Below are 57,671 nucleotides of genomic sequence, written 5' to 3'. Positions count from 1 at the left end.
GGTACAAACCGATCCTGGCAAAGCTATTTTTGTCAGAACCTGGTCGATCGGCCTATCGTGCCGGCGGTGTATACGTAGTCATCGGTGGTGCCGGAGGTTTGGGCGAGGTATGGAGCCGATATCTGAGCGAAAAATATCGAGCGCAGATCGTTTGGATTGGTCGCAGCCCATTGAATGAGACAATTCAGCAGAAACTAGAGGCGATCGCTAACTTGGGGCCAATGCCGAGATATATTTCGGCAGACGCAACAAGTCAGGAGGAACTTCAGCACGCCTATGAACAGATTAAACATGAGTTCGGCCAGGTGCAGGGTGTCGTTCATGCAGCGGTGGGTCTTTTCGATCGCAGTTTCAACGACACAGACGAAGCCAGACTCCGCACAGTTTTGTCTGCCAAAGTAGACGTGAGCGTGCGGCTGGCTCAGGTCTTTCACACCGAAGATTTGGATTTTGTTTTATTCTTCTCCTCCATTGAGGCGCTGTCACAAAGCGGCGGACTGAGTGGTTATGCCGCAGGCTGCGCCTTTAAGGATGCCTTTTCCCAGTGCCTCGCCAGCCGTTGGAACTGCCCAGTCAAGGTGATTCATTGGGGGCATTGGGCGATCGGCACCGGAGACAGAATCTCCCAGGCATCTAAGACTCGCCTTAAACAACGTGGCATCGGACTTCTAGAGTCTAGGGAGTCGATGCAGGCTTTAGAGTGCCTAGTGAGCAACAATCGCTTGAATCAGCTTGCTTTAATTAAGAGCGCAAGTGTCGAGGCAATCGATTGGTACGACGGGGGCGAATTTGTTGTTAGCTTCGAGGAAGTTGCGCCGTCAGTCATGCACGAGATTCGTCGCGACATTGATGCGCCGAACCAATTGGTCGGGCAACTACAGGCGGATAGCATCTTTCAATGCAAACAGATGCAGCCGCTTTTAATCCGCCTGCTGCGAACTAGCCTCAATGCACTAAACCTGCATTCGTCTGGTAGTGTACCTGACTTCTACGCAAAATGGCTGGCAGCTAGTAGGTCGATTCTTGCACAAAACGAAGCGGGGGCTGGACTCGAATCCCCGAACATAGTTTGGCAAGCCTGGAAGGAGGCTAGGGACAACTGGCCAGAAGCCGACAGCAAACAGCGGGCGTTTTCCTTAGTTGAGACCTGCGTTCGGGCGTTGCCAGAAATTCTATCCGGGCAGAAGCGAGGGACGGACAGTCTGTTCCCGAATGGTTCCCTACAGATTGTCGAAGGTATTTATCGTGACAATTCTGTTGCGGATTATTTTAACGAAGTGTTGGCAAAATCGCTACGGTCGGCGATCGAGGCGCGGTTGAGGCACGATCCACGCACAAAGCTGCGGATATTAGAAATTGGTGCGGGAACAGGCGCAACAACAAAAGCCGTGCTGTCCAAATTAGCCGGATTTGAGGATACCATTAGCGAATACCGCTACACCGATATCTCCAGAGCATTTCTTTTGCACGCCCAAGAGAAATTCATCCCTGACCATCCGTTTGTTGAAATCGGGATCTTTGACGTTGAACAGCCGTTGGCAGGACAGAAAATTGCAGCGGGTACTTATGACTTCGCGATCGCCACAAACGTGCTTCACGCGACTCGTGATATTCGGCAAACGCTGCGGAATTTAAAGGCTTGTCTGCGAACTAATGGTTTGATTTTGCTCAATGAGCTTTGCGACCAAACGCTGTTCGGTCATCTCACATTCGGGCTATTGGAGGGATGGTGGCGACATGAAGACCCAGAGTTGCGAATTGAGGGGACTCCGCTGTTGTCAGTTGACTCTTGGGAGCGAGTGCTGCAAACAGAAGGGTTTCAATGTCCCTGGTTCCCAGTGGCGATCGCGCGATCGCTCGGACAACAGGTGATCGTCGCCGAGAGTGATGGATTGGTACGGCAGAATCGCACGTCAGTTGGTAATGCGACTCGTACTGTTGAGAGTAGTTCTCGCGTCAGCAGTATAGGTGCAATCGACGAATCCGATGATACCAGCCTCCGCCAAAAAGCCACCCGGTTTTTCCAGCAACTAGTAGCCAAAATACTCCGCATGAACCCAGCACAAATCGAAGCTGATGAGCCGTTCCAGAGTTATGGAATTGATTCCATCCTAGTTGTGCAGATCACAGGTGCGCTACAAGAAAAATTTGGAGGAATTCATAGCACGTTACTTTTTGAAGTACAGACTCTCGGTGAACTAGTCAACTACTTCGCTGAGTACCGCCGCTCAGACTTGATCGCGCAGCTAAGTAATAATCGGGAATCTGCCGCTACACCAGATCCAAATGCAGCAAGTGAATCGCCGGATGCCAAACCTGCTGCCGTGATTTTTGCTACTAATACTTCCCAATTAGCTGCTCGGTCGAGAAGCAATACCACAGATGCGATCGCCATCATTGGGATCAGCGGTCGCTATCCGATGGCTAACGATCTGTCCACCTTTTGGGAGCGTCTGAAAGCCGGAACCGACTGTATTTCGGAAATTCCGCGCGATCGCTGGTCTTGGGAAGATCATTTTCATCCTCACGTCGAAGAGGCAGTCGAGCTTGGTAAGAGCTATTGCAAGTGGGGCAGCTTTCTGGATGATGCCAAGGAATTCGACGCCCAGTTCTTCGGTATTTCCCCGCACGAAGTGGTAAACATCGATCCCCAGGAGCGAATTTTTCTTCAGGCGGCATGGGAAGCATTGGAGGACGCCGGTCACACCAGGCAGATGCTGGAATCCCAATATCAACAGCAAGTCGGCGTATTTGTCGGCGTTACCAGAACCGGATTCGATCTCTACGGACCTGAACTCTGGAGACAAGGTAAGATCGGACACCCCCACACATCTTTTAGTTCGATCGCCAATCGCTTGTCGTATTTTCTGAATCTTCGCGGGCCTAGTATGCCGATCGATACCATGTGTTCTTCATCGCTCACAGCAGTGCATGAAGCTTGCCAACACCTTCAAAATGGTTCAGTGCAACTCGCATTTGCTGGCGGTGTCAATCTCTATCTGCATCCATCCAGCTACAACATTCTGTGTGCCAGCAAAATGCTATCTAAAGATGGTCGTTGCAAGAGTTTCGGCAACCACAGCAATGGTTTTGTTCCCGGCGAAGGTGTGGGGGTGGTATTACTGAAGCCGTTGTCTCAAGCGATCGCCGATCGGGACAACATCTACGCCGTAATTCGCGGCACTCATGTCAATCATGGAGGTAAAACCAACGGCTATACAGTGCCCAATCCCAAAGCACAGGCAGAACTAGTGTTTGAGGCGCTAGAAAAGTCTGGGGTCGATGCCAGAGAGGTGAGCTACATCGAAGCGCATGGAACGGGAACTGAACTTGGCGATCCGATTGAAGTTGCGGGTCTGACTAAGGCGTTTCAACGGCATACTCAAGACACAAGCTTTTGCGCCATAGGCTCTGTTAAATCCAACGTCGGTCATCTGGAGGCGGCATCTGGAATCGCGGGTTTGACCAAAGCGATCTTGCAACTCAGGCACAAGCAACTCGTTCCAAGTCTGCACGCTGACGAACTTAATCCGAATATCGACTTTCCTCAGACACCGTTCTACGTGCAGCGTCATCTTCAGCATTGGCCGCAACCGATCGTAGAAGTAGACGGAAAAACGAAAACAGTCCCTCGCATCGCTGGCGTATCGTCCTTTGGGGCTGGCGGTGTCAACGCCCATGTTGTTGTGGAGGAATACGACGAGGAGCCAACCAGCGAGTCCGAAATCGGTGACGCACCAGTATTAATACTGCTATCTGCGAGAAATAACGGGCGTTTGGCTGCATACGCCAATAAACTGCATCAGTTTCTAGAAGCAGGTGCGGTGAATCTCCAAAACCTAGCTTATACCTTGCAAGTGGGGCGTGAGGCACTACAGTCGCGGATTGCCATAATCGTATACTCGCAATCCGATGCGATCGCCAAACTTGATGCTTTTATTAAAGGTAAATCCGATATTGATGACTGCTATGTGGGGCTAGCTGGTAAAGATAAAGCTACAGTTCTCAAGTGGAATTCTGACCCCGATTTGCTCAAACAAATAACAGCTTGGACTGAAGAAGGCTGTTACCCTCGTCTAGCGGAACTCTGGGTCAAAGGCGTAAATATTGATTGGTCAAGGCTTCGTCGCACATCGACCATTTCCCCCCGGCGAATTTCGCTGCCAACCTATTCTTTTGACAGAAAACGGTATTGGTTGGAACTGGAAGACAACCAGTCTAGCCAAATTACTCCGACAGTAAATACACAGGCGGCAAGCGGTGAAGAAAGTAGCAAAGCCATTGATTTGAACGACCAACAGCAGACAGTAGATTCACCTAAAACTAGGAAGTTAATTACTTTGGTGGACACTGACAAGGTTCAGCGCGACAGAGTTAATCGCCGGAATCGACAACCGATTCGCCTGAGCGATCCAGCCGAACTTATACCGCAGACCAAAGTAACGTCCTCTTTTCTCAGTCTTTCCCCTAAGCTTCAGGGAATAGTCGAAATTAGGATCGCTGCCGCCGATCGTCCCTTAGATGCTTCCAGGCTCAGTACTGAGCTAAGGGATAAGATGCGATCGCTCGCCTTGAGCGACGAGGTGCGTGTCTTATTGCTGGTTGACGATCGCGGCTTGTTTTCCAGCAGCATAACTCACGACGATGTGCCAGTCATGCGGGCGTTGATTGGTTTTCTCCTGGAGTTAGAATTACCTCTAATTGCGTTACTTAAAAGTGATATTCGCGGATCGGGTTGGAACTTAGCTAGCCTCTGTGATTTCCTCATCTTCCGTGAAACAGGTCAGTTTTGTCACCGAGGTTTGACCGATCGCGATCGCTCGATAATTGAGGAGCGATTTGGCAAATTATTCGCGTCTCGATTTTTTGCTGTGCCACATCTGTGTAGCGGACAGGCATTAGCAGAAATGGGTCTGGACTGCCTGGTTGCTGCCGACGATCGGCTCGACGATCTTGCCCGCGATCTCGCAGGTCAAATTTCTCACTCACCGCAACGCTCGCTGATTGAATTGAAAAAACAGCTATCACGTAGCGTCCAAAGCCTGGTGGGTCATGCCTATTTCCCATCTCCAGCCAATAGCAATATCGGGTTGAGTGGCGTGTCGGCAGTTCCATTCTTTACCCACCAGGATCTAAAACGAATGGTGGAGGAAAATGACCAATGGCTTGACAGTCCTACCTTAGTGGCTACGTACTGCGGTGTAGTTCACGTCCATAGATTTTTGAACGGCGTTGTGCAGGTTACGCTTGCCGATACAGCCAATAAAAATATGTTCTCCAACGCCTTTAGCGAAGGATTAACTCAAGCGTTCGAGCATATTGAAAGTGTGCCCACTTATAAAGTTGTCGTACTCATTGGTTACAACCAATACTTCGCGTGTGGTGGAACAAAAAGCGGCTTGCAAGACATATATAACGGCAGGGCGCGATTTACCGACAACGATATTCACAGCCTGCCCCTGCGATGTCACCTACCTGCGATCGCAGCTATGCAGGGTCACGCGATCGGGGGCGGTTGGTCATTAGGGATGTTCTGTGACGTAAACATATTCAGCGAAGAAAGCATCTATCAAACTCCTTATATGCAGTACGGCTTTACCCCTGGAGCGGGATCGACGCTGATTTTTCCTGCACGTTTGGGGCCAAACTTAAGTCGTGAAATTCTGTTCGGAGGACGAGAATACAAGGGAGCCGAGTTAAAAGGGCGAGGTATCACGATGCCTGTGCTTCCTCGTAGCCAAGTTCTTGGTTATGCCCTGAAGCTTGCTGATCATCTCGCCAAGTTTTCCCAAAACGAGCTTGTTCAGCGAAAAAACCAGGCAACCGCAGGGCTAAGGGATTTGTTGGACACGGTTCACACGCAAGAGTTGGCAATGCACGAGAAGACATTTGTTGGTCAATCCCAGGTGCTGAAAAACATTCACGAACGGTTCGATCGGAGTATTGAACTAGGGACTGGGGATTGGGAAGATAAGTCTGTGGATTCACACCCCAACCAACTCGTTATCCAGACACTCAGAGAAACGATCGCGGCGGAATTGTTTTTAGAAGCCGAGGAAATTGACGAAGATGCAAAGTTTGTCGATCTGGGACTAGATTCCATCTCTGCGGTCATGTGGATCAAACGCATCAACGTCAAGTTCGATCTCTCTCTCCCCGCCACGAAGGTTTACAGCTATCCAACTCTGCGAGAATTCGCCAACTACGTGCAGCAGTCTAGCAACGTCCTCAATGGTTTGAAGGAGCAGACAGCCACTCCCGAAGCGATGATCGTTGGCGATCGCGTTGAGAATTGTCCGCCTGCTCCGATGCCATCAAACAGAGAGTTACCCTCATCGCCATCGATTCTGAATATCCTCACCGAATCTCTGGCGGAAGAACTATTCATGGAAGCGAGCGACATCGACGAAGAGGCAAAGTTTGTTGACATGGGGATGGATTCCATTACTGCGGTCACGTGGATGAGGAAGATAAATCAGTTATTTGGATCTTCGGTGCCAGCAACGGATGTCTATAAATATCCTACACTCAGGGACTTTGCCCGCAACATTGAGCAAACCGTTGCCAGAATGCAGTCCAACAACGGTGCGGTGGCACTTCCCCCCAAAACAGTGTCAACTCACCAAAAAAGTGCTGAGTTAGAAATGAGAAAAAATACATCCTTGCTTCAATCCCCTAGTTTTAACGATGGGGTACTATTGGGCACTCAGCACGGACTAAACGCCCCGACATTACTCAGCACTACTGAAATACCGGAGCAGTCTCTGCCTACCCCTGCCGACAGAAATTCTTATAGCAGTGACGCGATCGCTGTTATCGGCATGGCAGGTCGATTTCCGCAAGCGAAAAATTTAGCAGAGTTTTGGGAGAACATCGCCAACGGCAGGAACTGTGTCTCGGAAATAGCAAGCGATCGCTGGAACCTTGCTGATTTCTATGACCCGGACAGGAATGCAGCAAACAAGACATACTGCAAGTCGATGGGTGCGTTGGAGGATATCGATCGGTTCGATCCCCTCTTTTTCCATATTTCCCCACGGGAAGCGGAATTTATGGACCCCCAGCAAAGGCTGTTTCTCCAAACTAGCTGGCAATGCATTGAAGATGCGGGATATAACCCCACATCCTTTGCAGGCAGCAAGTGTGGCGTATTTGTAGGCTGCGAAACCGGAGACTATGGAAAGATTGTGCAGCGATATGAGTTGAACGCTCTCGGATTGCTAGGCTCTTCTGCGGCACTACTCCCGGCAAGGATCTCCTATTTCCTCAACCTCCAGGGGCCTTGTATGGCGATCGACACAGCCTGCTCTGCATCCCTAGTTGCCATAGCCAACGCCTGCGACAGCCTGGTACTGGGTCACTCCGATGCAGCCTTGGCTGGAGGAGTCTACGTCCTCTCCGGGCCGGAAATGCACATTATGATGAGCAAGGCTGGTATCTTGTCACCCGATGGCAGATGTTTCACCTTTGATCAGCGTGCTAACGGCTTTGTACCGGGCGAAGGCGTGGGCGTCGTGTTACTCAAACGCCTTGCCGATGCCGAAAAAGACGGTGATAACATCTGCGGTGTGATTCGAGGCTGGGGGGTGAATCAGGACGGCAAGACCAATGGAATTACAGCACCTAACGGACAGTCACAGCAACGATTGCAGAAAGAGGTCTACGAACGGTTTCGGATTCAGCCAGCAGACATTCAACTGGTTGAGGCGCACGGTACAGGAACGCGACTCGGCGATCCGATTGAGGTAGAAGCGTTATGCGAAACCTTTCGTGAGTTCACCAATAAAGAAAAGTTTTGTGCGATCGGGTCGCTCAAAAGCAACATCGGTCATCTCGCCACCGCCGCAGGGGTGGCTGGGGTGATCAAAGTGCTGCTTGCCATCAGGAATAAAAAACTCCCGCCGACAATCAACTATGAATCGTTAAACGAACACATCAATCTTGAGCGCTCCCCGTTTTACATCAATACAGAATGTACAGACTGGATTGTTGATGCAGAGCCTCGTCGTGCTGCCATCAACTGTTTTGGCTTTAGCGGTACGAACGCACATCTGGTCATTGAGGAATATGTTAATCGGAGCGATCAACATCCAGCTATCACAGATGTTGCACCCGCTCAACCTTATCCGATCATACTTTCCGCTAGGAACGAACAGCGCCTGTGGGAATATGCAGAACAACTGCTAAAACACCTGGAATCACAAACGCAACCTGGCGAACAGCCAACCGCCTTGGGATATCGGCTATGTGACCTTGCGTACACATTACAAGTGGGGCGCGAACCGATGGATGCCCGTCTAGGATTTGTTGCTGACACCTTGACTGAAGTAGGGCAGAAACTGCGCCGCTTTCTTGACCGCAGTGCATCTACTCCCCTGAAAAGTTTTGATGGTATCTATTGTGGCTTAGTTGGATCGGATTCCTCAGATTTTATAAAATTTGCCGCTGATGGTGACATTGTGACGACGACTAATTCTTGGTTGTCTCAACGAAAATACTCCAAGGTAATGGAACTATGGGTGCGAGGTGTGGCGATTGACTGGACGCAGATTTATACCACTGGTGTAACAGCGCCAAAGCGGATTCGCCTGCCAACCTATCCATTTGCCAGAGAGCGTTACTGGATTGGCAAAGAGATGGGAGCGATCGCGGATTTATCGGCCAAAAAATCAGAATTTGCCGATCGTCTCGACTCAGCCAGTCAACTTGAGTGGACTCCCGAAGCACTTACCGAGAACATTCCGTGGAGTGATCGCTTTGCTGATTATCAAGACCAAAAAATCGTCATCGTCTACGCCAGCGATCGGGACAAGGAAGGGATCTGTAGTCTTGTGAGACAAATTGAGGCTTCCGTTGGGCTGGAGCGATCGCTAAACTTGCAATGTCTTAGCTTCGACGCACTCGCCACTGTTCCCATTGGGCAACCATTCGATGTTGTTCTTGCCGTGGAATCTAAAGATGATACCGCACGCAACTATTTTGAGATCCTTGGCGAATGGTTAAAATCCCAGCAAGGATTGTTTGATACATATTATCTAACTGCCAATACCGAAGGTTTTGGAGATATAGAAAACGATCCGGCGACGGGCGCGATCGCAACATCGCTCTCTAACAATTGTCGAATCATTAGTGTGCAGCAGGGTACATCCTGTGCAGAGAAGTATCAGCTTCTCCTGCGGGAATGGTTGAGCCGCAACCCATTGGATGAACAGCCGAGATTGGAATGGGTACGCTACGATGGAGTCGAACGATTCGTTTTGCGTCGCCCTAAATACCAGCCTGTAGAGTCTGGGGAGAAATCAAAGCCCCCCTATTCGATCCAGAAAAAGTGGAAACAAGGCGCTGTTCGACCTACAGAAACCTCGTCTTTTCAGGGCGGGATGCTGATTTTGGTAAACGAAGAAACCGCCGATTTGGGGCAACGTTTATTCAGTCAACAACAGGCTGTGATTGTCTACTGTGCAAATAATGACTGTTACCGAAATCGTCAGATATCAGGACAGATACTTGATTTTCGCGATTCCTCCTGCGGATTGGAAAGTGCAAAGACGATCCTTTCACAACTTGAGCGGATTCGCATCGTTGTCGATCTCAGCGCTCTCTACGAAAGTTCTAAGGATTGCGATCAAGATGCACTGGGAAAAATTGCGTTTTATCAACGGCTGATAACTGTCAGTTCCGATCTGGACATATTATATGTCACAAAGGGGTTGCAGCATTTCCGCTCAGATACGATTAGTCTTGCCGGAGCGAAACTTGCCGGACTGATCAAGGTACTGAGTGCCGAACACGCATACGTCACATCTCGACATATCGATATTGATGCAGCGATGCTCCGTAATCCAGGGTTGCTCGAACAGGCACTCACTCAAGAGCTTACCGCTAACCTGGAAGAAACGGAAATTTGTTATCGCCAGCAAGAACGGTTCGTCCCATACCTGGAAGCTGAACTTGCAGAACCAAGGGCGGATTTCTCGATTCGTAGCGACGGAGTTTACGTGATCAGCGGCGGAACGGGAGGAATCGGGCTGGAAATAGCCGATTATCTTGTCGCCAAAGGCGCGAGGAAACTCGTCTTGATGGGACTGAACCCGCTACCACCCAAAACAAAATGGGGGGACGATCGCGAACAATATTCTGAACACCTAAAGGTGAAACTTGGCAAGCTAGCCTCGTTAGATCGCCAGGTTGAGCATTTGAGCATATATACGGGATCGTTAACCGAACCTCAGCAGTTAGCGAACTTCTTTGCTGAAATTCGCGATCGGGTTGGTTCGATCATCGGTGTGATTCACAGTGCTGGTATCACTTCTGACTTCAAAAAGCCCGCTTTCGTAGCCAAAGATTTGGCTGGCATAGCTGCCGTCCTCGAACCCAAAATAGCAGGACTCGAAGCACTTGCCACCGTTTTTGCGAACGACACCCTCGACTTCTTCGTGGCCTTCTCTTCATTGACGGGATTAATCCCTCGGTTCGCAAAGGGAAGTTGCGACTACGCCTTGGCAAATGCTTATGTTGACTGGTTCATGGCTTATCAAAACACTCAAAATCATAAACGGGGTTATAAGTCAATTACCTGGGTGGACTGGCACGAAACTGGAATGGCGGCACGGGCACCATCATGTATCTTTAAAGCCATGCAGAACAATCTTGATAAAATTGGCTTGTTTACACATTCCAACCAAGTTGGTAAGGTCTTATTTGAACTTGCGCTTCAGCAGAAGGAAGCAGCCTGGGTTCTGAATACTGAGCTAGACCCAACAAAGTTTGGTGAGGCTGCTCCCACGCTGCTTTTTGCGCGCGATCGCTCTGCAAGCAATTCTCAGACCGAGGTTTCAAGCATCCAGCACCAGATCGAGCAGTGGGAATCTCTGGTTCAGAAGCAAGGATTCATTGCCCCAGAATGCGTCACAAAGATCATCAGTTTGTCAGAAATCAAAAGGCTCGATCCGCAACTGATTCAACGCATTTACCGTCTGTTGTTTCCCCAAACTACTGCCAAAGCTTGCGACAACGACAGCCATGAAGCGATCGCCTTCAACGCTGCAAATGACTCCCAACCAAACCAGCCAGACGCACCCGCCATCGACGTGATTCGAGAGGTTGCAACTCAGGTTCTGAAACTCAAGGGAATTGATGATAACAAGAAGTTTCAAGATTATGGGCTGGATTCCATTTCGGCAACCCAACTCGCAATTCGCCTGGAAAAACGTCTTCAACAAGAAGTGCCACCCCAGTGGCTCCTTGACTTCCCGACAGTCAAGCTTTTGACCGACTGCTTGCAACGGCAGCCAGTGCCACTGGCAGTACACGGTGAATTGATTGCCAAGGCGCTCCAGAAGGCAGTGATGGAAGTATTGAAGATAGGCAGTATTGATTACAACCAGACTTTCCAGAACTACGGATTAGACTCCATTTCGGCAACCCAATTGGCAATTAAGCTTGAGAAGCAGTTGGAGCAAGAGATTCTGCCACAGTGGCTGATTGACTATCCAACGATTACATTGCTTGCTCGTCACTTAATTACCCAGAGATAAGTTGTAAAAAGCATGACTACTTCCATCGAAGAACTGCTCGGTCTACAGCCCCCGACTGCAAACTGTAAAAAGGAAAGTAAGAACCAAATTTCGTTCAGCTTGCTGTTTTTCTCTGACGTGAGGAAGGATGTGACGGACAAGCAGAAATATGAATTCGTGCGCGACATCACGGTGTTTGGCGATCGCGCAGGGTTTACGGCAATCTACATACCTGAGCGACACTTCTACGAGTTTGGTTCCATCTTCGCCAATTCGGCGGTGATGGCATCCTATTTGATTCCGCAGACGACCCGTATTCGGTTTAGAACAGCCGGGATTTCCCTACCTCTGCACCATCCGGCTGAAATCGTCGAGTGGTGGGCGATGAATGATATATTATCTGGTGGACGAGTGGATCTTGGTTTTGGGTCGGGATGGAACAAGCCGGATTTTATTTATGCGCCCGCAGAATATGCTGAACGACGCAAGATTTGTAGTGAGTGGATTCCGCTGGTGCAAAAGCTTTGGCGTGGCGAAACTGTCGCCTTTCCCGGCCCGGACGGTGAACTCATACCGATTGTGGTTTATCCACGTCCGCTGCAAAAGGAACTGAACGTCTGGCTGCTTATCACAAAGAATGATCACGGGTTTTTCTACGCAGGTCGTCAAGGCTACAACGTTTTCACCATGCTCTACGGAAATAACTTTGAAGCTATGCGAGAAAAGATCGCATTATATCGTCAGGGACGCAAGGAAGGGGGTCACGATCCCAAGGAAGGCATAGTAACCCTAATGTTACATACGTTGGTTCACGAAAGCCGTGACTTGGTGCATAAGGTTGTTGAATCACCCTTTAAGGCGTATATCAAAAGTTCTCTAGACGCGCACGTACAGGCACTGGATGAAAGAGGTGTAACGAATGAAGGTGTCTCAGCGAAAGAGAAGGCCAAAATACTCGATTACGCATATCAACGGTATGTTAAAACAGCAGCTATTTTCGGCACTGTGGACGACGGCAGGAAAGTCATTGATGAAGCGATCGCGATCGGTGTTAACGATATCGCCTGCTTGGTTGATTTCGGAGTGGATTACTCCTTGGTAAAGGAGTCGCTCTCCTACCTGGAACAATTGATTTCGCATTATAGCAACAGCCAAGGTGGTCAGGACATCAACAGATGATACAACTTAGACACAAAAAGACTTTTCACCCAGTCCCCAGTCCCCATTCCCCAGCCCCCAGCTATATTTGCCATATACTAAATAATTAATTATGGATACGGAATACCAGCTTAAATGTATTGAAGAGGCATTTTATCGGGACTCAACGCAGTCCCTCCCTTCCAGACAACCAGAATTGATTGTGCCGCCTTCGCTGCAAATTGAGCCGATCGCAATTGTTGGACTATCCGGCTACTTGCCTGGTTGTATGTCCGTCCGTGAATTTTGGCAAGCTTTAGACGCAGACCGTTCGTTGATTCAGGAAATCCCTGGAGAACGCTTTGATTGGCGCAAGTATTACGATCCCTCAGGCAAAGATCCGGGAAAGACGCGCTGTAAATGGGGCGGCTTTATTCCAGATGTTGCCGGCTTTGACGCGCATTTCTTTAAGATTCTTCCCTTCGATGCGAAGCAAATAGACCCAAGGCAGCGGTTGCTGCTCATGTCGGTGTATCAAACTTTATGTGATGCCGGATACGCCCCCGCAACGCTGAAGAAATCCCGCACCGGAGTCTATGTTGCTCATCAGGACGATGATTACCTCCAGATATTGAATGAACGCGGACTCGATCCGGGTGAAGGGTACGGGCAGGCATCGCTGCTGGCTAATCGAATCGCGTACTTTTTTGATTTTCGAGGCCCCAGCGAGATCGTAGATGCACAGTGCGCTGGTGCGGCAGTCGCTCTGCATCGAGCTGTATCGGCACTACGATCCGGTGAAATCAGCCATGCCATTGTGAGTGCCGCCAACTTGCTTTTGCGATCGCAGCCTTTCTTGGCACTGTCGCGCACCAAACAATTGAGCCGCAGCAATACCGTGAAGTCATTTCAAGAGAACGCAGACGGACATTTGCGGGCTGAAGGCGTTGTCAGTGTGATGTTGAAGCGCCTCACACAAGCCGAAGCAGACCGCGATTTTATTTATGCGCTGATATCGAATACGGCGGTCAACTTCAATGGTCAAGGGGGTACATCAAGTGCTTCTCCGAACATAGAGAGTCATGTAGACTTGATCGAGCGATGCTATGGAGAAGCTGGTATTGACCCGCGTAACGTCAGCTATATCGAAGCTCAGGGCATGGGGAATCGTCTTTCCGACTTGGCGGAATGGGAAGCCTTTAATCGGGGGTTGCGATCGCTAGCCAAAGCTAGAGGTGTAACTTTGGATCTCCACTCCTGTCGAATTAGTACGCTCAAGCCTTTAATCGGGCACATGGAATCGACATCTGCTCTGGGGGCGCTGCTGAAGATCGTCCGTAGTTTGGAAACCGAGCGGATTCACAAGATTCTTGGCTTTTCTGGCGCGGATATGGCGCTGGACACAGACAATCAGCCCTGTGTGCTTGCCAGCGAGACATTGCCTTGGAACAAAACGGACAAGCCGCGCCTTGCCGGACTACATTCTTTTGGGATGAGCGGCAACAATGCTCATATTTTAATTCAGGAGTATCGTCCGTCAGATAAAGAACATTCCCCGACTCAATCCTTGCCCGTCATTCAAGAGTTTCTCATCGTACTTTCTGCGAAAAGCGAGAAATCGTTAAAAGCCCTCGCAAGCGAACTCAACAAGTTTCTTGCTACTTCCTTAGTCCCTGATTTAAAGGACATTGCCCACACATTGTACAATGGGCGCGAACACATGGACTATCGAATGGCGATGGTCGTCCGCGATCGCGAACAACTGAGGGCTGGACTGCAATCGTATATCGAAGCGCCCGATCGCATTTCGACGAAAAAAGGGAATCCCAATGTCTTTATTGGCACAGTGAGTTCTCCTCAAGAGCAAGATACTTCAAGTTTTGCAGGAATGCAAGCGATCGCGGCAGCGTGGGTGCAAGGCAGTGCAATTTCATGGCCGGAACATCCCACCGCCCGCCGGGTGCCGCTTCCTGGTTATCCTTTTGAGACACAGCGCTATTGGCTGGATGAAGGAATACAGCCCGCTCCATCTCTGGCCGCAATGCCTAAGACGGGGTTTGAGGACTTGGCGATCGATCCAGGGCAATCCAGCGAAGACAACCTGCGTCGATATCTCACCTGTATTCTAGTCGAGTTCCTTGACCTACCACCAGATCGAATCGACGAGAATAAGCATCTGCAAGATTACGGCATCGACTCTCTTGCGGGAATGCGGGTGATTCGCAGTCTGTCGGAAACTTTCGACATCGAAGTTTTAGGTCGAGATTTGCTCCAGCATCCCACAATCCGATCGCTATCAAAACACCTGAGTCAAAGAATCGACTTGGAGGCGAACAGCCCGAACTCCAATCCACAGGTGAGTGAACCGGAGAACCGAGAGTTGGAATTTCCGCTCTCGGAAGGTCAAAAAGGATTATGGGCGTTACAGAAGTCCTTTCCGCTCATGACTGCCTACAACATCCCGTTGTGTCTCAAGATTCGGAACACCATCGACACTTCGATTTTGTCAAAGGCTTTGAAGTCATTACTCAGACAGCATCCTGTTCTCGGCTATCACCTGTCTGAAAAAGACGGCATTCTCAGACAAGGGCTCGCTCCGGCGACTGAGATCGGCATCAATACCGAAGATGTTTCAGTCCTCGATGAGCAAAGCATCCTATCCAAACTCAGGAAAAAGTCGAAACAGCCCTTCGATCTGGAGCAAGGCCCGTTAATCCGGGTTGATCTGCTGCAAAAATCTTCAACGCAAACCTACCTTCTGATTTGCGTACATCATATTGTGTTTGACGGTGGTTCGTTCCTACCGTTGGTTGATTCACTTTTTGATGCTTATCGCCGCTTACTGCACGGAGAATCGCCGCTTGCTGTGCCGATCTCCACAACCTATCAGGATTTCGTTCTCTGGGAGCGGCAGATGCTGAATGGTGCTTGGGAAAAACATCGATCTTATTGGCGGCAGACACTTTCCGGCAACCTTCCAGTACTTGAACTACCCACCGATCGCTCGCGGTCAAAAGCACAACAGTTTTCTGGCGCAGTGATTTCGACATCGATTGAGTCGTCACTGGCGGCTCAAATCCAGAGTTTTAGCAAAGCGCAACGAGTCAACCCCTCTACCATATTTCTGGCTCTATTCAAAATCCTGTTACATAGATATACCAACTTGGATGACATCATCGTTGGGATGCCAAGTATGGGACGACCGCAAGAACGATTCCGCTCGGTCGTTGGTTATTTCATCAATATGGTGGCGATCCGCAGCAAAGGCTTCAGTCAGCAGACATTCGCAACTTTTCTGGAAAATCTCAAGTACACCATGTCCGATGGTCTTGACCACGCCAGCGTTTCTTTTACAACCGTTGTCCGAGATATCGGCATTCTCCCCAATGCGATCGCAGCCCCCGTGTTTCAAGTTGCGTTTGAGTATCAGAACGGTCTTGCACCTAGCGATTTGCAACACTTATGCAGTTGCTACGGCGACCTTTTCGATCTAGAAATTAGCTTCGACATCCACCAAGAAGGTGAATACGAGCTGGTATTGGAGGTGTTTGAAGCAGCAAATGGTTATCGAGTCAGTTTTAAATATAATCCGAGCTTATATGACGCAACAACGATTCAACAGATGCTCGGTCATTATTTGCAGCTGACTCAAGTGGCAATTTTAAATCCGAATGCCTTGGTACACAAGTACGAAATGATGGACGAGGCGGAACTACGGTTGATTCAGTGGGATTTGAATGCAACTTCCGAATATCCCAGCAATTGCGTTCACCAACTGTTTCAAGCTCAAGTCGAGAGAACTCCGAATGCTGTGGCGGTGGCTTGCGGTGAGCGGACTCTATCTTATGAAGAACTGAATCGCAAAAGTACAGCTTTAGCCAAATACTTGCAGCAACAAGGTGTCCAGTCGGAAACCTTGGTTGCAGTTTGCGTCGAGCGATCGCTTGATATGATCGTCGCCTTGCTTGGGATTATGAAGGCTGGCGGTGCTTATGTGCCTTTAGATCCGCAATTTCCCCAGGAGCGTTTGACGTATATGTTACGTGACTGCGGTGCGCCATTCCTCGTTACCCAGTCGTGGCTGAACAATCGAATCAGTTTTATAGATGCACAGTACATTAACCTGGATCGACAATGGGACGAAATCGAACAGGCTGCGGAATCGGTCGAGCCTCTAAAATGTTTGGCAGGTCTGGGAAATCTCGCGTATGTCATTTATACATCGGGAAGCACTGGTAAGCCCAAGGGAGTCACGATCGAACATCGGGCGCTGACCAACTTTCTCTGCGGCATGGCAGACCAAATCGGCAAGCAGTTCGTGGCTGATTTTCTGGCAGTTACAACCTACAGTTTTGACATCGCCGCGCTGGAACTGTTTCTCCCCCTAATTCAGGGTGGGCGTTGCACCATCTGCGATCGCGATCGACTCAAAGACGTTGAGGCGATTAAGGCGGAAATCCGGCGATCGAAACCGACTATTATGCAAGCTACACCCTCCTTCTGGACTATGTTGCTCCAGTCAGGATGGAAAAATGACGAGAACTTAAAAATTCTCTGTGGCGGTGAGATGCTAAACGATTCCCTGCGATCGATGTTTGCGTCCATCGGCTGCGAAGTCTGGAATCTTTACGGCCCCACCGAAACCACAATCTGGTCGATGCTTGCGAAGATCCAACCCGGTGATTCAGTCACCATTGGCAAGCCGATCGCCAATACCCGTGTCTATATCCTGGATGCCCACGACCAACTGGCTCCGATGGGTGTCCCCGGCGAACTTTGCATCGCTGGCGCGGGTTTGGCGCGGGGGTATTGGAACCAGCCGGAACTTACCGCCCAAAAATTTATCGATCATCCCCTAGAGGCGAATAACGGCAGCAAGCTGTATCGCACGGGCGACCTGTGCTGCTGGCTACCCAACGGCACCCTCCAGCATTTGGGTCGGTTGGATCTTCAGGTGAAGATTCGCGGATTCCGAATCGAACTGGAAGAAGTCGAACGCGAACTGAGTCGCCATCCCGCAGTAGCTGAATGCGCGATCGTGGCAAAGGAACGCCAGGGAGTCCAGAGTCTCATTGGCTATTACGTTCCAAGGCAAAGCGACGAAAACAACTGGCCACAGGACTTCGATCTCATCGCCCATCTGAAGCCGCGTCTGCCCGATTACGCGATCCCAACAGCATTTGTCTCACTGGATGGCATACCTCTAACTGCCAACGGCAAAGTTGATCGAAAATCCCTCGCCAACCGAGAGGTTGTGATTCAACGGAAGACAGAGAAAGTGACTGCCAAGACTGAAACTGAGGCGATTCTGGCAGATATTTGGAAGAATGTGCTGAATGTCACGGATATTAGCATTAACGACGGGTTCTTTGCTACTGGCGGCGATTCTGTTCTGTCTGTGATTCTGGCGGATCGTATAGCGCAAAGATTTAACCGAGAGTTTTCAGTTACATCCTTGTTCAAGTATTCAACAATCCGAGATATTGCCGCCTATTTAGGAGACAAACAGGCTGAGATTTTTGAAGAAACTCCGTTACAAAATCCCATGTCTGCGTCAGAGGAAGACGGGCTAGACCGATCTGCGCTAGCCTTCGGCAACGCCAAAGGCGAAGCGCTGCAAGATAGCCTGGCCATAATTGGTATCTCTTGTCACTTTCCCGACGCCCCAAATCATGATCAATTCTGGCAGAACATCTGTGCCGGCAAGGAAAGCGGGCAATTTTTCTCTGAGGAAGAACTACGCCAAGCTGGTGTATCAGAAGACTTGATCCGAAATCCCTACTTTGTGGGAGTCCAGCGAACGATTGAAGGTAAGGGCAATTTCGATCCCGAATTCTTCAACATCTCGCCACGCAACGCCGTGTTCATGGACCCACAATTTCGTTTGCTGCTGATGCACGCTTGGCGGGCGGTGGAAGATGCGGGATATGTGTCAAGCGAGATACCTCGTACCAGCGTGTTTATCTCCGCCAGCAACAGTGGTTACAACACGTTGGTTGACAAAGCTGGAATTATCGAAGCAACGGATGAATACACCGCCTGGATGTTGAGTCAGAGCGGCACGATTCCCACCACGATTTCTTATCAGCTGGGCTTCATTGGACCGAGCTTATTTGTGCATACGAACTGTTCCTCGTCCTTGGCAGCACTTAGTGCCGCATATCAAAGCCTCAGCCTGGGTCAGTCCGACTACGCGTTAGTCGGCGCATCAACCTTGTTGCCTAAGTCTGAGATGGGATATCTGCATCGTCCCGGTTTGAATTTATCCCGTGATGGTCACTGCCGAACCTTCGATGCGGCTGCTGATGGACTGGTGGCAGGTGAAGGTGTAGCGGTGTTATTAGTGAAAAAAGCTCCTCTAGCCATTGCCGACGGCGATCGCATCTATGCCCTGATCCGAGGAATCGGTATCAATAACGATGGCAGAGACAAAGCTGGGTTCTTCGCGCCCAGCGTGCGCGGTCAGTCCCAGGCGATCGATATGGCACTGACTTCTACAGGTATTGGGGCAGAGACGATTGGCTATGTCGAAGCCCACGGCACTGGCACCAAGCTAGGCGATCCGATCGAGATTCAGGCGCTCTGCGACAGCTATCAAAAAGATACCAACCAAAGGCAGTATTGCGCCATTGGTTCGGTGAAGCCGAATATTGGGCACTTGGATACAGGCGCAGGGCTGGCAGGATGCATTAAGGTGGCGATGAGCCTCTACCACAAAAAGATTCCGCCGTCAATCAACTTTAGCCAGCCAAATCCCGCCATTGATTTTGAGCGATCGCCATTTTTTGTCGTAGATCGTCTGCGTGAATGGGAGGCAGCGCCCTGGCCCCGTCGCGCGGCTCTCAGCGCCTTCGGCATTGGCGGAACCAATACCCACGCGATTCTGGAAGAATATCTGCCAAGTCCAAGGTTATCGCCAGAGAAACTCAATAGTCCGGTTCTGATTGTGCTGTCAGCCAGGAAAGACGATCGTCTTAAAGAATACGTCGAATCACTGGTTAATTATTTAGAGCAGGGCATTGCCAAACCTAACGATTCGAGCGAAACCGAGTGGTTAATAAACCTTGCCTACACGTTGCAATGCGGTCGCCAGCCGATGGAGAGCCGGGTCGCCTTCATTGCCAGCAGCGTTGAAGAATTGATCGCTAAACTCCGCAGGTTTGCTACCCACTGGCAGCCTTTTGAGGGTTGCTATTTCGGTTCGCCATCTACGGAGAATCAGATTCTCAAACTGTTCACAGATGATGAGGACATGCAAGGATTATTGGCGCAGTGGCTGGTGAAACGGAATGTAGCCAAGTTAGCGCAGGTATGGATTCAGGGGGTGAAGGTGGATTGGAGTCGATTATACTGCGATCGCTTGCCGTCCCGAATTAGCGCCCCCACATACCCTTTTGCATCAGAGTACTATTGGCCGGCGCCTAATCCTTCGTCGGTCAGCTTTTCGACACTTGCACCAAGCCATGCGATCGATCCGTTGCAGCACAGGAATGTTTCGGTGTCGGCGCAACATTACAGCTACGAGTTCACTGGGCATGAGTTTTTTCTAGCAGATCACCAGATTCGGCACACTGGTTCTGGGAGAAAAGTATTGCCTGCTGTGGTATACTTGGAAATGGTTCACCGCGCTTTCTGGCAAAGCATCAGCCATTCGCTGCCAAACTTAGAGTATCCAGTCAATAACGACAAGGCAGTAATTGTACTGAGCAATGTTGGTTGGGTACAAGCTCTCTTTGTTGACGAATCACCAACAGCCGTAGAATTGAAATTGTTCGACGGGGCGCTGAACCAAATGCGCTTCGAGATCGGCAGCACATTCAAAGGCAAAACTTCGCTTCACTGCCACGGTGACGCAGCAGTGCGTTTTAATACCGCTCCTGTTCTCAACTTGCTCGAACTACAGCAACAAATACAAGACCGTCAACTTTCGTCAGCAGAATGTTATGAAATTTTTCGCACATTAGGCGTGGATTACGGCCCTGCCCACCACGCCATCGATACTCTGTTCCTGTCCGCAGGCAAAGCTTCAGATCGACAGGTATTGGCAAAGTTGGTTATTCCTGATGCCGTCGCTCAAGAGCAGTCTCGATATGTCTTGCACCCCAGTCTGTTGGATGCTGGGTTGCAGTCGTGCGTCGGCTTAGTGCTACAGACCAATTCCCAGGAGTCGCTGCGGTTGGCGTTGCCATCGTCCCTGGAACAGATAGAAGTATACGATTCCTGTGCTGCCCTCATGTGGGCTTGGGTTCGTTTTGCGCCCGAAACCAAAAAAGACAGCCCGATTCAACGAATAGACATCGATTTATGCACTGACGACGGTAAGGTTGCAGTTCGGATGAAGGGCTTTGTCGCCCGCGAAATTCGCCAGCAGGACTCCGATGCAGCAGTCATTCAACATCAACCAAAGCCTTTGATAAGTAACGAGATGCCGCCCGGATTGGGTTCTGTTACCCTGAAACCAGTTTGGGATCGTGTGGCGATCGCACCTGAAGCAAAGCGCTCAAAAGACAGCCTCACAGTAGTTTTCGGTGCAAACCAAACCTGGAAAGACCAGATTGCCGAACTCAACCGCGCCGCAGTGCTGGTTGACTCGGCAAAGCCGCAATCTGTTGAGGAATTCTCCAAACAAATCGAATTGCTAGGATTGATAGACCGCTTACTTTGGCTTGCTCCAGCACCGATTAAATATGCCTTAGATGACGATCGCGTTGTCGATGAGCAGGAGTCTGGCGTTCTTCAGTTGTTTCGCTTGCTCAAATCGCTCTTTGAGAGCGGTTACGGAAAAAAGTCCTTAGCGCTCACTGTGGTGACGAGTCAGAGCGTTGCAGTTCGGCCATTTGAAACCGCAAATCCAACTACGGCAAGCATTCACGGTCTAGTTGCAACGCTCAAGAGTGAATATCCACATTGGCGCGTTCGGTTACTGGATATTGACGGGGGCTTGCCATCTCTCGGTGAGTTATTTCCTGACAATGACACCGCAGATTTCCCGTTACTTGCGAGGCGAGACAAGCAATGGTTTGCCCGCAAGCTGATCCCGATCGCCTTTGAAAGCAACGGTTTTCCTGCTTACAAGCAAAAGGGAGTATACGTAGCGATCGGAGGTGCTGGCGGTGTTGGCGAAGTCTGGAGCCGACACATCATTGAGAACTATCAAGCGCAAGTAATCTGGATCGGTCGGCGAGAACTCGACGATCAAATCCGCGAAAAACAGGCGAAACTAGCTGCATTCGGTTCAAAACCGCTCTACATTCAGGTGGACGCAACAAACAAAGCCTCTTTGTCAAAAGCTCTCGACGAGATTCGCCAAAGCTACAGTTGTATAAATGGCGTGGTACACACTGCGATCGATCTCCAAGACCAGAGTCTGGCGCAGATGTCCATTACCCGTTTTCGGACTGGACTGCTAGCCAAGGCTGAAACCAGCGTTCGCTTAGTTCAGGTTTTCCAGCACGAGCCGTTGGACTTCGTTCTCTTCTTCTCTTCCCTGATCTCTTTCGGTGAGTCGCCAGGACAAGCCAACTACGCTGCCGGGTGTACCTTCCTGGATGCCTACGCCGAACAGCTTGGCAAAGACTGGGCTGTGTCGGTGAAAGTTATGAATTGGGGATATTGGGGCAACGCTGGTGTTGTGGCTGACGCTACCTATCGAGAACGAATGCGGCAAAACGGCATTGGCTCGATTGAATCACAGCAGGCAATGGCGGCTCTAGATCGGCTGCTGCAAGGACAAATCGATCAATTGGCATTCATCAACCTGCTCAAACCTCAAGCACTTGAGTTTGTAATTGAAGATGAAGTGCTTTCCGTAGTCGGTTCCGCCCGCAGTCAAACGGCTGATCCTATAGTTGAGAATGTTGCGGCGGAAATCCGCTATTCTCAGCAATTGCAATTAATTAGCACCCATCGAACGGATGCCCGTGACGCGCTGCTGCAAAACTTGTTGCTTGCCAATTTGAGCGAGATGGGAGTTCTCAATTCCCCTCAGGCGCGATCGCTCCCTGTTATCTACTATCATAAGTGGCTTGACGAGAGCATCCGTCTGCTTCAACAAAATGGCTGGTTAATTCGTCAGGAAAATGTCAGCAGCGTCGAAGAACTTTGGAGGACTTGGCAAAAAGCGCGGCGGGACTGGGAAGGAAGCGCAAGCGTTACAGCAGAGATAAATCTTGTGGAGAGATGTCTGCGCTCATTGCCAGATATCCTGAGTGGTAGAAAACTTCCCCAGGACGTGATTTTTCCTGAATCTTCGCTGCGGCTGGTCGAGCCGCTATACCGAGGCAATCCGGTTGCAGATTTTTTCAACGAGGTGATTGCCGATGCAGTTGTGGATGCTATCAACAGTTTGGACAAAGGCAACGGGTCTATCCGAATCTTGGAAGTTGGTGCGGGAACAGGCGGAACCACCGTTGGTTTACTGCAAAAGCTTGCGCCTTATGGCGATCGCATCGGCGAATACTGCTATACCGATATTTCCCAGGCATTCCTCATTCATGCCCAGGAGCATTACGCGATCGACTACCCATTTCTTAAGGTCGATCGCTTTAATGTCGAGCAGCCTCTTTCCACTCAGTCGATTCAGCCTGGAAGTTACGACATTGTAGTAGCAACGAACGTCCTTCACGCAACTAAAAATATCCGTCAGACTGTACGTAACGTCAAGGCCGCGATGCGTGAAGGCGGACAAGTCTTTGTCAACGAGATCAGTGGAAATTCTCTATTCTCCCATTTGACTTTTGGCTTGCTGGAAGGCTGGTGGCGTTTTGAAGATGCCGAAATGCGTATCCCAGGTTGCCCTGCCCTGAATTCTCACGCCTGGAAACAGGTTTTGCAAGAAGAAGGTTTCGATGCCGTCAAGTTTCCGGTGGAGTTTGCCCATGATTTAGGCCATCAGATCGTCGTTGCTACCAGTAATGGCGTTATTCGTCAACCTTTGTTGGGTAAGCCCCATGCCGAGCCGGAATCTGTCGCCCAGCCACAGCCCGATGATTCATCAAATGTGCAAACAAATAGTGTTGTGTCATTGAAGGAGCGGACTACAGAATTTGTTCGCCAGACCTTATCAGAGGCAACACGGACTCCAGCAAACAAGGTTCGTCTCGATGCGCCCTTCGAGCAGTATGGTGTGGATTCAATCGTGCAGGTGGGGCTGATCCAGAAACTGGAACAGGTGACTGGATCGCTTCCCAACACCATCTTGTTTGAATACAGCACTACCCGCGAACTCGTTGACTATCTATTAGCCCATCACCAGGTGTTCTTAACCGCGTCCTTTGGCGAACAGTCGAACACCTTCCCGACTCGAATTGACGAAACGAAGCCAGCAAGCAGCGATTCCGTCTCACAATCCACTAACGAAGATTCGCCATATCCCAGAGTCTCTCCCCAACCTGCCCAAAACAGGATTGCGTCGGATACCGCGAACGCCGCGCAAAACGCGAGTAGGTTTGTGCAGGACGACATCGCCATCGTTGGCATTGCTGGTCGCTATCCAGGTGCTAAAAATTTAGATGAATTGTGGGAAGTTCTCAGAACAGGGCGTAGTTGCATTGTCGAGGCGGACAGGTTTCGGCGGTGGAATTTGTCAGATCGCAAACATTCTGGGACTCTGGCGCGATCGCACTTCGGCGGGTTCCTCAACGATGTTTACCATTTCGATCGTCAACTATTCGGTGTTTCCGAAGAAAGAGCGATCGCCATGCCGCCAGAGGTGCGTTTGTTCCTAGAAATTGCCTGGGAAACCTTTGAAGCTGCGGGCTATTCACGGGCAGCCCTAAAACAGTTCCAGCTTAGGGAGAAGAAAGGCATCGGTGTTTTTGTCGGCTCAATGTACAGTCAGTATGCCTGGACTAATCCTTCTAGAAATGAAGCTCTCCTCAGTTCCAACGGTACGGAATGGCAAATTGCCAATCAGGTGTCGCACTTTTTTGATTTGACTGGGCCCAGCCTGGTGCTGAATACCGCTTGCTCCAGTTCGTTGACCGCAATCCATTTAGCTTGTGAAAGCTTGCGACAGGGCAGTTGTTCGATGGCGTTGGCTGGCGGTGTCAATTTGACTTTGGAACCTTCAAAATTCCTATCCCTGGAGCGATCCAACTTCCTTGGTTCTGGACAACACAGCAGAAGCCTTGGCGACGGCGATGGCATGATTCCCAGCGAGGGTGTAGGAGCGTTGCTGCTGAAACCACTCAGTTTGGCAATTGCGGACAATGACCGGATCGAAGGCATCATCAAAAGTAGCTTTGTGAATCACAGCGGCGGACGACAGGCATTCACGGCTCCCGATCCAGCCCAACAAACTCAACTGGTGTTGGATTCTATCGCCCGTAGTGGGTGCGACATTGAGACGATTACCTATGTCGAATCGGCGGCGAATGGCTCCAGTCTCGGCGATCCCATCGAAATCATTGCGCTGAAGAATGCCTTTGCAAAGCTAACTAACAAGACAGGTTTCTGTGCGATCGGTTCGGTTAAATCTAACTTGGGCCACTTGGAAGCGGCATCGGGCATTTCGCAAATCGCCAAGGTACTATTGCAGTTCCAGCAAAAAACCCTCGTTCCCACCATCAACGCGACACCTAGAAATCCCCGCATCAAACTCGACAATTCACCATTTTACCTACAGGAACAATTGTCGCCCTGGATTCCTCAGTCGAATTCCCACAATAGCGACCTACCACGCCGTAGCCTAATTAACTCTTTTGGTGCAGGCGGTTCTTACGCAAACCTAATCGTGGAGGAATATCAAGAGAAGCCGTCAAATACCATATCTAGACCTCATCCGACCGAAAAGTTACTTGTATTTGCTGCCGCAACCCAGAAAGGACTACAGAGTTACTTGACACGGCTTCAGATATATTTGCGAGAACATCCCGCGATTTCAGTAGCGGATCTCGCTTCGGCTCTACAGTTACGAGATTGCAACCTTAAGTATCGTTTAGCCGCGATCGCATCCTCAACGAACCAAGCGCTCAATGTAGTCGAGCAGTTAGCAGGTCACAATGTCGATGTTAGCAATCCGGGTATCTACGCATCTTTTGGCGGCGCAGACTTACCGATACCAAAAGATGCTGAATTGCAATCCGCTATTGACGATCGCGACCTGATCGGATTGGCACGTTACTGGGCTGCTGGTGCAGACATCGATTTTGCTCGGCTGAATCGCGTTGATCGCAAATCGTGTGTAGTGTTGCCCGGATACGCATTTGAGCATGACAAGGAGTTTTCCTACATCATCTATGATTCCCAGGAGGATACCCAAGCAACGGCAGAGCCATCGGTATCACAGACATCAGGGGGGATAACCGCAACATATCTTTACGACGAACCGTTTCTGCAAGACCACACATTGTTGGGCGATCGGGTTCTGTTAGGAGTTACTCATGCCAGTCTAGCGATGACAGACTTTTTCCAACGGTTTCCGCACCAGCGTGCCCTTTGTTTGAAACGCCTCACCTTTGTTCAGCCGGTAATTGTTGACCGAGGGGAAGCAGTTACCGTTGAAATCCACACCTCAGAAATCCCAACAGGATTGAATTTCGAGGCTAGATACCACCGCACCACCTCAAAACAATTGGCGCAAACTGCGGCGACAGGACACTTACAGCCGGATCTGTACAAAGAGGAATACTTGGACGTAGAACACCTACTGGAGTCTTGCACTCCAATTGGCAATCTGGAATCGATCTACCAAACTGTTCCCGCAATTCGCTTGGGGTCTAGTTTCAGGACGATTGAAAGGTTATTCCGCACCAGTGATGGTATAATTGCCAGAGTTTGTTTGAGCGAACAGAGCCGTCAAGAGTCCCATACTTATGCTTTACATCCTCTGGCGATCAACAGCGCTTTCCTGGCCGCAGCACCCCTGCTTGCAGATGCAATTGGTAACGATTCTAACTACTTGCCGTTTGGCATCAAAGAAATCTATTGTGTCAAAGTTGACAACGGGCGAACGCTCGATTGTTGTTGGGTACATACCCGATTAGTCAAGAATTCTGGCGAACTGATTCTGTTTGATGCAGATATTATTTCTGATAACTCATTAGTGGTTGCCCGCTTGCGAGGTTGTTCGTTAAAGCTTCTCCATGACCGAAAAGAACCTCAACAGGCTTCACCGGAATCACCAAAAGCTGATTCAATTGACGCATCGATCCTTGAGACAAGTCTGGCTACCGATGTGCTGCGTTATCTCATCGACAAAATCAACATCACGGCGCAGATATCGATCACCGAAACAGAGGTAAATACCAATTTGATGCAGCTAGGTCTGGGATCGGCCGAATTAGTGGCGATCGCAGCCAGCATCGAACAGGATACTGACCTGGAACTAAATGCCACATTGTTCTTTGAGTATCCCAGCCTCATGGAAGTGACAAATTTTTTCGTAGATTCCCATCCTACTGCTTTTCTACAACTACTTGATGAAAAAAGAACGAAGCACAGCACCACTCCAGAAAAGTTAGATAGATCGAGATCGGAACGCCACGAAAAGTTGTCAGCAAACCTGCACGGCGATATTGCAGTCATCGGTATGCACAGCACTTACGCCGAATGCGAGGATCTCGATCAGTTTTGGCAGTTGATCCGTGACGGCAGAGATGTAATCCGGGAAGTGCCTGGCGATCGCTGGGATTATCGTCCCTGGTTTGACCCAAATCCTGGTTCCGAAGACAAAACCTACTGCAAATGGGGCAGTTTCATCAAAGATGCAGACAAATTCGATGCCGCCTTTTTTAATATTTCCCCGCGAGAAGCGATGTGGATGGACCCGCAGAACCGCTTGCTAATGCAAAGTATGTATGCAGCAGCAGAAGATGCCGGGGTGGTTAATCAGTTGCGCGGCAGCAACACGGGTGTCTTCGCCGGAATCTGTTTTGATGATTACGCAGAGAAAATTGTCGAGATGGGCTTGCCGCTTGATATTTATACCGGGACGGGACGAAGCGGCATCAGCGCCAACCGGATTTCGTTCTGGTTCGATTTCAAGGGGCCGAGTATGGTGATCAATACAGCCTGCTCTTCGTCTTTGGTGGCGCTGCATTACGCCTGTCAAGCACTGCGAAACAAGGAATGCGAAATGGCGTTTGTGGGTGGTGCTAACCTGCTACTCTCGTCGCTGCACTACCGCTATTTTTCCAAACTGGGAGCGTTATCTCCAACTGGGCATTGTCATACATTTGATGCTGCCGCTGACGGTTATGTGCCAGCCGAATGTATTGCTAGTATACTGCTCAAACCTCTGGAGCAGGCAGAGAAAGATGGCGATCGCATCCACGCAGTCATCAAGGGATCTGCCTTTGCACACGGAGGCTACACACCGTCTCTGTCTGCGCCTAGCGTCGCAGGTGAGGAAAACGCGATCGTCAAAGCATGGGAAGATGCCGGGATCGACCCCGAAACGCTAACCTATATAGAAGCTCACGGTACTGGAACCAAGCTCGGCGATCCGATCGAAACCAACAGTCTCAAGAATGCATTTGCCCGGTATACTAGTAAAACCGGATTTTGCGCGATCGGCTCGGTGAAAGCAAATATCGGTCATGCAGAGGGTGCTGCTGGCATCACCGGGCTGGTTAAGGTAATACTACAGATCAAACATCGCCAGATTCCTCCTCTCGCCAATCTCAACCAGCCCAACCCTTACCTGAAGTTGGAAGGCTCACCGCTTTATATCAATCGCGAACTGACTGATTGGGAGAGCGAAGGCGTTAGACGGGCGGGTATCAGTTCTTTTGGTTTTTCCGGTGCTTTTGCACACGCCGTTATTGAAGAATATCGTAGTTATGCTGATACTATCTGCGAGTTTTCTGGCCCATTCCCAATCCTCCTTTCTGCAAAGAACAACGAGTGTCTTAAGGGTCAAGTCGCCAACTTGGTGGCATTCTTAGAAGAGAATTGGTCTAAAAATCTCAATGACGAAGAAAACTTCCTGGCAAACCTCTCTTACACGCTGCAAGTTGGGCGAGAAGCGATGCAAACACGTCTCGGCTTTGTGGTTGAGTCGATGGCCGAACTGAGAAATAAGCTGCAAATGGCCTGGAAGGATTCGGATACCAAATCGGGATTGTTCTACGGAGACATCAAGTCTGGCAAGGAATATCTGGCTAGTCTTTTGGCAAACAGGGATGTGTCTGAAGTAATCCAAGGTTGGATGAATAACTGTGAATACGCCGCTTTAGTTGATGGCTGGACTAAGGGCATGACCGTTGATTGGAGCAAACTTTACACCAAGGGATTTCCCCAGCGAATTAGTCTGCCTACTTATGCTTTTGCCCGCGAAAGTTATTGGATTTGCCCGCTTGATGGCGATGAGGAGGATCTAAAGGCAAGGCAGTCAGATTTGGCGCAAGATGAGGCGCAGGCGAAGTTGTACGCCTTGGTACCCTGCTGGGATGCAATACCTTTACTGAAAGCGAAGCTGCCTTTTAGCGATCGCACACAGCGAACGCTGATTATTGGTGTAGATGCGGAACTCAAAGACGATCTGAGAGCTTGCTTTCCTAACGCATCCTATTTTGGAGACATGGCAAAAAACCGGATTGAGTCTCTCAAAGGCAGGTTAGAGACAGATTCGCCTTGGCAGCACATTATCATTGTCGTTCCTGAAGATAACTGTTCGTTGCTAGATGATGGTACAGTGTTATCTGCACAAGAGGGCGGGATACTTTCGGTTTTTCGGATCGCCAAGTCTCTGCTCTCGGCTGGCTACGCTACAAAAAATCTGGCTCTTACTTTCATGACGACGCAGATTGCTGCTATTAATAAAGATGAGTCGTCAAACCCGGTGCATTCCGCCGTGCATGGTTTTGCAGGTGTCCTGGCCAAAGAACTGCCTTCTTGGAACGTCCGCGCTTTGGATCTGCAAAAAGGGCGATCGCTTTCATCTGTCGATCTAGAACATTTTCCCGATGATCGCGCAGGCGAAGTTTTCGCTTGGCGAGACGGGGAATGGTATCGACAGACTCCGATCCCAATGCGGAACGTTCCGACCCCTGAAGCTGATGAGTTTCATTCTGCTTATAAAAACCGTGGTGTCTACGTCGTGATCGGCGGGGCGGGTGGCATAGGCAGTGCTTGGTCGCGCTTCGTTATTGAAAATTACGATGCCAAAGTCATCTGGATCGGTCGTCGGCAAATTGACGATGAAATTCGTCAAAAAATTGACACGTTAAAACAAATTGGTCACGCCCCGGAATATTTACGGGCTGACGCATCCGATCGAGAATCACTTACTGAAGCGTACAAGTCCATCAAGTCTCGGTACTCCCAGATACATGGTGTCATTCATTCGGCTGTTGGGCAATTCGACCAACGCCTCAGTGAAATGGACGAGAACCGATTCCGCTCTATTTTGTCATCCAAGATCGATGTTAGTGTGAATATGGCAACCGTGTTTAAACACGAGCCATTAGATTTCATGCTGTTTTTTTCCTCTATTATTTCTTTGACTCGCGGTGGGGGCATGAGCGGTTATGCCGCAGGCTGCGCGTTCAAAGACTCTTTCGCAATCGAGTTGAACCGTTGCCTCCCATTCCCTGTAAAAGTTGTAAATTGGGGGTACTGGAACGTCGGCACTGGTAACACCATCCCTGACGCTACGAAAATCCGCATGAAACAATGCGGGATTGAGCCGATCGCATCGCAACAGGGTTTAGAAGCGCTGTCAGCCTTTCTGGTCAGCCCTTTGCATCAACTTGCTCTCTTGAAAACCACTCGTTTAGACAGGCTCGATTTGGTCAAGCCCGACGAGTGGCTTGATGTTTATCCCCCGGTCAATCCGTCTTGTATTGAGTCGGCACTCAGGCAAGTTCCTTGGCATTCCGATCGCGTTGCAGCCATAGCAAAGCAATATCTAGAACCGATTGCAGCAATAGAAACTTTGCTGCTGAGATTGCTGTATGGCACACTGACAAGCCTCGACTTGCTGCATCCACGCGCCACTCTGTCACCCGTTCTTCCAGAATTCTATCAACTCTGGCTGCAAGAGAGTCGTCGAATGGCGATCGCGATCGTCCCCGATAGCGTGCAAGGGAATCTCGGTGATATCTGGGACGAATGGAATCGCCAGAAAATCCATTGGGACAGTATGCCTCACATCCAGGCAATCGTCACGTTGGTAGATGTCTGTATGCGCGAACTTCCAGCGATTCTGAAGGCCCAAAAGCGAGCAACAGATATCATGTTCCCCAATGGTTCCATGTCACTGGTAGAAGGAATCTACGAAAAGAATGCGATCGCGACGCATTTCAACGAACTGCTTGCCCAGACTGTAGTTAACTACCTACAGGAACGATGCCGGGTCGATGCGTTGACACCTATACGAATTCTGGAAATTGGCGCTGGCACAGGAGCAACGACAGCAACTGTATTACACCATCTCGAACCTTTTGGCAATCTGGTTGGCGAGTATCTTTATACAGACATTTCCCCAGCATTTCTGGTTCGCGCAGAAAGACACTTCGCACCCAAGTATCCGTTTTTGCGGACACAATTGTTTGACGTTGACCAGCCTCTATCGAAGCAGGGCATTCCAATCGGCTGTTTTGATATAGTTATTGCCACCAACTGTATCCATGCAACAGCCAATATTCGCCGATCTCTACGTAACGCTAAAGCCGCCTTACGCGGACGAGGCGTGATTTTCCTGAATGAAATTACCCAAACTTCATTAATTTCCCATCTCACTTTCGGTTTGTTGGCAGGATGGTGGTTGGCTGAAGATGCATTACGAGTGCCTGGATCGCCGTTCCTGCTAGCAGAAGACTGGAAACGAGTCCTCCAGCAAGAGGGCTTCCAAGCGATCGCTTACCCGGCGCGTTCGGCTGATTCGTTGGGACAACAGGTGATTGTCGCTCTGAGTGACGGTGTTGTGCGCCAGCCAGAATCGATCTCTTCCGTACCTTCTCCAAAACAGCAAGCACTTAACAGTAGGCAACCGAACGACAAGGGAGGCGCTTCATCTGCACTGAAGGAATTGAAGGAAAAGGGGACGACTTACTTCAAACAACTGATCGGTGAGGTTCTGATGATGGATGGAAACCGAATCGATTCATCAGAACCCCTCGCCGTTTATGGTGTTGATTCCATAATCATCGCGCAGTTGACCAATGCGCTCAACAAACACTTTGAAGGTGTGAAGGCGGGATTGCTTTTTGAAGCATCAACGATTGATGCCTTAGTCAACCATTTTGCTGAAACTCAACGGACAAACTTTGCGAAGCTGGTAAAACTGGAAGACCATCCTGAGCCGAAAGCGGCCATCCAAGAAAGCACTGCAAATAAGCAGCCGTCTAGAGATTTTGCAGCCAAGACGATCGCCTTACATCAGTCGCGTCACCCAATCGAAGATGCGATCGCCGTAATTGGGATGAGCGGTAGATTTCCCCAGGCTAATACTCTAACAGAATTTTGGGAAAACCTGCAATCGGGAAGAGATTGCATCACTGACTTGCCAGACAACCGATGGAACATGGATGGTTTCTTTGAAGCCGATCCCAAGATGGCACGGGAACAAGGAAAAAGTTACTGCAAATGGGGCGCATTTCTAGAAGACTTTGACACTTTTGACCCGCTATTTTTTAATATATCGCCACGAGAAGCAGCTCAAATCGACCCCCAGGCAAGGATATTTTTGCAGGAATGCTGGCGTGCATTTGAAGATGCGGGATATTCGCCGTTAGGACTCGACGATGCGGTGCGCGATCGCATAGGGGTATATGGTGCCGTCACCAAGGTGGGATTCAACACTTCTTTTGCTGCTATGGTCAATCGCGTCTCCCATGCGATGGATCTCCGAGGGGCAAGCGTAGCTGTCGATACAATGTGTTCCTCAGCCCTCGTAGCGCTGCACCAGGGGTGTGAAGCACTGCGTCGCGGCGACCTGCAAATGGCGATCGTGGGCGCGGTCAATCTGTATCTCGATCCGAGGAATTATAAGTATCTCTGCGAGGTCGGCTTGCTGGCTGAATCGAAGATGCCAAGAGTCTTCGGCGAAGGCGGAACTGGCTTTGTACCCGGAGAAGGTGTAGGAGCTGTTGTCCTGAAGCGTCTTGAGGATGCACATCGGGACAACGATTCTATTGTTGCGATTATTCGCAGCAGTGCCGTCAATCATAGCGGTCGAGCCAACGCTTACGGTGCCCCAAACCCGCTTCGCCAAGCTGAGGTTATTAGTCAGGCGCTCGATCGCGGTGGCATCGATCCCAGGTCAGTGGGTTACATCGAATCAGCAGCAATGGGATTGGAGATGGCAGACTCCCTGGAGTTGAATGCACTGAAAAAAGTGTTTGGCGATGGCGCTGAGGATCGTTGGCAATGTTACCGACTGGGATCGCTCAAATCGACCATCGGACATGGCGAGTCCGTTTCGGCAATGGCGCAGTTTATGAAGGTCGTGCTACAGCTAAAACACAGAAAACTTTGTCCGACAAAAGTGGTCAGACCGCTTAATCCAGATATCGATTTTGCCTCACTTCCGTTTCAGTTGCAGACAGAACTTGAGCCTTGGTCGCCGTTGACGATTGATGGCATCTGTTTGCCTAGACGAGCGGGCATTACTGCGATCGGATCTGGTGGTGTCAATGCCCATTTGATCGTTGAAGAATATCGGCGAGAGCCAAGTGAAGAGACTCTGAAACTTGCCCAGGATTCGCCCCAAATCATCGTTTTATCTGCTAAGAACGACGATCGCCGGGAAGCTCAAATATCTCAATTGAGCGAGTTTCTCGATCGCAATCAAGACGTTTCCTTGGCGGATCTTGCCTTCACGCTCCAGGTAGGGCGCGAGGCGATGGCATCGAGAGCGGCACTGGTTGTCAACAGCATTGATGAGTTGAGGAGTGGGCTGAGTTATCTTATACACAGCCAAGAAAATTTGTCAAGCAATATTCCTATTTATGTCGGAAATATTACCGAAACCGACAACTCATTGCAAACGCTACTGGCTGGTGGTGCCGACGCGATGGTGTTACAGCTATTCCTTGAACAACGGAACTACGAAAAACTTGCCCAGTTCTGGGTTCAGGGTGGCAAGATTCCTTGGGTGTCGTGGGAACAGAAACAAGTTCAGAGGATTTCTTTGCCAACTTATCCATTTGAGAAACGGTGTTTCTGGAAAGCTGCCAGCAGTGCTAATTCAGATGAACCGAAGTTTAACGGGGCGATCGCACCTGACAAGTCCAACCCAAACGACGCAAGTCAGAGCGTGCAGGAAATTGTCACCGCAATTGTGGCTAAATCCATTGGCCTCACCGAAAGTGAAATTAGACCGCACCTATCCCTCTGGCAACTAGGCGTTGATTCGATTCGCAGTATGGAAATCGCCCGGCGGCTACAAAAACGTCTCCACGTCGAGATCGGGCATCGTGAACTAGCAGACTATGGAACCGTGGAGGCTCTGTGCCGACTAATTGAGCAAAAACGGGCAGCGATCGCTCTGAATATGACAAGTGAAACAGAGTCAGTTTCCAAGCCACAAACAACCAGCAAGGTGCGTGCATCGACTTTCCCTCTGTCTGAAGGACAACGCGGATTGTGGCTGTTGCACCAGTTGGTACCGAAGATGTCGGCCTACAATGTGCCTGTAACGCTGCAATTCGATCGGCTCGTTAATGTCAATGCAATCAAACAAGCAGCATCCTTCCTAATGGAGCGTCACCCGATGCTGCGATCGCAATTCCACACCGACGACAAAGGAAATCCCATCCAAACCATTCGTCCGCAGACGGAGTTTTTCTTCGAGGATGGCGATCGCGATTTCGTAACGGATGCAGTGTTACAAGAGCGGTTAAGATCCGCCGCCGATCGAGTTTTTGATCTCGAAACCGATCCACTTGTTCGCCTTCATCTCTTTCACCAATCGCAGAGCCGCCACAAGTTGCTAATTGTGATTCATCATCTGGTAGTTGACGGATCGTCTTTGCCCATTCTGCTGCACGACTTCCTGCACGCATACGCCGCGTTTTCACAAGGAAGCGAACCCGCAATTGCTTCGCCAGAGAGCGCCCACTATGCAGATTTCGTTGCCTGGGAACAAGCACTGATCTGTAGCGAACGAGGCAAAGCCAGTCTATCCTATTGGCAGAAGCAACTGAGCGGGACTCTGCCACTGCTGGCGTTGCCATTCGATCGGGAGCGCCCCCCCAGCCAAACCTATGCAGGCACGACAATCTCCACCAAGTTGGAGTCAAATACGACCCACCAGCTTCGTTCTCTGGCCAAGAATCAGAATGTCAGCTTGTTCGTGTTACTGCTCGGAATCTATCAGGCGTTGCTGGCTCGATATACGCTTCAAAGCGACATCATTGTTGGGGTTGCGAGTGCCGGCAGACCTGAAGATCGATTTGCCAACACTGTGGGCTACTTTATTAATATGGTTCCGATTAGAACGCAAATTAACGTCAAGGAGCCATTTGCTGAGTTGTTGCAGCGCCTCAAAATCACGGTAGCCGATGGACTGGATCATGGACACTTTCCGTTTCCCAAACAGGTTTCTGAACTTTGCATTTCTCGCGATCTAGCGCATTCCCCGGTATTCCAAACCTCCTTTGCGATGCAAAGTTTCTGGAGACCAGAGGTAGAACAGACATTGCAAGATAAGTTGGAGGGCGTTTCGGTAGTAGCAGGGCCTAGTCCGGCAGGGGAAATTGAACTCCGCCTGGAAATTGTTGAGCAATGCAACGAAATCTTGGTGAATATGGCGTATAATACCGACCTTTTTCAGCAACCCACTATCGTCCGGCTAGCAGAACATTTTGGCAACCTGGTAAAAGCAGTCTGCCAAAACCCCAATCAACCGATTCATAGCTTGGAGTTACTGAGTAACGACGAACAAAGAAAGCTGCTGAATGAATGCAGCATTGGCGATCGCGTCGGAAAAAAAGCTGATAACCTACAGAAATGCGTCCACCACCTATTTGAGATCCAAGCACAGAAAACACCGTCAGCAGTCGCAGTTATCCACAATCAGCGATCGCTGACGTATTTGGAATTAGATCGGCAATCTGCTGGATTAGCTAACCGTCTGCGGGAGATGGGTGTTTTACCTGGCATGATTGTGGGTATATTCACTGAACGCTCCATTTCGCAGGTAGTGGCGATTCTCGCAGTTCTGAAGGCGGGGGCTGCCTACTTGCCGCTCGATCCGGCTTATCCGCAGCAACGTCTGACTTTTGTCATCGAAGATGCAGAGCCGATCGTTATATTGACTGAGGAAAAGCTCCGCGATCGACTGATAAATCTGTTCGGGTCTGAGAAACAAGAACTGCCGATTTTGTACGTAGAGCAGGGCGAACTACCACAGGAGATTTCGCAGTCTCCCCTACTACCTGCGAACTCTTTGGTTTATGTCATTTATACATCGGGTTCTACCGGACAACCCAAAGGGGTAGCTATGGGACATGGAGCCGTGATGAATTTGATCCAGTGGCAGATTTCTCAAGCCGGAGAATGTCAAACACCTCGAACCCTGCAATTCGCATCACTGAATTTTGATGTCTCATTTCAAGAGATATTCTCCACTCTGGGCGGCGGAGGTAGCCTGGTACTGGTTGACGAGAACGTGCGTACCAACCCGGCTGAATTAGCTAAGTTAATAGAAGATCGACAGATTCAGCGTTTGTATCTTCCCTATGTTGCTCTGAGCAGTCTTGCCGAACAACTTCGGATCTCAAAACGTTCTTTGCATACCTTGCGCGAAGTGATTATCGCTGGCGAAGCTCTCAGAATCACGTCAGCAATCTCCCAGATGTTTCGAGATGCGCCTGGATGCGTTTTACAAAATCAATACGGCCCATCGGAAAGTCATGTCGTCACGTCATTCACTCTGGAGCAGGATGTCAACTCTTGGTCGGTCTTGCCTCCCATTGGATGTCCCATTCCTAGTGTCGCCATTTACATCTTGGACGAACACTACAATCTAATGCCCATTGGCATCGCCGGAGAAATTTTTATCGGTGGTGAATGTCTAGCGCAAGGCTATCTCAATAACCCGGAACTTACTGAGCGCAGATTTGTCACCAATCCATTTGTTAGTCCGCCAGAAAGCTCTATTCGAGAACGAATTTACGCCACGGGCGATCTCGGTCGTTACTTACCCGATGGCAATATTGAATATCTTGGTCGCCGCGACAATCAAGTTAAGATTCGCGGCTTCCGCATCGAACCTGGGGAAATCGAAGCTGTACTAGAGACACACCCGAAAGTCCGCTCAACTGTAGTGATTGCAGAAGAAGACAATCCCAATTTTAAGCGTCTGATCGCCTATATTGTCCCCCTTCACCCCCCCAGTACTAGCGAGTTACGGAGCTTCCTCAAACAGAAATTACCTGATTATATGGTGCCTTCTGCTTTTGTGTTCCTCAAAGCACTTCCCGTAAACCCCAACGGAAAAGTAGACCGTCGCGCCCTTCCGAAACCAGAGCCAACTCTTTTAGATGAAGCTAATTATGTAATGCCAAAAACAGAGGTGGAAAAAATCATTGCTGAAGTTTGGCAAAAGGCGCTACAAGTAGAAAAAGTGGGAATTTGCGATAATTTTTTTGAACTGGGAGGTCATTCGTTACTTCTGGTACAAATTAATCAACAATTGCAAGCAGTATTGAGTTCGGAACTGTCAATAATTGACATGTTTAAGTACCCAACTATCCAGACTTTAAGTCAATACTTAAGCGGGAAGTTGCCTAAACAAGATACATCCGATAAAAATAATCCTCGCAACCAAATTCAGAGTGATGGTAAAGCTTTAAAAAATCGACAATTCCAAAACAGGCAAAACCACCGTTCTCGTAATCAGTAGTGAAGATATGGCAATGGATAATGTCAATAACAACGAAGAGTTAAATAATTATGAAATCGCCGTTATTGCAATGGTGGGTCAGTTTCCAGGAGCCAAAAATATTGATGAATTTTGGCAGAATCTATCTCAAGGGGTAGAATCTATCACTTGGTTTACAGACGAGGAATTGTTAAAGGCTGGCGTCGATCCAGATTGGCTGAGTAACTCCAACTATGTAAAAGCGAATGCTGTTCTGTCAGACATGGAGTTATTTGATGCGAATTTCTTTGGTTATAGTGCTAGAGAAGCTGAGATCATCGATCCGCAACAGCGCCTATTCTTAGAATCGGCATGGACAGCTTTAGAACAGGCTGGTTACAATCCCCAAACTTACAAAGGTTTGATCGGTGTTTATGCGGGTCTGGGTCTGAATAGTTATTTGCTCAACAATCTAACTCCAAACCGCGACCTTTTAGAGACAGTCGATCCTTTACAACTACTAATCTCCAGCGACAAAGATTTTTTGCCGATGCGGGTGGCTTATAAACTCAATTTGACAGGGCCGGCGGTGAATGTGCAAACGGCCTGTTCTACTTCTTTAGTTGCTGTTCACTTTGCTTGCCAAAGTTTGCTCAACGGGGAATGTGACATAGCTTTGGCTGGTGGAGTTTCTCTCAGTTTTCTGGAAAACACGGGTTATTTGTATCAAGAGGGAATGATTCTATCCCCCGATGGACACTGCCGTGCTTTTGATGCCAATGCACAGGGAACTATTGGCGGTAGCGGTGTCGGAATTGTTGTTTTAAAAAGGTTAAACGAAGCTCTAGCTGATGGAGATTGCATTCAGGCAATCATTAAAGGCTCGGCAATCAATAACGATGGTGCCCTGAAAGTGGGTTACACTGCTCCCAGCATCAATGGTCAAGCGGCAGTGATTGCCGAGGCTCAAGCTGTGGCTGGAGTAGATGCCGAGACAATTTCCTATATCGAAGCCCACGGAACTGGCACGCCTCTAGGAGATCCGATTGAAATCGCTGCTTTAACGCAAGCTTTTGCTCAGAGTACTGATAAAAAAGGCTTCTGTGCGATTGGTTCGGTGAAAACAAATGTCGGACATTTGAATGCAGCAGCAGGTGTGACAGGTCTGATTAAAAGTGTAATGGCGCTACAACACAAATTGCTGCCTCCTAGTTTGAACTTCTCGACACCCAATCCCAAAATTGATTTCGCTAATAGTCCTTTCTACGTCAATACGACTCTTAGTGAATGGAAAACAAATAACATTCCTCGCCGGGCTGGGGTTAGTTCTTTTGGAATTGGGGGTACTAATGCTCACGTAATTGTTGAGGAAGCCCCAGTTATTAAGAGGAGAGGGGGAGAGGGGGAGAGGGGGAGAAAATATCAATTATTGGTAATTTCTGCAAAAACTAACTCTGCTCTGGAAACAGCGACTGCGAATCTAGCTGACCATTTACACCGCGATCGCAAACTTAATTTAGCTGATGTCGCTTATACTCTCAGCATTGGTCGCTGGGTTTTTAACCACCGCAGGATGGTAGTTTGTCAGAACTTAGAAGAAGCCGTCAAAGTTTTAAGTAATTTAGAACCAAAACAAGTTTTTAGCAACTGCACTGAAGTTGCAGATCGGTCTGTTGTCTTCATGTTTCCCGGACAGGGTTCTCAGTATGTGAATATGACGCGGGAAATTTACCAAACCGAGGCAATATTTCGAGAACAAGTTGATTTATGCTCAGAAATTCTCTTGCCTCAATTAGGACTCGATCTGCGTCATCTAATCTACCCTGATGAGGAAAAGAGCGATCGCGCATCAAAGCAACTTCAACAAACAGCGATGTCTCACGACAAGCTGCTTCGCATCTACGCTCAACCAGCTATTTTTGTCATTGAATACGCCTTAACTAAATTATGGCAGTCTTATGGGGTGAATCCTGTGGCTGCGATCGGTCACAGTATTGGCGAATATGTAGCCGCTTGTATCGCCGGAGTTTTTTCCTTAGAAGATGCCTTATCTCTGGTAGCAACACGGGGGCAGATGATGCAGCAACTTCCCAATGGGGCAATGCTCGCTATTCCCCTGCCCGAAGACAGAGTAAAGTCTCTGTTGGGACAAGAACTCTCATTAGCAGCAATTAACCAACCGTTCCAGTGCGTAGTTTCTGGTTCCACCGCAGCAGTAGATGCCTTAGAAAATCAACTGGCTACACAAGGCATTGAATGCCGCCGTCTGCATACGAACCATGCTTTCCACTCCCAGATGATGGAACCAATCTTGGAAGCATTTGCACATCGGGTAAAACAAGTTACCTTAAATCCTCCAAACATTCCTTATATATCCAACGTTACTGGTACTTGGATTACCGCGACACAAGCCACAAATCCTGACTATTATGCTCAACATCTGCGTTCCACAGTGCTATTTGCCCAAGGTGTAGAGAAGTTGTTGGCAACACCTGAGCAAATTCTGTTAGAGGTGGGGCCAGGCCCGACGCTAACGACATTAGCTAAAAGGCATCCAGACAAGGTAGCCGCACAAACGGTGTTAACTTCAGTCCGTCATCCCCAAGAGGAACAATCGGATATAGCTTTTTTATTCACCACACTGGGGCAACTCTGGCTTGCTGGGGCAAAGGTGGATTGGTTTGGATTCTACAAGCAAGAGCAGCATTATCGTCTTCCCTTACCTACTTATCCCTTTGAACGCCAACGTTATTGGATTGAACCGCCAAGAAAAGATGTACTTGAGTTTCAAGCAACACTAAGTAAAAATCTGGATATTGCTGATTGGTTTTATGTCCCATCCTGGAAAAGGTCGCCGCTTTCTGTTAGTCAACTAGAGCATTTACAGGGCAGCGTTCTGCTGTTTATCAATGAGTGCAACTTGGGTTCTCAACTGGCAAAACAACTTCAAAACGAATCTCAAAAAGTGATTGTTGTCAAGATAGGAGAGTCCTTTAAAAAAGAGAATCAAGGCTCATATACCCTCAATCCTCGACAACCCAAGGACTACGAAACTTTGTTGGCAGAATTGGGAGACATCCCTAAAACCATCGTTCATTTATGGAGTCTAGCCGAAAAAAGTCACGCCGCATCAGAATTGGCAGGAATTGACCAAGCTTTAGATTTAGGATTTTACAGTTTGCTATTTCTTGCTCAGGCATTTGGTAAACAAAATGTTACCGATCAGTTTCAATTGATAGTTATATCAAATAATATGCAGGACGTAACCGCAGAAGAGAAGCTACGTCCTGAGCAAGCCACTTTAATCGGCCCGGTGAGAACTATTCCTAAAGAATACCCTTACTTAAGTTGTCGTAGTGTTGACGTAGTTATTCCGCAATCAGAAACCTGGCAAGAGAAGCAACTGATCAGACAGCTGCAAGCAGAATTAAAGGTTAAATCCGACCAACAAATTATTGCCTACCGTAAACAACATCGTTGGGTACAAACTTTCGAGTCAGTCAGATTAGAGAACTCAGATGCGGGAATACAAAGGTTAAAGGAAGGCGGAGTCTATCTGATTACAGGTGGGCTTGGAGGTATAGGACTGGCACTAGCGGAATATTTGGCGCTAACAGTTAAGGTTAAATTGATCCTGACAGGGCGTTCTGATTTTCCGGCTCAAACTCACTGGGAACAATGGCTAGCTAGTCATGAGGCTCAAGATGATACAAGTTGCAAGATCCAAAAATTGCAAGCAATAGAGAAGCTGGGTACCAAGGTTTTGATTGTCAATGCAGATGTTACCAACCTGGAACAAATGCAAAACGCCATAGCTCAAGCATTAGAGCGATTTGGTCAGATTAATGGTGTGATCCACTCAGCAGGTGTTCCTGGGGGAGGCGTGATTCAGCTAAAAACGCCAGAAATAGCACAAAAAGTTCTTGTTCCGAAAATCAGGGGAACCCTCGTACTTGATGCTCTTTTCAAGGATGTTCAGCTAGATTTCTTTATTCTCTGTTCATCACTCAGTTCAATTCTAAATGACTTTGGACAGGTAGACTATTGTGCAGCCAATGCCTTTCTTGATGCCTTCGCTCATCATAAAACCTCAGAAAATGGAACATTCACAGTAAGTATTAACTGGGATGGCTGGCAAGAAGTCGGGATGGCCGCAGCGGCGGCAAAACAACGAATCGGAACCTTGGATCTTCCCTTAACACCCGATCAAATTGATCAAAGGGAAAAAAACTTTTCCGCTTCCCAAAGCCAGAATTTTTGTTTGGAAATATCCTCTCCTGGTATTTTAGAAACCTTGAGATTTCAAACTGCGAGACGCCAGAAACCAGGTGCAGGTGAGGTAGAAATAGAGATATGTGCTGCCGGACTCAACTACAAGGAAGTGCTTGTAGCGCTGGGGATGCTTCCAGTGCAATCTAATACTCCTTTAAACTTCGGTTTGGAATGTGCAGGAAAGATTGTGGTGCTGGGAGAAGGTGTCGAGGGTTATCAGATAGGAGATGAAGTCATTGCCTTTTCTTCTTCCTGCTTTAGCGCATTTACAACAACTTCCGTCTCCTATGTCGCACCCAAACCAAATCATCTGAGTTTAGAAGAGGCAGCAACAATTCCGATTTCCTTTATGACAGCCTACTATGCGCTGAATAAATTGGGCAGGCTTTGCAAAGGGGAAAGTGTTCTCATCCATGCCGCCGCCGGAGGTGTGGGCATGGCTGCAATCCAAATTGCTCAGATGATCGGCGCAGAAATCTTTGTCACAGCTGGCAGTCCAGAAAAACGGGCGTTTCTGCATTCTCTGGGAATTGAATATGTGATGGATTCAAGGTCTTTGGCTTTTGCCGATGAAGTGATGCAACACACCAACGGCAAGGGTATTGATGTAGTTTTGAACTCTTTAGGGGGAGAATTTATACCCAAAAGCTTGTCAATTCTGGCACCTTACGGACGTTTTCTGGAACTTGACAAGCAAAATATCGATGAGAACAGCCAGGTGGGTTTACGGCTTTCTGAGAAAAGCTTATCCTTCTTTACCATAGATTTAGAGCCGAATATCCCTAACTTTAATTCCATATTCCTGGAAGTGGTGCAACACTTCAAAAATGGGAATCTTAGTCCCCTTCCTCATCAAGTATTCCCAATTTCAGAAGTGGCGATCGCTTTTGAGTATATGGCACAAGCGAAGCACATCGGCAAGCTTGTTGTATCATTACAGGATAAAGAGGCGCTGAAAAAGGTAGCATCTGAAGTGAAAAACTACGTCCACTCAGATAATCTTTACCCAAATATTAGTCAACCTGCTGATTCGGGTCTGTACGAACAAGCGATCGCAACTACAAATATACTTCACAAAGACCATAAGTTAGGGCTATTACCCGCAGAGGGCATAGATGTTTTTCGTCGTCTTTTGTGTAATACACTGCCTCAAGTTATTGTATCGACACGAGATTTACAGTCTCGGATTGAGCAAAACCAAGTCTCTACACTACTTAGTTTTTTAGAAGAATCATCGAAGGAGGATCTACCCAAACAGGTACACCAACGACCACCAATAACTCAGGCTTATGTTGTTCCCAGAAACAAGCTTGAGCAGATTATTGCTGGTATCTGGGAGGATGTTCTTGGGTTTGAGCAGGTGGGAATCCACGATGATTTCTTTATGTTAGGAGGAGATTCCCTTGTAGCAGTGAGGGTCATGGCTCAAATAAAGAATATATTTCAGGTAGAGTTGCCCTCGGCTACCCTGCTCCAAAACCCCACTATTGCACAACTATCCCAACTGCTCAAAGCCAGTAATCATTCTGCTATTAATAGACATCTCCAGAAATTAGGTTTTCACCAAGACAAGATAAAGGTTTCAGCTTCTTTTTCGGAGATGTCTAATGCTATTAATTCAGTATTAATACCCATTCAGCTTAAAGGAGAACAAGTTCCTCTGTTCTGTGTCCATCCGGTAGGTGGGAACGTACTGTGCTATGCAGCACTCTCCCAACAGTTAGGGCAGGAACATCCTATCTATGGACTGCAATCATTAGGCTTGATAGAACAGCAGCTGACTTTGACCACCATTGAGGCAATGGCCAGTTACTACCTTGAGGAAATCTTGACGGTGCAACCTCAGGGTCCTTATCACCTTATAGGCTGGTCTATGGGAGGTATAATTTCCTACGAGATAGCACAACAGCTTATTCATCGAGGGGAGACAGTTGCATTGTTAGTTCTGATTGATAGCCATATACCGACTGCTGAAGACATACCGGCTAAGGATCAACTCCTTGTGGAGTTCATAAAAGATTTAGCTGGGCAGTCGAGACAAAGCTTGCACTCAGTTCTAGAGTCACTAGAAGGAAAGCTGGTTTCTTTAGAGCAAGTATTCAAACTTACCCAACATGATCAACTTTTCCCATCTGAGTTGTCTTTGGAGCAATTACAGCGCTTATGGCGTGTTTTTCAGGTAAATATGCTGGCCCTAACCCAGTATCAGCCACAGTCATATAACGGGGCAGTTTTATCACTTCTAGCAAGTGAGTCAGTCGCACAAGCTTCGCATACAGTCAGTAATGGTGGAGACAGAGTTAGATGGGACACCCTAATTAAAGGTGAACTGAGTGTACACATCATTAATGGAGATCATTTTACCCTGATGCGAGAGCCAAACCAAGTTGCCCAAGTTGCATACTACCTTGGCTGCTATCTCTAGGATAGTTGTAAAAAATGTAGACAAATATCTAACAACTTTTACTTAGGAAGTTTTACCTTCACTGGGGAAACTACAATCCCCTTTATCCCTTGGGCAAACGCTTCAGGGATTGCTTTTCTCAAGATATTTAACGATGCATTTATATCTGCATTAAGTAAACTACCTCCTTCAGATTTGTAAAGACCTCGCTTAATTCTTTTACCAGAAAAAGTATGAACACTACCTTTTTTGTAGCTAGGAATTAAATCTTGATCTAGAAAACTTGCCTTAGATGTATAGCTTTCCTCATTGACAATTACTTGAATTCCAACTAACTCGGCTTTGTAAGTAATCTGGTCAATAAATCTGGCGTGAGGTACTTGTACAAAGTTTTGATTGTTACGACTGCCTATAGCAATTTTTTGTTTCCAGCCATCGTTTTTACCAATAACTAAAGTTCCTATATTTAATTCAATTAATTTATTGATTAAATATCTGCTGGCTTTGTGCAAGTAATCATCAACTTTAAAATTACGTTTACTACAAAGCTTTTGTAATTGCTTAGAAGTGCCAGTTTTCAGAATAGCTTGTAACTCTGCTTTTTGTTTATTGAAAAAGTGATTGATAGATTTTAAAGGTCTGCCATTGATCAGGAACGGTACGAAACCGGACTGATTGAAAGTTACAGCCGCTAAATTATTCAATCCTAAATCTATGCTAGCAATTTTACTTTGATCTAGTGGCTTTGGTTCTATTTCCTTGTTGTAAACAATTTCAACAATATAATGATCAAGCTTTGGTACTATCCTAACTTGTGCAATCTTATTAGCTTTCGTTGCCAGTACAATTTTAGTCTGACTTAACTTAATCAAACCTTTTACTAGGGCCGGTTTTGACAAAGCTTGAACAGTATAAACAACTAAGTTTCTACCTTCAACTTTATTTTTATATTTTGGCAGCTTCGGCTTACTTAAAAACTTGGATGGATTCTTTTCATAAGCTTTGAAAGCAGCTTGAAAACTTTTCCAATTTCTGTCTAAAACCATTAATATTTGTTGACTTACTTTAGCAGGTAAAGCTTTATAATCAACAGATTCTTGAGTGAGTTTTTGAACCTGATTATAATTAAGAATTTTATTTGTCTTAAAGAGGTTTTGTCTAATCAAGTAGTTAGACGCATTGTAAAGGTTTTTAGATAAAAAGCATAAGCTATCAATTTCTTGGTAGTACTTATGACCTCTCTTAATTACGTGCTTTTCAACTAACTGCATTCCTCCTCCTGCAAGCATTTAACAATACATTCAGTTTTCCGAGTGCGTCGTCTAATTGAATAAAGTCTTGCACAGAAAGAGGTAATAATAGAAACAAAGTCATGCATTAAATCATCTGTTCTTTCTGTAGCTGAGTTGCGTTTAAATCTCCGCGTTTCCACATTCGCCAAGCTGTTTTATAGCTCACACCTATTGATTTAGCGTAATCCGATAATTTCATAGTTGTTTTTCGACAAATTTAGCCATTCCCAAGCATTTGGCTGCATTTGTCAATACTTACCTATAAAATCAGCAAAGTTTACCAATATTTTGCCTAAAAGGAAACTAAGTAGACAAAGTTGAAACTGGGGTCTGACCAGAGACTCCAGTTAAATCTTCCTCAAATTTTTTTGCTCTCAGATAAAACCGCCCTACTAAAATTATGCTGGAAATTGCCGGAGCCATAATTAAACCGTACCATAAACCAGTTCCTCCCCATCCTAAAATTATTCCCATTAGATAACCTCCACTCAGCCCAACACCCCAGAAAGATAATGTGTTAATTATCATAGGTACGCGGGTATCTTGCAATCCTAACAAAGCCCCAACTGCAATTCCTTTAATACTAGAAAAAACTTGGTAGACTGCAACTAATTTTAGGAAATTTATTGCCTGAGTAATTGCTACGGCATTATCGGGATTATTAATGTCTAAATAAAGGGTGGCAATGGGTTGGGAAAACAGTTCAAAACCTATCGCTACAACGAACGCGAACAGTGCGCTTAAACTAAGATTAACAAAGGTTGCCCTCATTACTCCCTTAGGGTTCTTCTCTCCCATCATCTGCCCTACTCTCGCCGTAACCGTGTAAGAAATTGCCATTGTAATTGCTGAAAATATACTTGATGCCTGGAGAGCAATTTCATGAGCTGCTAAACTGGAGGTTCCCAACTTTCCCATTAGCATTGCCGTGATGGTGAACAGCCCCATTTCAATTGCTAATTGAATTCCCGTCGGCCATCCGATCTGAAAAATTTTACCAAATATCTCTCGATCAAACTCATCCAAATAGCGAAAAAGCTTGTAGTCTCTACTTTTAGGATGAAAATAAATCAGCATAACTGAGGCTAAGAAACTCACCCAATAAACGAGCATAGTTCCCCAGCTTATTCCAGCTAAACCAAGGGCAGGGAAACCTAAAAAGCCAAACATCAGTACGTAATTGACAGGTATATTCAGCAGTAAAGAGACAACTATAATTACCATGCCAAATTGGGGAAAATTGATTGCAGCGGCAATTTGTTTTAAATATAAAAAACCCAGCATAGCAGGTAATCCCCAAACCAGAACATGTAAATAGCTTTTTGTCAATAGAACATTGCTTTCTTCTTGACCTAGTAAGGGCAGTATAGAATCACAGTTCCATAACAGAAGCATCGCGGGTAAAGATAGGGCAACTGCCAGCCACAGTCCCTGACAATTAATCCGGCTGACTCTATCCAGATTGTTTGCTCCAAAAGCCTCGGCAGCGAGCGCCCCTGCTGCTCTGAGAATACCAATGCAAATAGATGCCAGAGTCAGAAAAATAACTACACCCAAAGCACCCGCCGCTAAATTTTGAGTGCCAAGTAAACCCATCATTACCGAATTGATCACAGGTATGGTAAATTCAGCTAGTTGAGCAACTGCTAAGGGTACAGCCAATCCTAGACTAACTCGTGCTTCAGTTAGAAAATCTGACTTAAATTCTGTTGAGGTTATTTGCTCCATAAACTTGATATAAATTAATAACGGGAATAATCACAAGTGTAAACATTCACAAAGGTTTAAATTCTTTTACCTACCTGCTTATAACGTATAATGCCTTTAGCAAAATTAGGTTCATAGAATCTAAATCCTGTTTATAGGTTATGGGGGACTCAGTGAGTAAGTCTGATATTGAGGAAAACGGGGCAACTATAAGCAGTCCAATACCAGAAAAGGTAGCAGAAATGTATAATGCGCCCGGAGGTCAAGGAGGGCATCTCATCTTTGACGGGCAGTTTCATTGGGGCTACTGGGATGAAAATAATTCTGACGCCAGTCTTGGTGAGGCCGCCGATCGCCTGACTCAGATTATGATCGACAAGTCGGAGATATCTCAGGGAGAACGCTTCTGCGATCTGGGATGCGGTGTTGGTGTCCCAGCTATGCGGATTGCAAAAGCGAAAGAATGTTTCGTTGATGCAATTACCATCAGCAAGTACCAATACGACAAGGCGAAGCAGCTAGCCGACGAAGCTGGTATGTCCGATCGAGTCCGCTTCATCCAGGGCAATGCGTTGGAAATGCCCTGCGACGACGCAACCTATGACGGAGGCTGGTTTTTTGAAACTATTTTTCACATGGGACACCGCGAAGCCCTACGAGAAGCTTATCGAATCTTGAAGCCAGGGGCCACATTACTGATCGCTGACTTGCCAACACGGTCAAACATTACCAAAGAATTTAAGACGTTTGCCAAAGAAAAAATTCATTCGGTCTTTATTCCAAAGGAAGATTATCCAGGACTGTTGGATGAGGCTGGGTTTGACCTGATCGAAATTGATGACGTAACCGAATTTGTAATTCCTCCTCTGGTTCCAAAGGTTAAAGTCGCCTTCAAACAGTATGAGACCGAAATTCTGCAATACGTTGAGAGTCAAGCGATCAACCGCTGGGTCGGAATGTTTGAGGATATGTGTGAGAATCTTGGGTATATGCTGGTAAAGGCAAAAAGGAGAGCATAAATACTGGTTCAATTAAGTGCAATTGACCTAGAAGAAATGAGAATCGAGATGACAACAGAGATTACAAGGGATAGTATCTTTAACATCATTGTCCAACACACTTGTGAAGTTATTCCAGAACTGGAGAGCCATTCTATTGTTGAGACGGATCGACTTGCTGACTTAGGAGCCAACTCGATGGATCGAGCCGATATTGTCATGATGACGCTGGAATCGCTATCGCTACAAATCCCTCTAATTGAGCTTGCAAAAGCCAAGAGTATAGGCGAGTTTACCGATCTGCTGTATGAAAAACATCAGTTTACCTAAAATACTTATTACAGGAGTTGGAGTCACCACTGCGATCGCGCAAGGAAAAGTTAATTTTTTAGAGGCGATACTTGCTGGGAAATCTGCTTTTGCTGAACTCAATCGACCTGGGCGAAAGATCGTTGATGCCAATCTGCGTCTGTTGGGTTGCGAAATTGACAATCTCGTTATTCCTGATGGGATTGCCGAGAGAGATTTACGGACAGCCTCATGGTCGGCTCAAGTCGGAGTTTCTACCCTGGATGAAGCATGGCGGGATGCCCGACTCGATGATGTCGATCCTTGCCGCATCGGTCTAATTGTTGGTGGATCGAATTTCCAGCAGCGTGAATTGGTGCTGATTCAGGAAAAATATGCAGATCGGCCTCATTTTCTCAGACCGAGTTATGGCACGACATTTCTTGACAGTGATATTTGTGGACTCTGTACCCAATATTTTCCTGTGAAAGGATTCGCGCATACCGTAGGGGGCGCGTCGGCTAGCGGTCAGTTGGCAGTCATTGAGGCGAGCGAAGCTGTTGCAAGTGGTAGAGTTGATGTCTGCATCGCTATGGGAGCTTTGATGGATCTGTCCCATTGGGAGTGTCGAGGACTGCGAGCTATGGGGGCTATGGGGTCAAATCGTTATGCGAATGAGCCATCATTAGCCAGTCGCCCTTTCGATCGCGATCGTGACGGATTTATTTTTGGCGAATCTTGTGGCGTGGTGGTGATTGAAAAAGAGGATACAGCGACTCGTTCTGGCGTTTCGCCCTATGCCAAAGTTTTGGGGTGGGCGACCAGGATGGACGGAAACCGCAACCCCAATCCATCCAAGTCAGGTGAGGTGTCTGTGATCTGGGAATCATTGGCTCGTTCTGGATTGTCGCCGCCAGCGATCGACTATATCAATCCCCACGGTAGCGGTTCGATCGCTGGCGATGATACTGAAATTTCAGCCATTCGTGAGGCAGGTCTGTCCCACGCATATATCAATACAACCAAGTCACTGATCGGTCACGGACTGAGCGCCGCAGGAGCTGTTGAGGTGGTGACAACAGTTCTACAAATGCGTGCTGGAATGCTTCATCCATCAAAAAACTTAGAAAGTCCAATCGACTCAAGTTTTAACTGGGTTCGGGAAAAATCTGTTACACATCAGATCGAATATGCGATCGCCCTGAGTATGGGGTTTGGCGGAATCAATACGGCATTATGTCTCGGACGATGTTAAGGGAGGAACAATCATGATATCAGTTGGAATCGAAAGCATGAATGCTTTTGGCGGTAGTGTCGTCCTTGATGTGATGGATCTGGCTCGTCATCGACAGCTAGATATGCGGCGGTTTGAAAATTTATTAATGAAGGAAAAAGCCGTTGCCCTCCCGTTTGAAGATCCCATCACTTTTGGTGTCAACGCTGCCAAACCTTTAATCGACTCCCTCTCAGAAGAGGAAAAAGGACAAATAGAATTGCTCATTACCTGCTCAGAATCAGGGATTGATTTCGGTAAATCCATTAGCGCCTACATTCATCAATACCTGGGTTTGAATCGATGCTGTCGCTTATTTGAGTTGAAGCAAGCGTGCTATGCGGCGACTGCCGGACTACAAATGGCCCTTAATTTCATCCTCTCGCAAACATCACCGGGTGCTAAGGCGTTGGTTGTAGCCACCGATATTTCCCGATTCGTTGTCACCGCCGGGGGTGAGGCACTCACCAACGACTGGTCTTATTTTGAGCCAAGTTCAGGTGCAGGGGCAGTAGCCATCCTCGTTAGTGATGACCCAAAAGTGTTTCAAGTCGATGTGGGCGCAAACGGCTATTACGGCTACGAGGTCATGGATACCTGCCGTCCCGTGCCAGACAGTGAATCGGGAGATGTCGATCTGTCTATGATGTCATATCTCGACTGCTGCGAGAAGGCGTTTATTGAGTATCAGAAGCGAGTTTCAGGCGTAGACTATCAAGACACCTTTGGGTACTTAACATTTCACACGCCTTTTGGTGGCATGGTCAAAGGGGCACACCGCATGATGATGCGTAAATTCACTCAGGTAAAGTTAAACGATATTGAACTTGACTTTAATCAGCGAGTTGCACTAGGACTTCGCTATTGCCAACGGGTGGGGAATATTATGGGCGGAACAGTCATGTTATCTTTGTCCAGTACGATCGATAATGGTGATTTCACGACACCAAAGCGACTAGGTTGCTTTTCCTACGGTTCGGGCTGTTGCTCCGAGTTCTACAGTGGTGTGGTAACAGCAAATGGACAACAGTGGCAGCGTCAGTTTGAGATCGCGGCGATGCTAGACCGACGCTATCAGATTTCCATTGAGGAATACGAAGACCTTTTCCAGGGCAATCGCAGTGTCCGGTTCGGAACGAGAAATGTGACTTTAGACCCCACAATGCTTACGGGTATGCGATCGGCCTGGAAAGATAAACCATTGTTGAGCTTACGCGAGATTCGAGAATTCCATCGTGAGTATGAATGGGTGAGCTAACGTATCAAACTATCAATGTCCGGTTTCAGGGGTCAACCTGTCGCATTCAGCTGTGTCAGTCAGATTCGGAGAATGCGATTACCAACCATCTCGTAACCGAACTTACAGATGTCCTTGCCATTTGTGAGAATAGAACTAGAGAGAAATCACAAGCGGTTTGTGTCGTTGTCATTGAAGGACTACCGGATGTTTTCTGTACTGGTGCAGACTTTCGCCAGATCGCTGAACAGAATGATGCTGCTGGGAGGGTCGATGCTGAACGCTTGTACCATTTATGGATGCAGCTGGCGATCGCTTCATTTGTCACAATTGCCCATGTGCGAGGTAGGGTGCGTGCTGGTGGAGTCGGATTTGTTGCCGCCTGCGATATCGTACTGGCGGATGAATCAGCAACTTTCGCGCTCTCAGAACTCATGTTCGGTCTGTTTCCCGCCTGTGTGTTACCATTTCTAATTCGCAAAGTGGGTGTGCAAAAATCTCATTACATGACGTTGACGACCATGCCGATTTCAGTCCAGGACGCATCCGCCAGTGGTTTAGTGGATGCCTATTCCGAAGACAGCGAATCTCTATTACGTAAGCATCTGATTCGTCTCAGCCGACTGTCGAATTCAGCCGTATCTGAGTATAAAAAATATATGCACCAGCTAAACGATATTCTGATGCGATCGCAATCGTTGGCAGTTTCGACAAACGAGCAGTTGTTTTGCTCTCAAGAGAATCTCGACAAGATTCGGAGATACGTTAACGAAGGAAAATTTCCTTGGGAACCATAGTGCGGAACTTATATGCTGAATAGCAACTTAATTTATAATGGTTACTTATCTTTTCCCTGGGCAGGGTTCACAAACAAGAGGAATGGGAAAACAACTGTTCGCAATATTTCCAGAGGAAACGGAAATTGCCAGTGACATTCTTGGGTATTCAATAGTTACATTGTGCATGGAAGATCCAAACAACCAGCTCGATCAGACACAATTCACACAACCGGCGCTTTTTGTGATTAATGCGCTGTCGTACAAACTGCGTCTAGCCGAATCTGGAAAGCTACCTAATTTCTTAGCCGGTCACAGTCTGGGTGAATACAACGCACTTCACAGTTCAGGAGCCTTTTCCTTTGAAGATGGTATTCGCCTAGTGGCAAGGCGCGGAGAACTCATGAGCCGTACACCCAATGGTGCGATGGGAGCTGTAATTGGCCCTGCGGCAGCCGACATTCGGACAATGCTAGACTTTCATGGACTCTCAGCAGTTTATATTGCAAACTACAATTCGCCTCACCAAACCATTGTATCAGGTCTGAAAGCAGATATCGAGAAATCCAAGCAAGTCCTAGTAGATGAGGGAGCGGTTTACGTTTCTCTCAACACAAGTGGCGCGTTTCACTCTCCCTATATGGTTTCTGCAAGAAAAGAGTTTGCCCGGTATCTGGAAAACTTTTCTTTTTCAAAACTGACGATTCCTGTGGTATGCAACGTCAATGCACGACCCTATCGACAAGAAGAGATTGCGTCCCAGTTAGCAGAGCAGATTACATCTCCTGTGCGCTGGTCTGAAAGCATCGGTTATCTGCTGTCCCAAGACGAAATGCAGTTTGAGGAACTAGGTGTCGGTAGAATCTTAACCAAGTTAATCCCAAGTATAAGACGAGAATATCAAGCGCAGCCAGACGATACTCCAAAAAATTCTAATATTCAACGCGATCGTCAAGTCGATCCCTCCTTGGCAAGTCAGTTCTCTATGAAGGACGATCGCACTGATGAACGTTCCAGCCAATTTAATACCCAGTTTACGGTGGATAAAGAGAAACTAGCAGCTGAGGCGCGAAAAAAAGTCGATCGCTGGAATCGCTTGTACCCAGTTGGTACAAAAGTGTGCATTCCTGGATATGACATGGAATTGATGACCTGCACTCCCGCTGTCATTCTCTTTAGACATCGAGCAGCCGTTTATATGCAGGATTACAACGGCTATTTTGCTTTGGACGAAATATCATCACCCGCCGAGCGGTGATAGTCGCTCAAAAAGGAGACGGCTATTGTCTGACTCAAGCAGATCATGTAAAATCACGCAGTGTGTCGAAGCCATCCACCTATCATTTGTCCATGTTTTCGTCAAATCACGGCTCTGAACAATGCTTTAGCGCTAAAGCGCAACTACGAGCCAAATACAGAGATTTTACTTTTCGTTACATAGTTTGGTTTTTTCTCGGCGACTTACTTAGGTCAATCTTGAGGAGTGAACGAAATGAAATATAATCTATCAGATAGCCTTGAAAATCCTTCCTCTTTGAAATCAGGAGATCCGATGCAACTCCCACCTGTACTCAAAGGGGGGTGGCCGATTATTGGGCATCTTCCACAATTTATGCACGACAAAGGTGCTCTGTTTTACAAGGGCTATCAGGAGTTAGGTAATGTATTTACTGTTAAGATACCCAAACCGATAGTGGTGGTCACTGGCAGTGAATACCATCAATGGTTTTACAACGAAACTGACAAAAGCTTAAATATCGCCAAGGGCTATGAAATCCTGAAATATGCCATAGGTGAAATATTCCTTACCGCCTCAAAGGAGCAGTACAAAAAGCATCGCATTTTTCTACCAATCATCTTCGGCAGAGAACGTAGCTTGGGCTACTTAAATGCCATGAACTACGAAGTTGATGTCTGGCTTGATCGTTTAGGGGAGTCGGGCGAGATGGATATTATGGACGAGATGCGCCTAGTAACGCGGTCTATTGCTGGGCACGCCTTTGCTGGATCAAATTTCCGAGATGAATTAGGTTCGGAATTCTGGGAAGCATATTCGGATATTGCCAAGTCCGTGAGCATCATCTTACCCCCTGACTGGCCACTGCCTAGATATAGACGTCGCGATCGCGCTAGGGCAAAGATCCGAAACATTCTAGGTCGCCTTTGCCAACAACGTCGTCAAGCTCCTGAGTCCTACGACGATGTTATATCTTTGTTACTCAATACTCCTTTGGACGATGGAACCTACCTCGACGACCAGAAGGCGGCAGACCTCTGGCTGGGTCTGATTTTTGCCGGAAATGATACCACCGCACGGCAAGCCGCCTGGTGTGTTCTCCTCACCCTCCAACATCCGAACATTTTGGCACGCTTACAAAGTGAAGTTGAGGTTCTAAATGACAGCATCGATGCCATGAGCTTTAGAAGCTTGCCACTAACCTTCCAAGTAATTGATGAGACCGTAAGGCTGAAACCTTCCGCAGATATGTTGCTGCGGGTCACTGAAGAGGAGGTTCAAGTCGGGGATTATCAAATTCCCGCAGGCTGGCGTGTGGTTATAGCTGCCGGAAGTTCCCATTATCTAGAAAGCAAGTTTAGCAATCCACCTCTTTTTGACCCCGATCGCTTTAGCAAAGAACGGGGCGAAGGCAAAGACCAGTATGCTATTATGGGGTTTGGCGGAGGTGGGCGTAAATGTCCAGGGATGAACTTTGCCAAAAGTGAGATGGCCATCATCCTCGCAAAGTTGCTACGTAACTATAATTTGACCCTACTCACACCAAACCCAAAGACGATAAGCGTACTCGGCGGTGCGCCTCGGCCATCACCCACGCGCATCAGTTATCAACGAAAATGACGATTCGTGTCCACTGAGCAAAGCTTTGAGGATAAATTCAAGTTAGCACACTAAGTACGGAAGATCCACAAACCCAAAGTTATGAAATTAGCAAATAGTCCGGCAACTCCAACCCTGATACAGATACTCTAATGAATGTTAACTCCCATATTAAATATTGATGATTGCTGATGGGTGGGTGGGAATTGAGACTTATGGTTGTGCAAAATATGAATGGTTAAAAACATTTTTAGAACTACCAAATAGTATTCCGTCACACGATACGCCAGTTCCTTCAAGGGGGGGAACCCCCGCAACGGATTGGCTCACATTTGCACGTGTATTTGCACAAATAAATCCCCAACAGTTTCAGTCATGTTTTCTTGATTGGATGAAATCAATTATTAAGATAACGTCAGGTGAAGTGGTTGCAATTGATGGGAAAATGTTGCGTGGTTCTTATGATAAAAGTAGTGACCAAAGTGCAATCCAAAGGCTTGACCCAGATTTACTTGACACTCATGAAAAGCAGTTATCCAATTTGGGCTGTGTAAACCTATCCAAAAATTAGTGTGTTATTTGTAATTAACCTTAAAAAAATCAATTTTCAAAATAACGACTGAGAGAAGGCAACATAGACGAATGGCACTAAGAAAAGCTGAAATACTTGCCTGGTAAGGGGTCTATAAAACTAATAGTTTTAAGGTCGGGAATCAGAATAATCTGCAACTCTCAGTTTGCGATCGCTGCAACATTTGCCGGATGTTTTTCCAAAGTGATGAAACCCTTGTAAATAATACATTTGCGCTTTTCTTAGTGCCATTCCAACATAGACAAAGATAATTTGTAGCAAAAAAGTCGGAGAAAGATTGATGTGTGGAATTGTTGCATTTTTCTCAAAACAGGAACCAATTTCCAAAGAGGCATTGAAACGGGCAACCCAAAGCTTACATCATCGGGGACCAGACGGACAAAACCATTGGATTTCTCCCAATCAACGAGTTGGATTGGGTCATGCCCGACTCAGCATTATTGATCTGACAACCGGCGAACAGCCGATTGCTAACGAAGAGGAGAACTTGCATATTGTCGTTAATGGAGAGTTTTATGACTTTGAACAGATACAGGCTGACTTGAAACGATGGGGATATAGGCTTCGTACCCGTTCTGACAGTGAAATTGCCCTTCATCTTTACGACGAGTTTGGTACACAATGCTTACAGCGTTTGCGAGGCGAATTTGCATTTGTGCTATGGGATGAACGTAATCAATTGCTATTTGCGGCTCGCGATCGCTTTGGCATCAAGCCGCTCTACTATACAGTAAATGGTAATACTCTCTATTTAGCATCCGAAGTCAAGGCTTTATTTGCAGCAGGTGTGCCTGCTCGTTGGAACCCAGAGTCTTTTTTCCAATACAACAGCGCTGTACTAGAAGCAGATCGGACTTTATTTCAAGACATTTATGAGGTTCCCCCTGGTCATTTTCTGCTGGCTTCGCACTCTGGCTGGCAACTGATGCGCTACTGGGATTTTAATTATCCCCGCATGAACGAGCCTCTTACTCAATATAGTGAAGGCGAATACATTGAAAAACTTCGCTACACATTGGACGAAGCGATTCGACTTCGCTTGTGGGCTGATGTACCAGTTGGCTGCTATCTCAGCGGTGGTATCGATTCGTCTACTGTCTTGGGAATGGCAGCTAGACATACCTCTGGCCCGATACAGGCGTTTACTATCGCCTTTGATCAACCCCCTTATGACGAACAAGCTTTCGCTCGCGAGACAGTCGAACACGTCGGGGCAAATCTTCATATCCTTCCAGTCAGCCAATCCGATCTTGTCAGCAACTTTGCCGATGCCGTTTATTACGGTGAGAGGCTTTCCAATACTATCTCCACGGCTGGTAAATATCTATTGAGCAAGGCGACGCGAGATATGGGTTACAAAGTTGTACTCACGGGTGAAGGTTCTGACGAAATCTTCGGAGGATATGTCGCTATGCGTGAGGATATGTTGCTCTACAATCGAGAAGGACAAGATGAGCAAACTGTACAGCAGCTATTAGCAGAATTGCAATTGAACAATCCAGCTTCTGCGCTTTTATTAGAAACTGATGCATCAGAGATGCCTTTAAACAGCGTGCAGCGGACTTTAGGTTTTGTACCAACTTGGCTCAAAAATATTTCAGTTGGCCTGATGAAAGCTGGTATAAAGAAACTTTACCCTTTTTATACGCCTGCATTTGCTGCTTTTGTGGCAGAACGCGATGCCTTTCGGATTTTTTTAAATCGCTTAGATGTACAGGGTCAACTAACTGGGCGGGAACCCGTCAATCAATCCCTTTATTTGTGGTCTAAAACGGTTTTGCCAAACTACGTTTTGAGAATGCTGGGCGATGGTGTAGAAATGGCACATTCTATTGAGGGGCGTCTGCCATTTCTTGACCATCATCTGGTTGAGCTAGTGCGCGACTTTCCTGTTTCACTCAAAATCCGTGGTACGACCGAAAAATATGTGCTGCGAGAAGCGGCACGTCCTTTCTTGACAGACACGATGTATCATCGTAAAAAGCACTCGTATTCTTCTCCACCTTATGCTCTGCAAAGCAATCAGCCATTGCAAGAACTACTCCAGGATACTCTGCGAGGCGAGGTGATGAAATCACTACCGTTCTACGACCAAAAAGCAGTTATTGCACTCCTAGATCAACTGCCCCAAATGGATGACAGTAAACGCACTCAAGTAACTTTTACTCTGACAGGAATGGTAAGTGCTTGTATTTTACAAGAACGGTTTAAACTTACGGGATAAATAAAAGGTAAAACTAGGGTTTGTGTCCTCACCTCTGCTGAGATAGCTTTACTGTTAAGGGATTACCAGAATATGTAATTGAGCAAGCCTTTGCGAAACTGAAAATTAGATACAAGAAGCGATTATTTGATCAGAGTTAATGTGACTTAAAGTCAAAGATTGCCGAAAATTAAAGGATAAGCTTGCCGAACCTATAGCCTGACTGGTTTTGTGACCAAATACCCGTTTTGCGAGAGTGCGATCGCCTCCGGCGGGCGGGTACGCCATCGTAAAGCACAATAATTCTTCTAAAGCCTATATTTAGCGTGGAATTCGGGACTTAAACAACAAAGGAGACTAAAAAGGAGTATAATGCTCAATTAGCATAG

15 protein-coding genes and 1 pseudogene (1 of these 16 running past the window's edge) are annotated in these 57,671 nt (G+C 47.6%); 13 read left to right on the top strand and 3 right to left on the bottom strand.

The genetic code is table 11. The features are described 5' to 3' along the window. The 4 genes from HWQ41_RS00765 to HWQ41_RS34225 form a co-directional block, all read left to right on the top strand. A protein-coding gene (locus HWQ41_RS00765) for an SDR family NAD(P)-dependent oxidoreductase (protein ID WP_292758918.1) crosses the window boundary here: on the top strand, window positions 1–11,537 show its 3' portion. It extends 4,462 nt beyond the left edge of the window; the window shows 11,537 of its 15,999 coding nt (coding positions 4,463–15,999); the start codon falls outside the window, past its left edge; the stop codon is at window positions 11,535–11,537. Window positions 11,538–11,549: 12 nt separating this feature from the next. Further along, window positions 11,550–12,695 carry a MupA/Atu3671 family FMN-dependent luciferase-like monooxygenase gene (locus tag HWQ41_RS00760; protein ID WP_292758894.1) on the top strand — a complete coding sequence of 382 codons (1,146 nt, stop codon included), beginning with the start codon at window positions 11,550–11,552 and terminating at the stop codon, window positions 12,693–12,695. Between the two features lie 91 nt (window positions 12,696–12,786). After that, window positions 12,787–37,446 (top strand): non-ribosomal peptide synthetase, encoded by a 24,660-nt coding sequence (locus HWQ41_RS00755; protein WP_292758891.1) that lies wholly within the window; start codon window positions 12,787–12,789, stop codon window positions 37,444–37,446. A gap of 13 nt (window positions 37,447–37,459) precedes the next feature. Beyond that, on the top strand, window positions 37,460–44,101 hold the full coding sequence (locus HWQ41_RS34225) for an SDR family NAD(P)-dependent oxidoreductase (RefSeq protein WP_366931623.1): 6,642 nt from the start codon (window positions 37,460–37,462) through the stop codon (window positions 44,099–44,101). 38 nt (window positions 44,102–44,139) lie between these two features. On the opposite strand, the gene HWQ41_RS00740 is transcribed toward HWQ41_RS34225, so the two are convergent. Then, entirely contained in the window at window positions 44,140–45,351 is a 1,212-nt protein-coding gene (locus HWQ41_RS00740) for a transposase (RefSeq protein WP_292758888.1), read from the bottom strand. A gap of 324 nt (window positions 45,352–45,675) precedes the next feature. After that, window positions 45,676–47,100, bottom strand: a complete 1,425-nt coding sequence (locus tag HWQ41_RS00735) for an MATE family efflux transporter (RefSeq protein ID WP_292758886.1) — start codon at window positions 47,098–47,100, stop codon at window positions 45,676–45,678. A 140-nt stretch (window positions 47,101–47,240) separates the two neighbouring features. Here HWQ41_RS00735 and HWQ41_RS00730 point away from each other — a divergent pair, with 140 nt between their 5' ends. The 9 genes and pseudogenes from HWQ41_RS00730 (at window position 47,241) to asnB (ending at window position 57,303) form a co-directional block, all read left to right on the top strand. Further along, window positions 47,241–48,098: a methyltransferase domain-containing protein gene (locus tag HWQ41_RS00730; RefSeq protein ID WP_292758883.1), complete on the top strand. Its 858-nt coding sequence runs from the start codon at window positions 47,241–47,243 to the stop codon at window positions 48,096–48,098. 48 nt (window positions 48,099–48,146) lie between these two features. Continuing rightward, window positions 48,147–48,407: an acyl carrier protein gene (locus tag HWQ41_RS00725; protein ID WP_292758880.1), complete on the top strand. Its 261-nt coding sequence runs from the start codon at window positions 48,147–48,149 to the stop codon at window positions 48,405–48,407. Further along, window positions 48,385–49,620 carry a beta-ketoacyl synthase N-terminal-like domain-containing protein gene (locus HWQ41_RS00720; RefSeq protein WP_292758877.1) on the top strand — a complete coding sequence of 412 codons (1,236 nt, stop codon included), beginning with the start codon at window positions 48,385–48,387 and terminating at the stop codon, window positions 49,618–49,620. Before HWQ41_RS00725 ends, HWQ41_RS00720 begins: the two co-directional genes overlap by 23 nt. A 13-nt stretch (window positions 49,621–49,633) precedes the next feature. Then, window positions 49,634–50,896, top strand: a complete 1,263-nt coding sequence (locus HWQ41_RS00715) for a hydroxymethylglutaryl-CoA synthase family protein (protein ID WP_292758874.1) — start codon at window positions 49,634–49,636, stop codon at window positions 50,894–50,896. Then, on the top strand, window positions 50,884–51,672 hold the full coding sequence (locus HWQ41_RS00710; RefSeq protein ID WP_292758872.1) for an enoyl-CoA hydratase/isomerase: 789 nt from the start codon (window positions 50,884–50,886) through the stop codon (window positions 51,670–51,672). Before HWQ41_RS00715 ends, HWQ41_RS00710 begins: the two co-directional genes overlap by 13 nt. Before the next feature lie 37 nt (window positions 51,673–51,709). Continuing rightward, window positions 51,710–52,909, top strand: coding sequence for an ACP S-malonyltransferase (gene fabD / locus HWQ41_RS00705; protein ID WP_292758870.1), 1,200 nt, complete (start codon window positions 51,710–51,712; stop codon window positions 52,907–52,909). Window positions 52,910–53,203: 294 nt separating this feature from the next. Then, a complete protein-coding gene (locus HWQ41_RS00700) occupies window positions 53,204–54,508 on the top strand; it encodes a cytochrome P450 (protein WP_292758867.1) in 1,305 nt (434 codons plus the stop codon). A gap of 169 nt (window positions 54,509–54,677) precedes the next feature. Then, window positions 54,678–54,986, top strand: a pseudogene (locus HWQ41_RS00695) (ISAs1 family transposase); the annotation flags it as partial. Window positions 54,987–55,359: 373 nt separating this feature from the next. Further along, window positions 55,360–57,303: an asparagine synthase (glutamine-hydrolyzing) gene (gene asnB / locus HWQ41_RS00690; protein ID WP_292758865.1), complete on the top strand. Its 1,944-nt coding sequence runs from the start codon at window positions 55,360–55,362 to the stop codon at window positions 57,301–57,303. Window positions 57,304–57,408: 105 nt separating this feature from the next. Here the strand turns inward: asnB and HWQ41_RS00685 are convergent, their stop codons facing one another. Beyond that, window positions 57,409–57,570, bottom strand: a complete 162-nt coding sequence (locus HWQ41_RS00685; RefSeq protein WP_292758862.1) for a hypothetical protein — start codon at window positions 57,568–57,570, stop codon at window positions 57,409–57,411. Window positions 57,571–57,671 lie beyond the last annotated feature (101 nt).

Source organism: Nostoc sp. NOS(2021), assembly GCF_017115025.1.
Taxonomy (GTDB): domain Bacteria; phylum Cyanobacteriota; class Cyanobacteriia; order Cyanobacteriales; family Nostocaceae; genus Nostoc.
Note: the sequence above shows the minus strand (reverse complement) of the source record. Positions and strands in the feature narration are given on the sequence as shown.

Bases quoted from the DNA above. Each gene is read 5' to 3' on its own strand.
- HWQ41_RS34225 (WP_366931623.1), top strand. From the start codon at position 37,460: ATGGATAATGTCAATAACAACGAAGAGTTAAATAATTATGAAATCGCC.
- HWQ41_RS00685 (WP_292758862.1), bottom strand. From the start codon at position 57,570: ATGGCGTACCCGCCCGCCGGAGGCGATCGCACTCTCGCAAAACGGGTA.
- HWQ41_RS00700 (WP_292758867.1), top strand. From the start codon at position 53,204: ATGCAACTCCCACCTGTACTCAAAGGGGGGTGGCCGATTATTGGGCAT.
- HWQ41_RS00715 (WP_292758874.1), top strand. From the start codon at position 49,634: ATGATATCAGTTGGAATCGAAAGCATGAATGCTTTTGGCGGTAGTGTC.
- HWQ41_RS00755 (WP_292758891.1), top strand. From the start codon at position 12,787: ATGGATACGGAATACCAGCTTAAATGTATTGAAGAGGCATTTTATCGG.
- HWQ41_RS00740 (WP_292758888.1), bottom strand. From the start codon at position 45,351: ATGCAGTTAGTTGAAAAGCACGTAATTAAGAGAGGTCATAAGTACTAC.
- HWQ41_RS00720 (WP_292758877.1), top strand. From the start codon at position 48,385: ATGAAAAACATCAGTTTACCTAAAATACTTATTACAGGAGTTGGAGTC.
- HWQ41_RS00710 (WP_292758872.1), top strand. From the start codon at position 50,884: ATGGGTGAGCTAACGTATCAAACTATCAATGTCCGGTTTCAGGGGTCA.
- HWQ41_RS00730 (WP_292758883.1), top strand. From the start codon at position 47,241: ATGGGGGACTCAGTGAGTAAGTCTGATATTGAGGAAAACGGGGCAACT.
- HWQ41_RS00725 (WP_292758880.1), top strand. From the start codon at position 48,147: ATGACAACAGAGATTACAAGGGATAGTATCTTTAACATCATTGTCCAA.
- HWQ41_RS00735 (WP_292758886.1), bottom strand. From the start codon at position 47,100: ATGGAGCAAATAACCTCAACAGAATTTAAGTCAGATTTTCTAACTGAA.
- fabD (WP_292758870.1), top strand. From the start codon at position 51,710: ATGGTTACTTATCTTTTCCCTGGGCAGGGTTCACAAACAAGAGGAATG.
- HWQ41_RS00760 (WP_292758894.1), top strand. From the start codon at position 11,550: ATGACTACTTCCATCGAAGAACTGCTCGGTCTACAGCCCCCGACTGCA.
- asnB (WP_292758865.1), top strand. From the start codon at position 55,360: ATGTGTGGAATTGTTGCATTTTTCTCAAAACAGGAACCAATTTCCAAA.